A 54,214-nucleotide genomic window follows, 5' to 3' on the forward strand; every position below is an offset into this window, starting at 1 on the left:
CTTGGCCATCTGAGCAGCGCTTTCACCGTCCGCTTCACCATAGTCCGCTATTTGCTGGCCAGCCTTTGCGCGCTTTGCGGCGACATGCTGCTGTTCCTGACGCTGCTGCGGTTCGATGTGCCGCCTACGATAGCGGGAGCCATCGGCTATGCATCGGGCCTGCTGTTACACTGGCTGATCAGCGTCCGTTTCGTTTTTCCTTCGGCTGTCGGCCCGACGAACCGGCAGCGTCTAGGCTTTGCGGTCAGCGCCGTGGTAGGCATCGCCGTGACATCCGGCCTTATCAGCGTTTTGGGAGCCGCCGGAATGGCTCCGGCGCTTTCGAAGCTGTTCGCCATCCCAGCAAGTTTTCTATCTGTATATGCGATCCGGAAATATGGCGTCTTCGCCGCTCACTAAGATCCGCACGGAGTTCACCCGAGACATTGGGGGGACAACCACCCCCAATGCCCGCTGGCTCATCCTTGCCTGGATTTGCTGTTCCATCATTCTGTTGTGGCTGGCCCGCGACCAGCTAGACATTTTGGGCTTTCGTGATCCGGATGATGCAATGCGCCTTCAGCAAGTGCGCGACTGGCTCGGCGGCCAAGCCTTTCTGGATGTCAGTCAGCATCGGGTGAACCCGCCCTTTGGCGGCCCCATGCATTGGTCGCGCATCGTCGACATGCCGATCGCGGCGATAATCCTGCTGTTGCGACCGGTGCTGGGCGGCCACCTGGCCGAAGTAATCGCCTGCTCGACAGTTCCACTGCTGTCGTTGGGTGCGTTGGCATGGGCACTCCATGTCGCCGTCGTTCGTATTGCTGGCAAACCGGCGGCGATGCTTGCGCCGGTGCTTATGCTGACGACGCCGACCATCCTTGTGCAATTCGGGCCGCTGCGGATCGATCACCATGGCTGGCAGATCCTGATGGCGACGATCGCTCTTGCTGGTGCAATGGATACGCGGCCTGCACGCGGCGGCGTGGTCGCAGGCGCTGCCATGGCCGTGTGGCTACAGATTTCTAGCGAAGGACTGCCCTACGCCGCCCTGTTCGCGGCTGTATTGGCGTTGCGGCAGTGGCGAGATCGAGATGAGACGCCCCGCTTTGTAGCCTATGCGCTGACCTTGGGCAGTGCAGCGCTGCTGCTGCTGGCTGTCCTGCGCGGCATGGCGCAGCTGGCGCACGCGCAATGCGATGCCCTTTCAGCGGCCTATATCTGGCCATTGATCGCCTTCGCGATCGTAACGCCGATTGTCTTCCGCATCGCCGCCCCCGTTTCCGCGACTGGGCGGTTCGCCGCCGCAGGAACCGGTGCATTGGCCGCCGCTGCGCTGTTCATCATCACTGGCAAGTCTTGCCTGACCGGCGATCCTTTCCAGTCGCTGGGACCCGTCGCCTATAAACTCTGGTATTTGCATGTCATGGAAGGCCGTCCGATCTGGGAACAGGGCCGATCGATGATGGGGCTCATTCTGCTGCCTCCGCTCGCGGGACTGGCCGGGTCGATCATGGCGGCGCGAATTGCCGATACGGCCAAGGCGCGCGACCGCTGGCTGGCTGTGGCGCTTCTTCTGACCGGGGCGACGCTGGTGGCCATGCTGGTGATGCGGGCGATGTCGGTCGCCCATGTACTGGCGTTGCCGGGGGTGGCCTGGTTGATGTTGAGGCTATTCCGCCGGGCGCAGCAGAAAACTGCGACGATCCCGAGGGTGTTCGCGTCCTCAGCGGTCGCCTTGCTCACACCAGCGGCCTTGTGCGCGCTCTGGATCGCGGCGACGGCGGGCGCGGAGAACGATGAGAAATCGCCCACGCCTGCGGGTGAATGCCGGACTGCCGTGGCGTTAGAACCATTGCGGCAGTTGCCCCGATCGACGCTGTTTGCGCCCTTGGATATAGGCCCCGACATTTTGATCCGCACCCGCCACGATGTCATCGGCACGGCGCATCACCGGAATGCGGCCGGAATCACGGCGGTGGTCGAGGGCTTTACCGCGCCGCCAACAAAGGCGCGGGCTATTCTGACGGCTTTGAATAGTGGCAAGGGACCAGACTATCTGGTGACCTGTCCCAGCCTAAATGAGTTCAGACATTATGCTCAGGAGCATCCGGGCAGCCTGGCAATGATTTTGGACAAGGGCGGACATCCCGACTGGTTGAAGCTAGTCAGGCTTCATGGGATGACGTCCTTGCGTGTCTACAGGATCATGCCGCCGAAAAACTGAGCGCCACTCCGTTCATGCAATAGCGTTTCCCGGTGGGCGGCGGTCCATCGTCGAAAACATGACCCAGGTGGCCACCGCATCTGGCGCAATGAACCTCGATCCTGGGATAAAGCAGGGACATGTCTCGCGATGTGCCCGTGGCACGGGGCAAGGGCGCCCAGAAGCTCGGCCAGCCTGTGCCGCTGTCGAATTTGGTCTTCGAACTGAACAGTGCCTGGTCGCAACCCGCGCATTTGAAGGTGCCCGCGCGATGTTCCTTGTTCAACGGACTGGTGAAGGGATGTTCGGTGGCCTGCTTGCGCAGCACATTATAGGCAAGCGGGCTCAGGCGCTTGCGCCATTCAGCATCGGTGAGGGTAAAGGGATAAGCGGCGGCAGCCTCTTCCATTCCCAATCGCCAGAAGGCGAGAGCAGCTACCGCACAGGCGCCACTTTTGAGAAGATCCCGCCGTGTCATCCCGTCTACCTATCCAACCGGGGCTGAGCGCCGCCTGAACAATTTCCGGCTGCTGCCATGGCCTGATTTAAGCACATGCCGACGGAACAGCCAGACGCCCAGACGGATAATGGCGGCAACCCAAATGGCCTGCCAGACGATCGCAAGAATATGGGGCCATAGCGCTGCGTCCTGAGCCGCCCGCGCGATCATCGCGAATGGCGAGGAGAAGGGGAAGATGATCGCGCCAATCTCTGGGGCGGAGCCCATATGATCAACCGCATAGGTCGCGAAAAAGAAGACGCCCATCTGCGCCATGGTGACCGGCATGTTGAGCGTCTGCACCTCCCGCACGGTTGCGGCCTGCGCACCGATGCCCAGGAATAACGAGCCCAGCAAGGCATAGGCCATGGTGAAATAGACGCCGCCAAGCAGCAGGAACATGGGCCATCCGACGGCAGGGGTAGGCGGGGCGATGTCCGGCCCCGCGAAAATCCGGACGCCCAGCACGACCCCCGCCCCCCAGAAGCCGATGCCGACGAAGCTCATCCCCAGCATGGCGATCAGCTTGCCCAGAAAAACGGAGTCGATCGGGACGGCGGCGGCGAGGATTTCGATCACCTTGTTGGTTTTTTCCTCCACCAGGTTGGAAAGAACCATGCCCGCGAGAAGCATGGTGAGCAGGAATATCAAGACCTGCGCCGCCCGACCGGTCAACAGTCGCGATTGCGCCTCGGCGCCCGCGCTGGCCGTAACAAGCTGCTTCTCGATCCGTACATGGGGGAGCTGTTCGCCAGCGACGGCCGCGCTAGCCAGCAGGCTGATATCGCCTTCCAGCATGGCGAGATCGTCGGCTTTGCCGGTGAGCACAGGATGGGTGATCGTACCCGACACGATGGCGATGAAGCGGGCGTCGGGTCGCATGAGCAACGCGCGCGGCACTCCCTTGGGTGCGCGTTGCAGGCGAGGGAGGTTGTCCGCCCCCAAGCGGGCAGCAAGAATGTCATGGGCACGTTCCATGCGCACCGCATCCTCCCTCGCCATGGCGATGCCGACGGTGGGGCGCAGGCTTTCGGTCGTGATCTTTTCACCCAGACCGCCAAACGCCATGCCGATCACGACCGGGAACAAGGGGCCGAGCAGGAACAGGATGAAGGTCTTTGAGAAGATCACGGCGGAAAAATCGCGGCGGGCGATAACCAGGGCCGCGCGAAGGACTTCGCTCATCAGGCGACCTCCTCTTCCGCATCCTGCATCTGCTGGACAGCGGCGGCACCCGCTATGGAGACGAACGCGTCATGCAGGCCGGGTCGTTCGATCGAGAGACTTTCGATGCCCGCCTGCCCGTCGAGCAAAGCCCGGAGCAGTGGTTCGATCCCCTCATCCGGCAGATCAAAATGCCATGCGCCATCGGCCGCGAGCGTTTCAGCAGGCAAGGCACGGCGCCAGTTACCATCGCTCGCGCGGGTCCGCAGGCGAACCTGAGGGCGCAGCTTGTCCCGCGCCTCACCCACGGATCCTTCGAACCTGATGCGGCCGCCTGCGACGATGGCGATGCGTTCACAGAGGCGTTCGGCATGCGCGATGACATGGGTGGAAAAGAGGATAGTGACGCCCCGCCGCGCCTGATCGCGGATCAATAGCTCCAACTTGCCCTGGTTGATGGCGTCAAGTCCGGAGAAAGGTTCGTCGAGAACTATCAGCCGAGGTTCGTGGACAATCGTGCCGAACAGCTGAACAGTCTGCGCCATGCCCTTGGACAATTGACGGATCGGCTTGTCGATCGAACTGCCCATGCCATGTTCGGCCAGCATTTCGCGTGCCCGCTGACGCCCTGTTTTCAGCGGCAGCCCGCGCAGGGCGCCCATGAACGCGATCGCTTCCGCCGCCTTCATCGAGGGATAAAGGCCCCGCTCCTCGGGCAGATAGCCGATGGCCCGCGCCTGACGCAGCGGAACATCATCCCCCAGCAGTCGGCGAGAACCCTCGTCAGGATCGATGATGCCGAGCAGCGTACGGAGCAAGGTCGTCTTGCCCGCTCCGTTAGGGCCGAGAATGCCGTAAATGGAGCCGGTGGGAACGGCGAGGTCGATGCCATCGACTGCCCGGAATTTACCGAATGTCTTGACAAGAGCATGGCCTTCGACGGCATAGGCCGAAGGGGGAGCCGGATTGTTACGGATCATCCACTCCTGATAGTCGCACAGCATGCCAACGCAAACCGAAACCTTGGAACAGCGCCTGAAGGCGCAGGCGCAGCGGCTGGGCTTTGCCGCATGTGCGATCGCGCGCGCGGACGCCGCGCCCGAGGCTGGGCGACGGCTGCGCAAATGGCTGGATGATGGGTGCCATGGCGAGATGCTGTGGATGGAGGAGCGCGCCGAACAGCGCGGCTCACCCAGCGCGCTGTGGCCCGACGTGCGCAGCGTCATTATGCTGGGGATGAGCTATGCTCCGGGCCGCGATCCGCTGGCCCTGGCGGAGGAAAGCGATCGTGGACGCGTATCCGTCTACGCACAGGGGCGCGACTATCATGACGTCGTGAAAAAGGGACTGAAGAGCCTTGCTCGCTGGCTGGTCGAGGAGCAGGCGAGCGCCCTTAAGGTCTTCGTGGACACCGCGCCGGTGATGGAAAAGCCGCTGGCGATGGCCGCAGGTCTGGGCTGGCAGGGGAAGCACAGCAATCTGGTCAGCCGGGCGCATGGCAGCTGGCTGTTCCTGGGCGCGATCTATAGCGAACTGGCCTTGGAACCCGACCAGCCCGAAGTGGATCATTGCGGCAGTTGCACGGCCTGCCAGTCGGCCTGCCCCACTGATGCTTTTCCCGCTCCCTATGTCGTGGATGCGCGGCGGTGCATCTCTTACCTTACCATCGAACATAAGGGGCCGATCCCGCCCGAGTTTCGCGAGAAGATTGGCAATCGCATCTACGGCTGCGACGATTGCCTGGCGGCGTGTCCGTGGAACAAGTTCGCTGATGCGGCTGCGGCAAACCGGGCGTTTATCGGACGTGCCGAACTGGCTGCGCCTGAAATTGGCGACCTGCTGGCTTTGGATGATGCGGGGTTTCGGGAGGTTTTCTCAGGGTCGCCGATCAAGCGGATCGGGCGCAACCGGATGGTCCGCAACGCGGCGATAGCGGCAGGGAATAGCGGGAACCCCAGCCTTTTGGCGCGATTGCACCCATTGCTGAGCGATGACGATCCCGTAGTGGCGGAAGCGGCGGCGTGGGCCGTGGAGCGGCTGTCTGCGTCGTGACCTACCGCCCCAGCGCTGAAGCGCAGGCGCCCGGATCGATATCGATGCCGGCGGGGGTGCGGGCATCGACATGGGTGACGACAGGCTCCTTACCGCGAGCCGGTGCGTAAAGATAGGCGTCCAAAACGCAGCGTCCGTTAGCGAACTGGAGCTTACGCATGGTGCTTTCCCGGATATCAAGCCGAGGCGTACCGAATTGCTGGACGAGGTGGCGCGCGTCCATTCCCATGAGCGGACCCGATTTCATGAAGGCGCTGGCGGGCGGACCAGCTGGCGATGGGCGCATCGGCGCAGGCGGCACAATCGAGCCGCCGCAAGCCGCCAATGGCAACGCAAGCAAGACCGAAAGGATATGTTGGGAAGCTTTCATCGTGACTTGTTCCGGACGCCGTGCAGCATGTGCACCGCCATAGCCGCGCTCCAAACGGGCGCAAGCAAGTTGATGAAGGGAATGAGGAACATAAGCGCCGAGACGAGGCCCATGAGCCACCGGCCGAGGCGGGGGATCGGCAAAAGCCCCGGATGCCTCTGCTCCACCATATCGCTGAGATCGCGACCCAGCAGATAGGCGTTAAGCACCAGGAAGAGCAGGACCGTGCCGACGCCAGTGACCAGAAGAAGGAGGTAGACCGGCAGCGCCAGCAAATTCCAGCCCGCCGTTCGCGCGGCCGAAGCGAGGGCAAGCCGCAAGCTGGGCGCGAAGCCCAAGGGCCGCGCGACGGCTGCGGCGGCGGGATAGCTGTCCCGTTCGACCGCAGCCACGATGTCGTCGGCGAACAGGTTCATGACTGCCATGGCGATGGTCCGGAAGAGCAGCCATGCAAGCGCGGCGAGGCTCATAGCCGTTACGGCTGCTTCCGCTAGGCCGCCACCACTCCAGCCGAAATATGCGCGCATTGCGTGGACTGCTGTCCAAAGACCCAATCCGGCCAGCGCGAAAATCAGCAGCGTCAGCATGATCGTCTTGGCCAAGAGGCGCAGAGCAGCCCGATGGAAGATGACGGGAAAGGCACGAAGGGCGGCGGCGATCACCATGGGCACGCTATTCCGCGCTCTGCACGCATGGTCAATCTGCAACGTTGCACGCAGCAGCGCGGCTCGATAGACACGGCGCGATTTTGAGCCATTGAGTAAGGATATCGCGTGACCGCTGCTGCTGCTCCCTCGCTAGATGTTGTCGCGATCGGCAATGCCATTGTCGACGTACTTGCCCCTAGCGATGACGCGTTCCTTGCCGAACATGCGCTGACCAAGGGCGGGATGCAGCTGATCGATGCGGAGACGGCCGAGGCGCTCTATGCCGATATGGGCGCGGGCAAAGAGGTCAGCGGGGGATCAGCGGCGAACACGCTGGCTGGCCTTGCGGCACTGGGCAAGCGCTGCGCCTTCATCGGGCAGGTGTGCGACGACCAGTTGGGCGAGGTGTTCACCCATGATGTGCGCGCCCTTGGTATCCGCTATGACACGCCAGCGGTGGGGGGCGAGGTCCCCACCGCGCGCTGCCTGATCCTGGTGACGCCCGACGCTCAACGCACGATGAACACATTCCTGGGCGCATCGCAGTTTCTGCCCGAATCGGCCCTCGACCTCGATCTGATCCGTTCAGCATCGATCCTCTATCTGGAAGGCTATCTGTGGGATCCTGAACAGCCGCGCGCTGCCATGCGCGCCGCCATCGATGCCGCGAAAGGGGCGGGCCGCAAGGTGGCCTTCACGCTGTCCGATGGCTTCGTCATTGAGCGGCATCGGGATGATTTCGTGCAACTCATCGATCAGGGGCTGATCGACATTCTCTTTTCCAACGAGCATGAAATTCAGTCGCTGGCGCAGATCGACGACTTTGACAAAGCCGTCGCGTCGTTCGCCGGACGCGTGCCAGTGCTGATATCGACGCGAAGCGAAAAGGGCGCGATCGCTGTTGTGGACGGCGTTCGTTATGAAGTGCCCGCAGCCCCGGTTGCACAGGTGATCGACACCACGGGCGCGGGCGACCTGTTCGCCGCAGGGTTCCTTGCCGGTCATATCGAGGAACTGGACGTGCATCATTGCCTCGAACTGGGCGCAGCAGCCGCAGCCGAAGTGATTTCCCATTGGGGCGCGCGGCCGGAACAGGATTTGAAGCTGATCCGGGCGAAGCTCGGGCGATAAGGAAGCAACGCGCTCGCTCGGATCGAACGGCAAAATTCAAGCCTGACCGAAGCTCTGCTTAGGTCAGGCGGCTTTCTGGCGCCGGAACAAGGCCCGGTCATCGGGGCCGAACCCCCAGCGCCAAATGACAAAGCCGTAGACGGCCAGAATCGTCCCCACTCCGAAAACAAGTTCGATCCATTCCAGTGCTGGCGGCAGAGCGACGAAGGCCGCTCCCACAATGCAGGCAGCGCCACATGCGCTGAGCAATGGCCAGCGCCACGCATTTACTTTGGCCTTCAGCAGATGAGACAAAAGGCGCGACTTCACCAGCGCGCCAACCCCCAGCGCGATGGTGAGCGCGAGAGCCGGTGCCGCTGCTATCGCCATCGGAGACAGATCAAATCGGCGCGCCAGCAATATGAGACCGAAACTGAGCGCGGCCTGCAATCCGATCATGAAGAGCGAAATCATCAGGTTGCGGTGGCGAGCGATATATACCAGCGCGGATTCGCTGACCACGGCAGTGGCCGCGACGACCTCCGCCAGCAGGAGAAAGGCGAGCGCTCCGGTGCCCCCAACGAAATGCGGCCCGACTAGCCCCATCACCGCCTCGCCGGGTATGCCAAGCGCAAGGGCGATACCGGCCTGCGCAGCGATGATCCAGAAGCCCACCTGACTGACCTGCCTCGCAATGGCGGCAAGATTGCCCTCGGCAAGGTTGCGGGTAATGACCGGCCCCAGAATGGGATCGAAGCTGGTTTTCAGCTTTTGCGGCAATGAGGCAACCTGCTGCGCCACATAGTAGACGCCGACGATCGCGGGACTGACGAACAGGCCCAGAATGGCGAGGTCGAGGCGGCGCGATCCCCATTCCACGCCATCGGCAGCGGCTAGCGGCAAGTTGCGGCGCGCGAGACGCCAAAGCCTGCCGAAGTCGGGGCGCCATCCATAGGGTATGCCATAGTGGCGGGTCATGGGGATGATAGAGGCGACAAACGCCGCGATCATGGAAACGACGTAAGAGAGGATCAGGCCATCGCGTGTGGAATAAAAAGCAAAAGCGAAAGCGCCGATGCTGATAGCCCAGGGTTCTATGATGGACCGGGCACGAACAGTGGCCCCTATGTCAAAACGATATGCACAGGCGGCGAGCGCAACGTCTGACCCTGCAACGGCTATCACGATGAGCGCCAGCAAGCGGTCAAGGCCATTGATCCCGCTGTTGGGGAACATCGCTTGCGGGAAGACAACCAATATGCAGCTGCCGATCGAGGCGGCGATCAGCGTCACCAGCATCGCGTCCGTGACGACATGGCTGTGCGAGCGTTCGGTTTGAGCCAGCGCTCCAGCAAGACCGCGCTTCAGCCCCAGCGTCGCCAGTTGCGCGATGAATTCGACAACGAGGACGGCATAGGCGAAACGGCCAAGCGCATCGGCACCATACCAGCGGCCAGCGATGAAAAGGAAAGGGAGGCGAGCAGCCAGGCGCAGAAGAAAGCCGAAAATGTTCGTCCGGCCACCTCTGGCAAGCGCCGCGATGTCATCCTGTTGCGCGGAGGAAGCCTGCTCAGTCGGCAAAGAAAGTGGATCCCCCTGTCGCGTCATATTCTCTGTTGCCGAACGGTAAACAATAAATGATCGAAGGGCGACGGATTATTCGGGACGCAGCGGACGCGCGAGCAGCGCGTCGATGACTTCGCCCAGAGGGGCCGCGTCTTCCAGCAGGGCACAGACAGCTTCCACCACCGGCATTTCGACAGAGGCCGCGCGTGCAGCCTCGCGCAGCACGGGCGCAGTAAAGGCGCCTTCGGCAACGGTGCGGCGATTGGCGAGCAGTTCGGCAGCCGATCGGCCTTCGCCCAGTCCCTTGCCGAGCGAGAAATTGCGCGAGTTGGTCGAGGAACAGGTGAGAACCAGATCACCCAAACCTGACAAGCCCGAGAGCGTTTCGGCGCGGGCGCCGCGCGCGAGTCCAAAACGCGTCATTTCGGCAAAGCCTCGGCTGATGAGCGATGCGCGAGCGTTCAGGCCGAGGCCCGCTCCGTCTGCAACGCCGCAAGCGATGGCGAGCACATTCTTGACGGCCCCGCCAATCTCCGCGCCTACGATGTCGTCGGACAGGTAGGGGCGAAAGGCAGGGCGGGCGACGCGCGCCGCAATACGCCCGGCAAGCTGTGCATCATCGCAAGCCAAGGTGACGGCGGTGGGAAGCCCCCGCGCGACCTCATGAGCGAAGGTTGGACCTGACAAAACGCCGATCGGCGAACTGGGCTGGGCCTGCTTGGCGACTTCCGACATGAGCAGGCCGGAACCAGCTTCGATCCCCTTCGAACACAGGATGAGTGGGATACCGGCAGGGAGTCCCGCCACGACAGCGCGCAGGTGCTGGGCCGGGCTGACGATCAACAGCAGTTCCCGGTCAGCCATGTCCGCCATGTCCTCCGTCGCCTGCACGGCTGGATTAAGGGGAATCCCGGGAAGATAAAGGGGATTGAGATGATCCTGATTGATGGCACTGACGACGTCCGATTCAAGCGCCCACAAGCGAACATCCTCGCCTTGCGACGAAAGGGTTTGCGCAAGGGCCGTGCCCCAGGCGCCCGCTCCTATGACACCCGCCTTCATGCCTTCACTCCTGCCCCGCGCGCTTTTTCGGCATCCGGATCCAACGGCCAGCGCGGCCGGGCTGGAACGGTAAGATCGTCAACGAGACCGGCTGCATAACGTTCAGCCCCTGCCCAGGCGATCATTGCGGCATTATCCGTGCAAAGCCAAAGCGGTGGCGCGACAAAAGGCAGATCATGCCGCGCGGCGAGTGCCTGAAGCCCCGCGCGGATCGACTGGTTGGCGGCAACGCCACCCGCGACGACCAGAGCGGTTATCCCGTCCAGCGCGGCAAGCTGCTTTTCAGTCCGATCGACGAGGCAATCTATCACTGCCTGCTGAAAGCTCGCGGCAATGTCTTCGGTCGAATATTGTCCCGATTGCGCGGCGCGCATCACCGCGCTCTTGAGACCGGCAAAGGAGAAATGCGGCTCGGCCGTGCCGACGAGCGGACGCGGCAGGGGAACGGCCTTGGGATTGCCGCTTGCCGCAGCCCGCTCGACTGCCGGACCTCCCGGGTAGCCGAGGCCAAGCAGCTTGGCGGTCTTGTCGAACGCCTCCCCACTGGCATCGTCAATCGTGGTGGCAAGGCGGGCATAGTCACCCGGCCCACGGACATGGAGCAACTGGCAATGTCCGCCGGAAACCAGCAACAGGAGGTAAGGGAATTGCAGCGTCGGGTCGGCAAGCCGGGGCGAAAGCGCATGGCCTTCGAGATGATTGACGGCGACCAACGGCTTGTTGACGGCATGGGCGAGCGCCTTGCCAGTCACCAGCCCGACCATCACGCCGCCGATCAATCCGGGACCTGCCGTCGCGGCGATCACGTCAACCTGTTCAAGTGTTAACTCCGCGTCTGAAAGTGCCGCTTCGATGAGGGGAGCCAATGCCTCGACATGGGCGCGGGCGGCTATTTCGGGTACGACGCCGCCATAGGGACGGTGCGCCTCCTCCTGCGTGGCGAGACGGTGGGCGAGTATCTTCCCATCAGCCGTCACCAACGCTGCCGCAGTTTCGTCGCAGCTAGATTCCAGGCCGAGGATGATCGTCATTGCTGCTTCCATCTAATGGCCACGGATATTAGAGCAAGCGGCATATGACATCGCAATCTTTCACACCTGATCGCCCGCTCCGCCTTGGCACGCGAGGTTCGCCCCTTGCGCTGGCGCAAGCGCGTATGACGGCCGAGGCGCTGTGCACCCGGCATGGCTGGGCAGCGGACACGATCGAGACGGTGATCGTCCAGACGAGCGGCGACCGGATTCAGGACCGGGCGTTGGCCGAAATCGGGGGCAAGGCGCTGTGGACGAAGGAACTGGACCGGGCACTGGTGGAAGGTCAGATCGACTTTGCCGTCCATTCCATGAAGGATGTGGAGACTATTCGGCCTGTGGAAATCATGGTTGCGGCCATGCTGCCACGCGCCGATGTCCGGGATCGGCTGGTCGGCGCGGAAAGCTTTGCGGCCCTGCCCAAGAATCCGGTGGTGGGATCAAGTTCCCCCCGGCGGGCGGCGCAGGTCAAGCGGCTGCGGCCTGATGCGCAGGTCGTGCTGTTCAGGGGGAATGTCGCGACGCGATTGGCGAAGCTTGCCGCAGGGGAAGTCGATGCGACATTGCTTGCAGCGGCGGGCCTCGACCGGCTGGGGCAGCCGGACGTCGGGACATGCATCCCGCTTGACGTCATGCTGCCAGCACCATCGCAGGGCGCCGTGGGCATTGAGACATTGAGCGACAATGCGCAAATCCAAGCGCTGCTGGCCGGGATCAACGATAGCGACACGTTTGATTGCGTGATGGCCGAACGAGCGGTCCTCAAAGGACTGGGCGGGACGTGCCATTCGCCCATCGCGGCTCTGGGGCGGCTGGAGAATGGGAAAATCCGCCTCGCAGCCGAGATATTGAGCGCTGACGGGCGCGAGCGGGTGGATGACATAAGGGTCATCGCGCGCGGCGATCTCAGCGCGGCGGAGGCGCTGGGCCACTCCCTGCTCGATCGTGCCAGCGCGGAGCTGCGCGCTCTGTTCGAGGCGTGAGGCCGGTCATCATCCTGCGGCCCGAACCGGGCGCGAGCGAGACTGCCGCGCGGGCAAGGAAGCTGGGCCTCCAGCCCCGCCTTTGCCCGCTGTTCGAGGCACGGCCGGTCAGTTGGGACGCCCCTCCCCCCGAGCGGTTCGATGCACTGTTGATGACCAGTGCGCAGGCGGCGCGGCTCGGCGGATCGCAGCTTGTTCCTTATCAGGCGCTGCCCGCCTATGCGGTCGGGAGCGCTACCGCCCAGGCGATGGCAGAACATGGTTTCGCGAATGTCGTCAGCGGCGATCAGGATGGCAGCGCCATCGCGGCACGCATCGCTGCGGACGGGCACCGGCGGGTGCTGCATTTGGGGGGCACGACCCTAGCACCGATAGAGGCGGGGCAGCTGAGTATCGAGCGGGTGGCCGTCTATACGATTGGCGCGAGGTCGCAGGCGCAGCTTGATCCTCAGTTGGAGCCTGAAGCGATATTGCTGGTTCATTCGCCCCGCGCGGGGAGCAGGCTTGCGGAACTGATCGCCCGGGAGCGACGAAGCGATCTCCATGTCATCGCCATCAGCCGGGCTACTCTTTCAGCCTGCGGACCCGGCTGGGCCAGCGGCGGAGCGCCCGACAGGCCCGATGACGAGAGGATGCTGGCCCTCGCGACACGATTGTGCGAATGATCCCGCCAAGATGGAAGAAAGGTCCTCAATGAGCGAAGAAGGCGACGCGACAAGCGTCACGGCGATTGCGCCCGTTCCTCCGCGCAAACGGAGTTCCTGGCCGATCTTCGCGTCCCTGCTGCTTGCCTTTGTGATCGGCGTTGCGCTTGCCATCGGCACGATGCTCTATTTTCAAGGCCGCTGGAATAATCGCGCGCAACCGTCGGTCGCCACCGCCGACCCCTATTTGCGCCCCGGCGTCGCGCTACGCCCACTGTCCGCAGACGCGGCCCAGATGCTGGACGGAAGGGTGGTGCAGCTGGAAGATCGGCTCAATCGCATTACCGTGGAGGCTCAGGCAGCGTCCGGTAATGCAGCCCGCGCCGAGGGATTGCTGGTCGCCTTCGCCGCGCGCCGTGCGCTCGATAGCGGGATGCCTCTCGGCTATATCGAAGGGCAGTTGAGGTTGCGCTTTGGCCAGGCGCAGCCGCGAGCCGTGGCGACGATCATCAATGCGGCGCGCGAGCCGGTCACGATTGCCGACCTGCGCGCCGGCCTTTCCGGCGTCGCCGATCAATTGACGACGCCCGGGCCGCAAACGAGCTGGTGGGAGTCTGTGGAGCATGAGGCCCGCGAACTCGTCACCATCAGGCGGACATCCACACCCTCTCCGCGCCCGGAGGCTGCGATGGAACGGGCGCTGCGTTATATCGATGCGGGGCGGGTAGGTCCTGCTCTCACCGAGGTGGAGAAAATGCCCGGCAGGGCGGCCGCCGACAGGTGGATGCAGTTCGCCCGCCGCTATATCGAAGCACGGCGAGCGCTGGACCTGATCGAAACCGCAGCCATATTGGAGCCGCGCCAATTGCACGGCGTCAGTGGTGGGCCAGTCACCCAAACCTCTCCCCTAGCGCCTTGATCCACCTGTCATAATCGACCAGCCGTTGAGACGGCCGCGCGAAACCATTGGACGCGCGGCGCATTTGTCATGAGAATGTCATCTTTCGCCTTCGGGCCTTGGAGACTGTTTTCTCGTGCCGCCTTATGTCGATTCGATCACCAGCTTTTGGAAGGGCCGCGTAGCGCAGCATCCTAACGATGCGGTGCGGCCTTCCTTGCGGCATTTGCTGGGCAACGCTTCCATGCCGATCGATCTGGCGCGCAGCCGTGCCCGAGCCGGTGCCTTGTCGCGAGCGATAAAGGGCGATGGGCGCCACATCCTGCTGATCCCCGGCCTGCTCGCTTCGGAGCAGCGGATGGAGATGATGCGCACGATCCTTCAGGCTGCGGGATATAGCGCTCACAGCTGGGACATGGGACGCAATCTGGGTCCCCGGCCAGACACGCTGGAGCAAATCGACCGGCGAGTGGAGAGGATTCGCGGGGAGGCAGATGCACCAGTGACCCTGGTGGGCTGGAGTCTGGGCGGGCTGTTCGCACGAGAATATGCCAAGGTCGCGCAGGAGAAAGTTGCTGGCGTCATCACCATGGGCACGCCCTTTTCAGGTGATCCCCGCGCCAATCATGCTTGGCGGCTATATCAATTGGTTTCGGGTCATCCTGTCGATTGCCCCCCTTTTGCCTGCGACCGGGAGGTAAAGCCGCAGGTCCCCACCATTGCCCTCTGGTCGCGGCGCGACGGGGTTATTGTGCCGGAATGCGCAAAGGGCAGGCCCGGCGAGCGCGACAGGGCCATCGAGGTGGATTGCACACATATGGGCTTTGCTGTCGCGCCCGAAGGCATATTGGCCGTGGGCAAGGCGCTGGAAGGTCTGCGCGCCTGATTTGCTCAGGGCGTCGTCCGGCTCAACTCAGGCGACGTAGTGCTTCGTCTCTGCCGATCAGCGGCAAGAGTTGAGCCATGTCCGGGCCGTGATCCAGCCCGGTGAGGGCACGGCGTAGGGGCAGGAACAGCATTTTGCCCTTGCGGCCTGTACGCTCCTTGAGCGCGCCGGTGAGCGCGGGCCAGATGTCCGCGTTGAAGTCCAACTCCAGCAGCATCCCCCGGGCAGTCTCGAGGAAGGCGCGATCATCCTCATCCGGAGTGGGCGCTTCGATGGGGCCGGTCACGATGCGCCACCAATCGGCGGCTTGCCCAACATTTTCGAGGTTCGGCCGGATGGCGTTCCAGCCTGCTTCATCCATCCCGGCAGGCAGGCGTCCGGACACTTCGCCATAGGGTAGAAGATGGACGATCTTCTGGTTGAGTGCGGCAAGTTCCGCTTCGTCGAAGCGGGCGGGCGCTCGTCCAAAATGCGCGAAGTCGAAGCTTTCGACCAACGGCTCGACATTCGCGAACGGCTCTACCGGCAGTGATGTGCCAAGGCGGGCGAGCAGCGACAAGACAGCCATGGGCTCCAGCCCGATCTCGCGGAAATGGGCGACGCCTAGCGAACCCAAGCGCTTGGACAGCTTGCCTTCGCTTCCGGTCAGCAATGCCTCATGGGCGAAGAGGGGGAGTACCGCACCCAGCGCTGCGAACATCTGGATTTGCGTCGCCGTGTTGGAGACATGATCTTCGCCACGCAGCACATGGGTTACGCCCATGTCCACATCGTCGATCACGGATGGGAGCATATAGAGCCAGCTGCCATCGGCACGGCGGATCACGGGGTCGGACAGCAGCTTGGGGTCAAAACGCTGCTCGCCACGGATAAGGTCGGTCCAGAGGATCGGCTGATCATGATCGAGCTTGAAGCGCCAATGGGGTGTGCGCCCTTCAGCTTCATGGGCGGCGATCTGATCGGTAGTCAGCGACAGGGCGGCGCGGTCATAGACCGGCGGAAGGCCCCGGCCGAGCAGGACCTTCCGGCGCAGTTCCAGTTCCTGCTGCGTTTCATAGGCCGGGTAGACATGGCCCGACGCCTTCAACTGCTCGAACCGGCTTTCATACAGGGCGAAGCGGTCGGACTGCTTTTCCTCGCCATCCCAGTTCAGGCCGAGCCATGTCAGGTCCGCCCGGATCGCGTCGGCATATTCCGCGCGGGAGCGCTCAAGGTCGGTGTCATCAAGGCGCAGGAGGAACCTGCCGCCGCTTTTGCGCGCCCAAAGCCAGTTGTGGAGCGCGGCGCGGATATTGCCGACATGAAGGTTGCCGGTTGGCGACGGAGCGAAGCGGGTGATGACGGTCATGAGCTTAAAGGGTCCGGAAAGCGTTAGTGATCGGATAGCGGCGATCACGCCCGAAATTGCGCATGCCGAGCTTCACGCCCGGAGGGGATTGGCGCCGCTTATATTCGGCGACATAGAGGAGGCGTTCGATGCGGGCGACCACATCCTTGTCGAAGCCGCGCGCGACAAGCTGCTCGACTGACAGTTCTTCCTCCACGAGGCCGTAGAGGATCGGGTCCAGCACCTCATAGGGTGGCAGGCTATCCTCATCCTTCTGATCCTCACGCAATTCCGCGCTCGGCGGCTTGGTGATCACGCGTTCGGGCATGACCGGACCGGATGGGCCAAGGCCGAGTGATGAGACATGCTCGTTGCGCCAACGGCTGAGGTCGAAGACGGTGGTCTTGTAGGCGTCCTTCAACACCGAATAGCCGCCCGCCATGTCGCCATAGATGGTGGCGTAGCCGACCGACATCTCGCTCTTGTTCCCGGTGGTCAGCAGCATGTGGCCGAACTTGTTCGACAGGCCCATCAGCGTCACGCCACGAATGCGGGACTGGAGATTTTCTTCGGTAAGGTCGCGCTGCCGCCCCGCGAAAGCATCGGCCAGCATCGTATCGAAAGCCGTCACGGCAGGCTCGATCGGGATCGTGTCGTAGCGGATGCCGAGCAGGCGGGCGCATTCGACGGCATCGTCCAGACTGTCCTGGCTGGTGAAGCGCGACGGCATCATGACGCTCCAGACGCGCTCCGGCCCAAGGGCGTCCACAGCCACCGCTGCCGACAGCGCTGAGTCGATGCCGCCTGACAGGCCGAGGACGACACCGGGAAAGCCGTTGCGGTTCACATAGTCGCGCAGGCCGAGCACCATCGCATTATAAATGTCGGCCGGGCGGCTATCGAGTTCATGCCGATCGCCGGGAATGCAGACCCACTGGCCTTCCCATTTTTCCCAATGGGTGAGGACGAGCGCTTCCTCCCAGTCGGCGAGTTGATGGGCGATGCCGCGGTCGGCGCCCATGACAAAGGAGGCGCCGTCGAACACCAGTTCATCCTGGCCGCCGACGCGGTTCAGATAGACGAGCGGCAGGCCGGTTTCGCGCACGCGTGTACCAGCGACGGCGTTGATGCGGCGGTCATCCTTGTCGACTTCGAACGGGCTGCCATTGGGGCTGATGAGGATTTCCGCCCCTTCGGCCCGCAGATGGGCGGTGACGAAGGGGAACCAGATATCCTCGCAGATCGGCACGCCGATCTTCACGCCTTTGAAGTCGATGGGCGCGGGCAGCGGGCCGGGCGCGAACAGGCGCTTTTCATCGAACGTGCCATAATTGGGCAGCTCGCGCTTCTGGCGGATGGCGGTGACGGCGCCCTCTTCCAGCAAGGCGACGACATTGAACAACACGCCTTGCGACGCGACCACGGTGCCGACCAGCATCGCGGGGCCGCCGTCCGCTGTCGCCTGGGCCAGACGATCCAGTTCATGGTTGGCGCGATCGACCAATGCAGGCTTCAGCACCAGGTCTTCGGGCGGGTAGCCGATCAGTTGAAGCTCGGGGAAGACGATGAGGTCGGCACCGGCTGCGCGCGCTCGCCATTGGAGCATCGCGTCCGCATTAGTCTTCAGGTCGCCCACGCTCTGTGTCATCTGGGCAAGGGCGATCACGAGTTTGTCGGTCATGCCCGCGCCCTAGTCCATTTTGCCCCCCTGCGCAAAAGCGCCTTTCCAGTGAGGGCAAGCGCGGCTAAAGGGGCCGCGTTTCGCGCACCGTCATCCAATCGTCACAGGGGTTTGGCCATGAAACTCATGACCGGCAATTCCAACAAGCCGCTTGCGGCCGCAATTGCAGATTATATCGAGATCCCGCTGACCGACGCGAGCGTCCGCCGCTTCGCGGATGAGGAAGTTTTCGTGGAAATTCACGAGAATGTCCGTGGTGAGGACGTGTTCGTCATTCAATCGACGGCTTATCCGACGAACGACAATCTCATGGAATTGCTGATCATGATCGATGCGCTGAAGCGCGCGTCGGCCAAGCGAATCACTGCGGTGGTTCCTTATTTCGGCTATGCCCGGCAGGACCGGAAGCCCGGCCCGCGCACGCCGATCTCGGCCAAGCTGGTGGCGAACCTGATCACGACGGCGGGCGCTGACCGCGTTCTGTCGGTTGATCTGCACGCGGGGCAAATCCAGGGCTTTTTCGACATTCCGACCGACAATCTCTTTGGCGCGCCGGTCATGTCGGCCGATATCCAGGCACGTTTTGGCGATCGCAACCTGATGGTCGTGTCACCGGACGTAGGCGGCGTTGTGCGCGCCCGCGCGCTGGCCAAGCGGCTGGACAACGCCCCGCTCGCCATCGTCGACAAGCGCCGCGAGCGCGCTGGCGAGTCGGAGGTGATGAACATAATCGGCGACGTGAAGGGCCGCTTCTGCGTCCTAATCGACGATATCGTCGATTCGGCCGGTACGCTGTGCAACGCGGCCGGGGCGCTGAAGGCTGCGGGCGCGGAAGAAGTGGTCGCCTATGTGAGCCATGGCGTGCTGTCGGGTGGCGCGGTTGCGCGCGTCGAGGCGTCGGAACTCAAGGAACTGGTGATCACCGATTCGATCCAGGGCACGGACACGGTGTGCACTGCCAAGAGCATCCGTCACCTGCCGATTGCCCCGCTGCTGGGCGAAGCGATCAAGCGGATTGCGGACGAAAGCTCGGTTTCCAGCCTGTTCGACTAAGCACCAACAAGTTGCGCCGCGCGACTTCTAAGAGGCGCCCGGCAGCAACACTATGGGCAAGCAGAATAGCAGGATCAGTCCGCCAACGACCTTCTGAGCGCGGGAAATGCCGAGCGGCTTTTCCCGCCAGAGCATCGGGCAGGCGAGCAGCGCCAGCAGCAGGAGCATGTTGGAAAGGACAGCTGACCCGCCGACGGGCGCGTCCTGCCGCATGGCGAGAGCGCCCAACAAGGCCGCGAAACTCAAGATCCAGCCGATCAGCGCCACAACGATTCCCTTCCGATACGAAGCGATAAACGGCGCGGATTGACGAAGCTTAAACGGCGGCTGCCCAAGGATCATAGGTGCCGAAGCTCCAGAGATTGCCTTCCGGATCGAGCGCCTCGTAGCCGCGTCCGGGATAGCCTTGATTATCATGCGGCTCGTTCACCACCACCGCGCCTTGATTGCGGGCATGGAGGCAGTGGGCGTCGGCATCCGGGACCACCACATAGATGCAGGCCGTGACACCGCCCAGATCGCGCGGCGTAGTCCAGCTGTAGAGCGACTCGGCCTCGCCATCGCGCGCGCTGCCCAGCATGACCATGCCTTCGCCCAATATCAGCTGCGCATGGTGGATGATGTGCGGGTCGGCTTCGTCCTCATAACAGGCGTGCAATGCAAAGCCGAAAGCATCTTGCAGGAAGTTTATAGCCGCTGGAGCATCGGCATAGCGGAGGCCGGGAATCAGTGGGGAGCCAGGCATGTTTTTCCCTCCTTCATCGCGATCAGGAACAGGTTGGCAAAGCCTAGCGCAGCAAGTGCTTTCCGGCTAGGCGGGAGCGATGACGACCCGCGATGACCTGACCCTTGCCCACCGCCTCGCCGACGCCGCCGCAGCGGCGATCCGGCCCTTTTTCCGCGCGCGATACGACATGGAATTCAAGTCGGACCAGTCGCCGGTGACCGAGGCTGATCGGGCGGCGGAAGCAGCGATCCGAGCCATCCTGGAAAAGGAACGCCCCCAGGACGGCATCATCGGGGAGGAATATGGAGCGATACGCGAAGACGCGGAGCGCGTCTGGATCCTCGACCCGATCGACGGCACGCGCAGCTTCATTGCGGGACGGCCGATCTTTGGCACGCTTATCGCGCTGACTGAGGCGGGATGGCCGACCATCGGCATCATCGACCAGCCGATCGCGCAGGAACGCTGGGCAGGTATGATGGGTCAGCCCACGACCTTCAACGGCGCACCCGTCACCGCCCGCAGTTGCCGATCGCTTGAAGAAGCGATCGTCGCCAGCACTGGGCCGCAATATTTCCCGGGCTGCACCGGCGAGCATTTCTCGCGGCTGGCGGGCCAGTGCCGCGACACGGTCTGGGGCGGCGACTGTTATAATTACGGCCTTATCGCGTCGGGCCATGTCGATATCGTCGTGGAAGCCGGGTTGAAGCTGCACGACATTGCCGCGCTCGTCCCGGTCGTGGAAGGCGCAGGTGGACGGATGTGCGATTGGGCGGGCGACCCCATCACGGCGGAAAGCGACGGACAGGTTATCGCGATCGGCGATCCTGCTCGGCTGGACGATGTGCTGGAAGCGCTTGCCGAAGGACATCACGCTCATTGATGTTTCAGGCATTGATGTTTCAGGCGGCCAGCGCCGTTACGGCTTCGGCATATATGCGCGCGCTCTCGTCATCGAAGCAGACAAACAGGATGATGTCGAAGGCCGACGGGAAAACAGCAAGCCGTTCCTGCACCGTCTGCGCCGCGACCCGAGAGGCTCGTTCTTTCGGATAGCCATAAATGCCGGTGGAGATGGCGGGGAAGGCTATACTGCGGAGGCTATGCTCCCGCGCCAGATCGAGCGATGATCGGTAGCAATTGGCGAGCAACTGGCTCTCGCCCGAAGCCCCGCCCCGCCATACCGGACCGACGGTATGAATGACATGCGCAGCAGGCAGGCTGTAGCCGCGCGTGATCCGCGCCTCCCCTACTGGACAGCCGCCCAACCTGCGGCATTCGGCGAGCAGTTCAGGCCCGGCCACCCGATGGATCGCACCATCCACACCGCCGCCCCCCAGCAGGGAACTATTGGCGGCGTTGACGATCGCGTCCGTCGCGCAACGGGTGATGTCGCCAGTTCGGATTTGCCAGCAGGCTGTGCCGAAGATCATACGCAGCCCCTCTCGATGAATTACCTTCGCAGCAGTACCCTAGAAAATCCCCAGAAACTTCTTCTTCTGCTTCTTTTCTTCCGTAGCGCTGGCCTTGCCGGACTCTTCCTTTGACGTTGTGCCCCGGCCCACGTCATCTCGGGGCTTCCCACCCTTCGTCCTCTGCGCCGTGGCGGTCGCGCCTGCCAGGACGGGGCCGCACGCCGCACTCTTGGCGTCCCCCACATCGACAAAGGCCAGCACGGCAGCGAGTGGGCTCGCCACGATCCCCAGCGCCGCCGCCGCACCGCCGCGCGCGATCAGTTCAGGACTGATGACGTTGATGCCAGGCTTTGCGAAATAGCCCGTGATGCCGACCGGCGACTGGCCGGAAAACAGGCTGAACTTCTTACCGTCCGCGCGGAAAGCGAGATCGAGGCTCTCGTTGCGGAAGGAGAAGCCGCCTCGTCCAAGCATGACGTTCTTCTTGGTATCGATGATGATCGGGTCCGCCGCCGCGATGCCGTTGCGAACGGTGAAGGCGATGAGGCCGCAATTGATCTGGACAGGTTGCTTCAGCTTCTTCTCAAACATTTTCGTGATGAAGGTGCCCACGTCCAGTTCGGCCAGCTGAACATTGCGCGCCCACATGGTGCCCGCAGGCAGGATGACCGCGATCCTGCCATTGGCGGTACTAAGCGAATCATGCACCGTATTGCCCATGCCCGTCATTTCCGCCCGCGCCTTGATAATGCCGGTGGTCCCCGATTCCTCGACACCCCAACGGCCGAGGAGCTTGCCCATGGGTGTCGGCGACAGGCGCACATCGTAGCGCGTACGCACCGGCTGAGCCCGCGCGTTTATCTCTATGTCCGAACTGACATGCCCGCCGGACATGTCGAAGGTGAGCGGCGAAAGCGTAAGCAGGCTGCGCTCCAGCGCTAGCGTAAGACCGATATTGGAAATGGGCACGTTGGGCGCCCTGACCTGACGCACATCGTAACGGACATTGGCGTCGAAGTTGCGCAGTGTCTCTACCCTGAGCGGTGCGTCCGGGAGGATACGGGGCCTGCCGCCGACATTTTCGATCGCGCCACTGGCGCCCTGCGCTTCCAACTTTTGGGGATTATAGCCGATGAAGGGACCCACATCGATAATATCGAGGGTGCGGGTGGCGAGGTCAGCCTTTAAGCGCAGGCGACTGTCAGGCAGCGATACAGTCATGCGCCCGGAAAGGTCGCTGTCTCCAAACCGGCCCTTAAGATGGGTGAAGCGCCATTCTCCACCCTGCTTGGTAAGCGCGGAGGTGAAGCGGTAAGTGCGGGTTTCGGGGATGGCAACGCCCAGAAAGTCGAACAGCAGGGCAAGATTGGGACCGCGCGTCAGCAGCCGCAGGTCGGCTCCCTCAATTTCGGTCGCGCCCGGCAAGGTTCCGCTGACCTCCAGGATTGTCGGCCCGGACTGTGCGTGGAGCGCGAGCCTGTTCTTTCCGCCCGTGACGGTTTCGTTGGGCGAGAGCAGACCGCCACGCAGAGTGAAGGGGCGGTTGCGCATGGTGCCGTCGCCGGAGAAGCGGATGTCACTCGCGAAGCGCGTGTCCTGCGCCTTTACCGTTTCAAAGCTTATGTCGGTGGACAACTGCATCCGGGGGTCGCGATAGCGCAACGTCGTTCCGGCAAGCAGCGCCCGGCGCACGAGCGGAAGATTGAGCGGTTCTCCCTTCTTATTCGGGTCACCGAAGGTCCATGTATTGCTCTTGCCGTCCCTCGACCATTCCAGGTCAGCGGCGGCGTTGCGAAGCTCAAGCCAACGAACGCGATATTTGTCGCCGAAGATCAGGCTAAACGGCGCGATCCGGGTATCGATAAGATCTGAATGGAAGAAGTGCGGCCTGCTCGCCCAGGGCGTATTGGCGATCGTCATTCCTTCGGCGCGAAACTTGATCGTGATGGGCGCGAAATAGAGTTGGAAGTCACCACCGACCTTGACCGGGCGCTCCAGCCGACTGGTGAGGAAGCGCTCGAAAGGATGCTTGAGGAAACGGCCCTTCGTGATGAACAGAATCAGCCACAGCAGGAAGATCAGCCCGACAATATAGGCGATGATACGCAACGGTAGAGGAACATTGCGCCATTTCTGACGCGCGGAGGCCCAATAATGGCCAACGCCTCCTGCCCCGCTGTCGGGCGCAGGAGCCGATGTCGCCGGGGTGCCCGGCCGCAGGGGATCGGCGTCGGCCATGGCGCAAGAACGCCCTTCCCCTGCTTTGGGTCCGAATCACCTTGCTTTCCGGCGGCTGGCCGATTATGCGCGCCCCTTCGCGATATTTGGAAGGACCGCCCGGCTAACTAGGGCTGCCGTGGCTGTCCGTAATCGTCGCGCTGAAAAAGGAGACGAAAATGCCCAAGCTCAAGACCAAGAGCGGTGTGAAGAAGCGCTTCAAGTTCACCGCTTCCGGCAAGGTCAAGCACGGCGTCGCTGGCAAGCGTCACCGCCTGATCAGCCACAACGCAAAATATATTCGCCAGAACCGCGGCACGTCCGTGCTGTCGGATTCCGATGTCGCTCACGTGCGCCTCTGGGCGCCCTACGGCCTGAAGTAAGGAGTAGAGGCACATGGCACGCGTAAAACGTGGTACGACCACCAAGGCGAAGCATAAGAGGATTCTGGATCAGGCGAAGGGCTATTATGGCCGTCGCAAGAATACGATCCGTATCGCTCGCCAGGCCGTCGAAAAGGCCGGCCAGTACGCTTATCGCGACCGCAAGGTCAAGAAGCGTACCTTCCGTGGCCTGTGGATCCAGCGCATCAACGCTGGCGTCCGCGCCGAGGGCCTGACCTATTCGCAGTTCATGCACGGCCTGAAGCTGGCCGGCGTCGATCTGGACCGCAAGGTCCTGGCCGACATTGCGATGCACGAAGGCGAGGCGTTTAGCGCCATCATCGCCCAGGCGAAGGCTGCGCTGCCCGCGGCCTGAGCATAGAACGGTCGAAAGATCGTCCAAGGGGCGCCGGGGCAGATGCCTTCGGCGCCCTTTTTGTTTTGTTCAGCATCTCCGGTTCGCTTCGAGCGAAGTCGAGAAGCTAGCGCTATCGGGGGGACAGGCTTGCTGTTCATCGGCTTTGGCGGTGCGCTGCTAGGCGCGCGGGTCTGACCCTTTCCTTGGCGCTCGCGCCCGGCTAAGGCGCGCTCAATATTTCGCCTTCGCGGGAATGATGAATACTCATGAGTGAAATTGCCAATCTGAAAGCCGGCCTGATCGCCGACATCAATGCCGCCGACACGCTCGACGCGCTTGAAGCCCTGCGCGTTGGGGCCATGGGCAAGAATGGCGTCGTGACGGGGCTGCTCAAGACATTGGGGCCGATGAGCCCCGAGGAGCGGCTGGAGAAGGGACCGCCGATCCAGGATTTGCGGGAAAGCGTGACGGCTGCGCTGGCCGAGCGGAAGGCGGCGCTGGAGCAGGCGGCCCTCGACGCGAAGCTTGCGGCGGAAAAGATCGACATGACCTTGCCCGCTGATCTCGGCGCGCAGGGGTCGGTGCATCCGGTGAGCCAGGTCATGGATGAACTGGCAGAGATTTTCGCGGACCTTGGCTTCTCCGTCGCGACAGGGCCGGAGGTCGAGGATCAATGGCATAATTTCACGGCGCTCAACATGCCGGAAACGCACCCGGCGCGAGCGATGCATGATACCTTCTATCTGCGCGCCGAAGAAGGCGTGGAACCGAGGGTGCTGCGCACCCATACTTCGCCGGTGCAGATCCGGACGATGATGAATGGTGAGCCGCCGATCCGCATCATCGCGCCGGGACGGGTCTATCGGTCGGACAGCGATGCGACGCATACGCCGATGTTCCACCAGATCGAGGGGCTGGTGATCGACAAGGGCATTACCCTGGGCCACCTCAAATGGACGCTGGAGACTTTCCTTAAGGCTTTCTTCGAGCGTGACGATATCGTTTTGCGGCTGCGGCCGAGCTACTTCCCCTTTACCGAGCCTTCGGTTGAGGTGGACGTCGGCTACACGCTCACCAACGGCCAGCGGGTGATTGGCGGCGATGGCGATGCGCAGGGCGGCGGCTGGCTGGAAGTGCTGGGCAGCGGCATGGTCAACCGCCGGGTGATCGAGGCATGCGGGCTGGACCCGGATGAGTGGCAGGGCTTTGCCTTTGGCACTGGCGTCGATCGGCTTGCGATGCTGAAATATGGGATGAACGACTTGCGCGCTTTCTTCGACGGCGACCTGCGCTGGCTGAGACATTATGGCTTCTCGGCGCTGGACGTGCCGACGCTGAGCGGAGGAGTGGGCGCATGAAGTTCACGCTGAGCTGGCTCAAGACCCACCTCAATACCGATGCGGACCTGCCGACGATCCTTAAGGGCCTGACGAACATCGGCCTGGAGGTCGAGGGCGTGGAGAATCCGGCGGAAAAGCTGGACGCTTTCCGCATCGCCAGGGTGCTAACGGCGGAACCGCATCCGCAGGCGGACAAGTTGCAGGTGCTGACCGTGGATGCGGGCGATGGCGCCCTTCAGGTCGTTTGCGGTGCTGCCAACGCCCGCGCCGGGTTGGTTGGCGTGTTCGGGACCGAGGGCGCGGTGGTGCCGGTGAATGGCATGGTTTTGAAGAAGACCGCCATTCGCGGGGTCGAGTCCAACGGCATGATGTGTTCGTTCCGGGAACTGGAACTGGGCGAAGATCATGAAGGAATTATCGAATTAAACGCGGATTCTCCGGTGGGTGAGGTCTATGCCCGGTGGGCGGGGCTGGACGACCCGGTGATTGATGTGAGTATAACACCTAATCGCCAGGACTGCATGGGCGTACGGGGGATTGCGCGGGATCTGGCGGCGGCGGGATTGGGGACGCTCAATCCTATCATCATACCGGCTGTAGAGGGCGTGGGTCCGGGGCCGGATGTGCGGATCGAGGATGCGGATGGCTGTCCGGCTTTCTTCGCGCGGACGGTGCGGGGCGTCAGCAATGGCCAATCCCCTGAATGGATGGCGAAGCGGCTCAAGGCCATTGGGCAGAAGCCGATCAGCACGCTGGTCGATATCACCAATTATCTGATGATCGATCTTGGGCGTCCGCTGCATGTCTATGACATGGCCACGCTGAAAGGGCCATTGACGGCGCGCCGGGGCAAGGCTGGCGAAGAGGTGGTGGCGCTCAACGGCAAGACCTACACGGTCGATGAGACGATGACCGTCATCGCTGACGATGAGGCGGTGCACGATATCGGCGGCATCATGGGCGGCGAACATTCGGGCGCGACGGAAGCCACGACCGATGTGCTGATCGAATGCGCCTATTTCACGCCGGAGCGGATCGCGGTGACGGGGCAGAAGCTGGCCCTGACCAGCGACGCGCGTGGACGGTTCGAGCGCGGGGTTGACCCGGCTTTCCTCGACGATGGCCTGTCGATCGCAACCGATCTGGTGGTGAAGCTGTGCGGCGGCAGTGCTAGCGAGGCTACGCGCACCGGCACCCCGCCCGCCGCCAACAAAGTCATCCGCTACGAACCGTCACAATGCCTGACGCTGGCTGGCGTTTATGTCGGCGATGATGAGCAGCGCCGCATATTGGAAAGCCTGGGCTTTGGCGTGGAAGCACATGACGCCACATTCGAATATGAAGATGGCATGCCGGTGACGACGTCGGCGCATTGGATGGTCGGCGTGCCAAGCTGGCGGCGGGATGTCGATGGCTGGCCCGATCTGGTCGAGGAGGTCGTAAGGATCGTCGGATTGGATCAGGTGCCGTCCACTCCCCTGCCCCGCATGCCCGGTGTGGCGCGGCCGACGGCGACAGCGGAACAGCTGGTCGAACGGCGGGTGCGGCGGACGGCGGCGGCGCGCGGGCTGGCCGAGGCGATCAACTGGTCCTTCATTTCCGAGAAGGAAGCGGCTTCCGTGGGGGGCGGCGACTGGACGCTCGCCAATCCGATTTCCGAAGATCTGAAGGTCATGCGGCCTTCGCTGCTTCCGGGGCTGCTGTCCGCGGCGCGGCGGAATATGGACCGGGGCGCGGCTTCGGTGCGGCTGTTCGAACTGGGGCGGCGCTATTTCTCCGATAAGGAGCGGGCGACGGCTGGATTCGTGCTGGCAGGCGAGAAGACGCCGCGTGGATGGGAGACGGGGAAGGCGCAGGCCTTCACCGCCTTTGATGCGAAGGCCGAGGTGATCGCACTGCTTTCCGCCGCTGGAGCGCCAGTCGCGAACCTGCAGAGCTTTGGCGACGCTTCGGGTGCTTATCATCCGGGGCAGTCGGGAACGTTGCGGCTGGGGCCTAAGGTGGTGCTGGCCGAATTCGGCGTGCTGCATCCTTCGCTGGCTAAGCAATTTGGTTTGACCGGCGTGGTGGTTGCCGGCGAGATCTTCCTCGACGCGATTCCAGCGAAGCGGAAGAATGGCTTCATGCGTGCGCCCTATGCGCCGCCCGCGCTGCAGGCAGTAAAGCGGGACTTTGCCTTTGTCGTGGATGAGGCGGTCGAGGCGGATGCGCTGGTTCGTGCGGTCAGAGGCGCGGACAAGAAGGCGATTGTCGATGCGCGACTGTTCGATGTATTTGTCGGGCCGGGCGTGGACGACGGGCGCAAGAGCCTGGCCATTGAGGTGACGTTGCAGCCTGGGGAGAAGAGCTTTTCTCAGGAGGAGCTGGATGCGATCAGCGTTGCGGTGGTGAAGGCGGCGGAGAAGCTGGGGGCGGCGTTGCGGGGGTAACTCGGCGGCTCGCAGTTAAGCGTTTCTCCACTTCGCTCGAAACGAACGGGGTAGGGAAGGGCTGAACCTGCGGCAGTTCCCTTGCCGTCACCCCGGGCTTGACCCGGGACCCCGCTTGTCTTCAGCCATGCGAGCGAGGAAGCGGGACCCCGGATCAAGTCCGGGGTGACGATCTTGATGGACCCAGTGAACATCATACAGGGGGTGTGCGGTGGACGAGTTGGTGACGATCGCTTCGGATGGGCTCACCGCCAGCATCAATCCCTTGGGTGCGGAACTGTGGTCGCTCACGGACGCGCAGGGCCGCGAGCTGATGACCGATGCTGATCCGCGCTGGTGGACGGGGCATGCGCCTTTGCTCTTTCCCTTTGTCGGGCGCTCGCGCGGCGACGTATATCGGCTGGACGGGCGTGACTTTCCGATGCCGCAGCATGGCTTTGCCCGGCGCATGGCCTTTGCGCAGATTGAGCATTTGCCGGAATCGGTGGTCTTCCGGCTGGAGGCGGATGCGGCGACGCGGGCGGTCTATCCGTTCGACTTTCGGTTGGACATGCAGTTCGCGGTCGCGGGCGGCACGTTGATGATGACGGCCACCGTTGCGAACAGGGGCGAGGCGGACATGCCCTTTTCCTTTGGCTATCACCCGGCCTTTGCGTGGCCGCTGCCCTATGGCGGCGCGGCAGAGGCGCATGTCGTGGAGTTTGAGAAGGCGGAGCTCGCGCCGATCCGGAAGGTGGGGGACGAGCCGGGCCTGATCGCGCGGGAAAGCGTGGCATCTCCGGTGAAGGGCAAGGTCCTGCATCCCACCCGTGCGATGTTCGAGGGCGATGCGCTGATCTGGGACGAGTTGGAGAGCGACAGCCTGTATTGGGGCGTGCCGCGGCGGACGCGGTTGAAGATCGACTTTCCCGATACACCCTGGTTGGGGCTGTGGCAGAAGCCGGGCGCGCCTTATCTGTGCGTCGAGCCTTGGGCGGGGATGGCTGATTTGGTCGGGTTCGAGGGAGATGTCTGGAACAAGCAGGGTATCATGCGCCTGCTGCCGGGGGATGAACGGCGGTTCCGCATGGACGTGACTGTGGCTGAGGGCTGAAAAGCCGGTGCGCTCCTGCGAAGGCAGGAGCCCAGTTCCAGGCTCAGTGGGTTTATGCGGCGTCGGGACTGGGTTCCTGCCTTCGCAGGAACGCGTGCCCCATGGCGGCGCGCTGGCGAATCTCGCACGACACGCTATATGGCCCGCCATGACCATCCCATCCCGCCGTACCTTCGCGATCATTTCCCATCCTGACGCGGGTAAGACCACGCTGACCGAAAAGCTGCTGCTGGAGGGCGGCGCGATCCATCTGGCCGGTGAGGTCAAGGCGCGGGGCGCGAACCGGCGCGCGCGGTCGGACTGGATGAAGATCGAGCAGCAGCGCGGCATTTCCGTAACCAGCTCGGTCATGACGTTCGAGCGGGACGGCATCACGTTCAACCTGCTCGATACGCCGGGGCATGAGGATTTTTCCGAAGATACCTATCGCACGCTGACTGCCGTCGATTCGGCGGTGATGGTGATCGACGCCGCGAAGGGCATCGAGCCGCAGACGCGCAAACTGTTCGAAGTGTGCCGGTTGCGCAACGTGCCGATCATCACCTTCGTCAACAAGGTGGACCGGGAGGGTCGCGACACCTTTGCCCTGCTGGACGAGGTCGCGGACGCTCTGGCGCTGGACGTGTGCCCGATGAGCTGGCCGGTCGGCATGGGCGGCGAGTTTGAGGGGATTTACGATTTCGCCAAGAACCGGCTGCGCCAGCCGTCCGGCGCTTCCAAGGAGTTTGAGGGCAAGGAAGTGTTTGTCGAGGGCATTGATGACGATGCGCTGGCCGAGCATATTTCCGCTCGAGGGCTGGAGAAGCTGCGGGAAGAGGCCGAGCTGGCGGTCGGTGGCTATGCCGATTTCGACCTTGCCGCCTATCGGCATGGCGACCTGACGCCGGTTTATTTTGGGTCGGCGCTGAAGCTGTTCGGTGTCACCGAGCTGATCGACGCGCTCGCGGCCCATGCGCCGCCGCCGCGCGCGCAGCCCGCTGAGCCCGCGCCGGTGGAGCCGGAGAATAGCGAAGTCACCGGCTTCATCTTCAAGGTGCAGGCCAATATGGACCCACAGCATCGTGACCGGATCGCCTTCATGCGGCTGTGTTCGGGCAAGTTCCGGCGGGGCATGAAGCTGACGCCGAGCGGGTCGGGCAAGCCGATCGCGGTGCATTCGCCGATCCTCTTCTTCGCGCAGGACCGCGAGATTGCGGATGAGGCTTTTCCCGGCGACATTATCGGCATTCCCAATCATGGGACGTTGCGGGTCGGCGATACGCTCAGCGAGAAGGCGGGGGTGCGCTTTACGGGTTTGCCGAACTTTGCGCCGGAAATATTGCGGCGCGTGGCGCTGAAGGACCCGACCAAGACCAAGCAGTTGAGGAAGGCGCTGGACGATCTGTCCGAAGAGGGCGTTATCCAGGTTTTCTATCCGGAAATCGGCAGCAGCTGGGTGGTCGGCGTGGTCGGGCAGTTGCAGCTGGACGTGCTGATTTCGCGGCTGGAGGCGGAATATAAGGTGGCGGCGGGGCTGGAGGCTTCGCCCTTCGACACCGCGCGCTGGATTTCCGGGGAGGAGGCGGCGGTGAAGGATCTGGCGTCGTTCAACGTCTCCAATATGGCGAAGGATCGCGACGGCAATCTGGTCTTCATGGCCAAGAGCGCCTGGGACGTGGGTTACCAGCAGGAACGGCATCCGAAGGTCAGGTTCAGCGCGACCAAGGAGCGCTGAGGGCAGGGACGGCGCGATATGACCGCCATCCTCTACAGTTTCCGCCGCTGCCCCTATGCCATGCGGGCGCGGATGGCGCTGATCATCAGCGGGCAGCAGGTGGAGCTGCGCGAGATCGTGCTGCGCGACAAGCCGGATGCCATGCTGGCGCTCTCACCCAAAGGCACTGTGCCGGTGCTGGCGCTGCCCGGCGGGGCGGTGATTGACGAGAGCCTGGACATCATGCGCTGGGCGCTCCGGGAGTATGATCCGGAGCGGTGGCTGGATGGGGATGACGCGACGTTGATCGCTGCCAATGACGGGCCATTCAAGCAGCATCTCGATCGCTATAAATATGCGGGGCGCTATGGCTCGGACCCGTTGGAGCACCGCGCTCGCGCGATGGAACTGTTGGACGGGCTGGAGGCGCGGCTGGGGGACGATGACTTTCTGTGTGGACCGCGCAGGACGCTGGCTGATATCGCCCTTTTCCCCTTTGTGCGGCAATTTGCCCGTACGGAGCCAGAATGGTTTGACGCGCACCCCCTGCCTCGGGTGCAGGCATGGCTGCGGGTTCTGATGGGATCGGAGTTGTTTGCCCGCGCCATGACGCGCAGGCCCGCGTGGCAGCCGGGCGACGCGGCGGTCTGGCTTTAACTCGCCTTACCGGCGCAGCAGGAAGACGGCGTGTTCGGCGAACAGATTGGCGTTCGCGTGGGTGGTTTCCTTGTCGCCCTTCAGGAACCATTGGCCATCGATGGTCCAGCCGCGATCCTTCACCAGCGCGCGGAAATCATCGACCGTTACGTGGTGGATGTTGAGCGTGTCATACCAGGTGTCGGGCAGCAGCCGCGTCACCGGCATGCGGCCGCCCCAGAGCAGCGAGAGCCTTCCGCGCCAATGGGCGAAGTTGGGGAAGGAGACGAAGGCCTGGCGGCCGATGCGGAGCAGTTCCTCGACCACCAAGTCCGGGCGGCGCGTGGTCTGCAACGTCTGGCTGAGGATCGCATAGTCGAAGCTGGCGTCGGGATAATAGGCCAAGTCGGTGTCGGCGTCGCCCTGCACGACTGACAGGCCACGGCCGACGGCGGCGGCGACATTGCCCGCGTCCAGTTCCAGCCCGCGCGCGTCCACCTGTTTCGTGTCGCGCAGCGCGGCCATGAGCGCGCCGTCGCCGCAGCCAACGTCGAGCACGCGCGCGCCCGGCGTTACCGTGCGGGCAATCAGGGCAAGATCCGGCCGAAGCGTCTCGCTCACGCGCGGCCGCCCTTGAGGAAGCCATCGACGACGCGGTTCAGCTCCGGGCATTCGAGCAGGAAGGCGTCATGGCCGAAGGGGCTGGACAGCTCGACGAAGCTCGCCTGCGCGCCGCTGGCGTTGAGGGCGTGGACGATGATGCGAGATTCCGCCGTGGGGTAGAGCCAGTCGGTGTCGAAGCTGACCAGGCAGAAGCGCGCCTTGGACGGGGCGAAAGCGGTGGCGAGGCTGCCGCCATGATCCTCCGCAATGTCATAATAATCCATGGCGCGGGTGATGTAGAGGTAGCTGTTGGCGTCGAACCGCTCGACAAAGCTCAGGCCCTGGTGGCGCAGATAGCTTTCCACCTGGAAGTCAGCGTCGAAGCCGAAGGTCTTGGCGTCGCGCCCCTGCAGGCGGCGGCCGAATTTCTCGGTGAGCCCCGCTTCGGAGAGGTAGGTGATGTGTGCGGCCATGCGCGCGACGGCGAGGCCCGCGCTCGGCACCTGAGCGTCGGTATAATAGTCACCGCCGCGCCAGTTGGGATCGGCCATGATCGCCTGACGCCCGACTTCGTGGAAGGCAATGTTCTGCGCGCTGTGGCGCGCGGTCGAGGCGATGACGATGCAGCTTTCCACGCGATCTGGGAAGATGGTCGGCCAGCTAAGCGCCTGCATGCCGCCCATGGAGCCACCGATGACAGCGGCGAGGCGGCCGACGCCCAGATGATCGAGCAGCAGCGCCTGCGCGCGCACCATGTCGGCGATGGTGAGCACCGGGAAGCGCATCGCATAGGGGGCGTTGCTCGATGGATCGAGGCTGGCGGGGCCGCTGGAACCCATGCAGCTGCCTATGACATTGGCGCACACGATGAAGTGGCGCGCGGGATCGATGGGCTTCCCCTCTCCCACCATGCGCCACCACCAGCCGGGCTTGCCGGTGACGGGATGGTCGGATGCGACATATTGATCGCCCGTCAGCGCGTGGCAGATGAGGATGGCGTTGCTCTTGTCCGCATTCATCGCGCCATAGGTTTCATAGGCGATATCAACGGGGCTGAGCGCCGCGCCGCTGTCCAGCCGCAGGGGTCCGGGCAGGCGGACCTGGCGGCGGAGGCCGAAACGGCTGTCGTCGGGGATGGAGGCGCTGGCCATGGTGCAAGCGGGCTAGGACCGTGGAGGGATGCTGTCAATCGGCTGGGGATGGGCTAGGACGGGGGCATGAGCCAGAGCCGCATTCCCATCGTCGCCTATGGTGCCCTGTCCCCTTATCTGGAGGAGCAGCTGAAGGCCCGTTTCATCGTGCATGCGGTGGCGGCGGAGGCTGATCCCGAAGCGTTGCCCGAAGAGGTACGGGAGGCACGGGCGCTGGTGTCTTTCGGGGCGGTTGGCGCCTCTGCCGCCATCATGGACGCGCTGCCCCGGCTGGAGATGATCGGCCTGTTTTCGGTGGGCTATGACAAGGTGGACATCGCCCATGCGCGGGCCAAGGGCATCAGCGTCAGCAATACGCCCGATGTGCTTACCGATGATGTGGCGGATCTGGCCGTGGGGCTGCTCTATGCGACGGTGCGCAATATCGCCGCCAATGACCGGATAGTGCGGTCGGGCCGTTGGGCGCGCGGTGGGAAAGTGCCGCTGAGCGGTAGCGTCACCGGGCGGCGGATCGGGATTTTGGGGCTGGGCCGGATCGGGCGCGCGATTGCGCGGCGGTTGGAGCCGGTCGCGGGCGAGATTATCTATCATAACCGCAAAGCTGCCTCCGAAACTTCTTACCGTTATGTTGCGGATCCGATCGCGTTTGCGCGGGAAAGCGAGGCGATCATCGTCGCGACATCGGGCGGGCCGGAAGCGCACAGGCTGGTCGATGCGGCAATGCTGGACGCGTTGGGGCCGCAGGGCGTGCTGATCAATATCAGCCGGGGGAGCGTGATCGACGAGGATGCGCTGGTGGCGGCGCTGATCGATGGCCGGATCGGGGGCGCCGGACTGGACGTATTTGCGCAGGAGCCGCATGTGCCCGAGGCGCTGCTGACGATGGACCATGTGGTGCTGCAACCGCATCAGGGGAGCGCGACGGAAAGGACGCGCAGGGCGATGGCGGACCTGGTGCTCGCCAATCTGGACGCCTGGGCTGCGGGCGAGCCGCTGGTGACGCCGGTGCCTTAGCAGCGCTTTGCCTTTGATGCGGATGACGCTAAAGCCCAGCCATGACGAAACCTGCACCCAAAGAATGGATTCTGGGCATTTCGCCCTATGTGCCCGGCAAGGCTGCGGCCGATGACGGGCGCCCGCTGATCAAGCTGAGCGCAAATGAGAATCCGCTGGGCACCGGCGCGGCGGCGCGAGCGGCGTTGATCGCGGCGACGGCGGACCTTGCGACCTATCCCGATCCGGGCGCGGCGAAGATGCGGGAGGCCATTGCGGCGGTGCACGGGCTGGACCCGGCGCGGGTGATCTATGGCACCGGTTCCGACGAGCTGCTGCACATCGCCGCGAGCGCCTATGCCGGGCCGGGCGATGAGGTGCTGTATGTCCATTACGGCTTTTCCGTCTATGACATTGCCGCGCGGCGCGTGGGTGCCACGCCGGTCATCGCTCCGGACAGGGATTATGCGACGGACGTCGAGGCGGTGCTGGCCTGCGTGACGGAGAAGACCAAGGTCGTCTTTATCGCCAATCCCAACAACCCCACTGGCACGATGACGCCGCGTGAGGAGATTGCGCGGCTGCATGCGGCGTTGCGGCCCGACATATTGTTCGTGCTGGATCAGGCCTATGCCGAATATCTGGACGCGGACGAGGATGATGCGGGGCTGGAACTGGCGAAGTCGGCGGCGAACGTCTTCGTCACGCGCACCTTCTCGAAAATCTACGGACTGGCCGCCGAGCGGGTCGGCTGGGGCTATGCGAGTGCGGAGATCATCGATGCGCTGCACCGCATCCGCGCGCCGTTCAACGTGACCGCGGCGGGACAGGCGGCGGCGATCGCGGCAGTGAAGGATCAGGCCTGGGTCGAGGCGAGCCGGACGCATAACCGGAAGTGGCGTGCATGGCTGGCCGATGAGGTGGCTTCGCTGTCCAACCACGGACTGCGGGCAGTGCCGAGCAAGGCGAATTTCATCCTCATCCTGTTCGAAGGCAAGCTGACGGCGGAGGCAGCGATGAAAGGGCTTTGGGACGAAGGCTTTGCGACCCGCTGGCTACCGGGGCAAGGACTGCCCAACGGCCTGCGCATCACCATCGGCACCGAAGAGCAGGTGCGCGCGGTCGCGGCAAAGCTGCGCGCCATGGTAGAGGCTGCCTGAACATGCTGCCGTTCGCGCGCGTCACCATCATCGGCCTTGGCCTGATCGGCTCTTCGCTGGCGCGGGCGATCCGCGAATATATGCCGACTGTCCGGGTGACGGGGCATGATGCCGATCCCAATGTGCGGCAGATCGCGCGGGCGATCGACCTGTGCGACGATGTGACCGACACGGCGGGCGCGAGCGTGACCGACGCCGATCTGGTGGTGCTGTGCGTGCCGGTGCGGGCGATGGGCGCGGCGGCGGCGGAGATCGCGGCGGACCTTCCGCCCGAAGCCATCATCAGCGATGTGGGGTCCTGCAAGGCCGATGTGCTGGCGCAGTTGACGGCCGCCCTGCCGGGTCGGGTCATCATTCCTGCGCATCCCGTTGCGGGGACGGAAAATAGCGGGCCTGAAGCAGGTTTCGCCAGCCTGTTCCAGGGCCGCTGGTGCATCATCACGCCGCCCGCCGGAGCCGATCCAGCCGCAGTCGAGCGCATTTCCGAACTATGGCACCGGGTCGGCGCGGACGTCGAAACCATGGACCCGCAGCATCATGACCTGGTGCTGGCCGTGACCAGCCATCTGCCGCACCTTATCGCCTATACGATCGTTGGCACGGCCAGCGACCTGGAGGATGTAACCCAGTCGGAGGTCATCAAATATTCGGCGGGCGGCTTCCGCGACTTCACCCGCATCGCCGCGTCCGACCCCACCATGTGGCGCGACGTGTTCCTGGCGAACAAGGATGCGGTGCTGGAAATGCTGCAGCGTTTCTCCGAGGACCTGTCCGCATTGCAGCGGGCGATCCGGTGGAATGACGGGGACGCGCTGTTCAACCTGTTCACGAAGACCCGGGCGATCCGCCGGTCGATCATCGAGCAGGGGCAGGATGATCCCAAGCCTGATTTTGGGCGGCGTCATTAGGGCGTGATCGTCTTACACGGAAGCATCGGCATTAAGGTTGGTTTTCCGTCACCCCGGGCTCGAACCGGAGTTTCACTGCCTCGGCAGCGTCAGAAGAGAAGCGGGACCCCGGATCAAGTCCGGGGTGACGATCACTCAAACATGATCATGCCCTAAGGCTTCGCGCCGTTTATCCGGGATCACTCGACCGCGTTTGGGTTGAGCTTGTCAAAGGAATGCGCGGGATTCAGCGCGTTGATCGCGGCATGGACGCGGGATTCAGCCTCGCGGCGATCGAGGCCCGCCGGAATGATCTCGCCCGCCTTGTAGGTGATCGTGCCTGCCCGTTTCATGAATTTGCCGCGCGGGGACAGGCGGCCGCTGTCGATCGCGATCGGAACGACCGGCAGGCGAAGGAGGGAATAGAGGCCCGCGAAGCCCGCACGCAGGGGGGGCGTTTCGCCATGAGGAACGCGCGTGCCTTCTGGAAAGAGGCAGACGGCACGGCCCTGATCGTTTGCGGCGCGAGCGGCGGCTCGCAGCGTCCGCAGGGCGCTGGCCCCAGCGGTACGCTCGACCGGAATAAGGCCGTACAGCCGACCGATACGGCCCCACAAAGGAATGTCGAGCAATTCGCGCTTGGCGGCGATGGCCGGGCGATCGAAAATGCAGAGCAGGTCGATCGTTTCAAACATCGACTCATGCTTGACGATATAGAGATAGTTGCCCAGCGGCAGTTCGCCTTCGATCCGCACCTTTTGCCCGAGAATCCAACGCGCGCAGAATCGGTGAAAACGGCCCCATGCCGTCGCTACGACCGGAACCCCTGCAGGCCATGGCCATGCCACAGCCAGAGCGGCAAGAACCAGCAGCAATGAGCCGCTGTAGAATATCAGCATGAAGACGAGCGAGCGCAGGGCGGTGATCATAAGGCCGTTCTTCAAATCCCGACGAGCGCGGCGGCACGGCGGAGGAGATATTTATTATATTCCCGCATCAGCATCCTGAGGCTGGGTCGGCTCGGCACGGCGTCATAGACGATCGTCAGATTGCCCGGCACCGCTTGCCGCAGTTCAAGCGCGGCGCGGCGCATGTGCCAGTCCGTTGTGATGAGGCGGACGGTGCGGAAGTCCCTGCGCTTCAGCCAATGCGCGGTTTCGATGGCGTTGGAGCGGGTGTCGATCGCTTCACGGCCCAGCGTGATGCAGCAGGAAAATAGCCGTTCGGGCCTTTCATATTGTGCCGCCAGCTCCGCCGGGCGGACGGAACGATCGACGCCGGAGATCAGCATTCGCTTTGCCGCGCCCTCTTCAAGCAGGGCAAGGCCGCGGTCGATCCGGCCCGCGCCGCCCGTCAGCACGACGATGGCGTCTGTCGGGCGGCCGTCGAGCGGCTGGGGCAGGAAGATCGCAAACCAGGCGAAACCCAGCATCCAGGCGAGCAAGGTCACCGCAAAGAGGCGGACGATCATAGCAGCCGCCCCAGGGATCGCAGCACGGTCCACCGTGCGGCCAGCGTCGAGAGCAGGACGCCGCCTATGGGCAGGGTGGCAAGGATCAGCCAACTGCTCCACGGCAGGCTGATCGCTGCCAGCAGATCGGACCCTGTCGCCGCGAGCCGGGTGCCCAGCAGGATGATGACCAGCAACGCGGTGACAAAGCCCAGCAGGCCGCCGAACAGCGCGTCGAGGCCCATGCGCCGCTGGAAGAGCCGGGCGATCTGCACATCGGTGGCGCCCATCAGGTGGAGCACGTCGATGGTCCCGCGATGGCTGTCATGCGCCGCCCGCGCGGCCAACACGACGATGGCGGCGGTGGCGAGGGCCATCAGCAGCACGATGCCAGCCGCAAGTCCGCCCAGCGCGGCGAGCAGGCTGCCGAGGGGCTGGAGGAAGGCGGCGTGCGGCTCTACCCGGATGTTCGGCGAGAGGGTGGCGAGTATGCGGCCCAGCCGCTGCGCCTTGGCTCCTGTCGCGCCGGGCGTCAGTTCGACATCGATCAGCGCCGGGATGGGCAGGTCGCCGCTCGCGGCATCCTGGCCGAGCCACGGGCGGATCTGGTTGGCCAGCGTCACGGGATCGACTGGATGGACGGCGCGAACGTCAGCGGTTTTGCGTAACAGCCGGGCGGCAGCGCCGCTCAGCGCTTCGCGCCGGTCGGCATTGGCCTCCACGATCTGGACCGTGGCGCGTCCGGCAAGGTCGGCGCCGACTGCTTGCACCGCCGCCGCAAGGCCAAGGCCGGAGGCGGCGGCAAGGACGGTCAGGAACATCATGATCGCGATGACCCAGGGCATCGGGCCTGCGACCCGGCCTTCGGGCAGCAGCCGGTGCCGGGCGGCGGCGGCGGCGCGGCGGTCTGCGCCCGTCATGACGGTGCGGCCCCTTGCGGGCGGGGCGGGTAGCGAAGCGATCCGGTGGGATCGGACAGGCGGCCCTTGTCCAGCCGCATCATCTGCGCGCCTTCGACCTGGCCGATCAGCGGCAGGTCGTGGGTGGCGACGACGATGGTGGTGCCAAGACGGTTGAGCGCTTCGAACAGGGTGAGCAGGCGGCGGGCCATGTCGGCATCGACGTTGCCGGTGGGCTCGTCGGCGACGAGTATCTCGGGGCGGGCGATGACGGCGCGGGCGATGGCGACGCGCTGCTGCTCTCCGCCCGACAGGGTCGCGGGACGCGCCTGACCCCGGTCGCCCAGGCCCACCCAGTTGAGCATTTCGGAGACCGAGGCGTCGATTTCGCTTTCCGCCATGCCAGCGACACGCAGGGGCAAGGCGATATTGTCATAGGCGGACAGGTGCGCGACCAGCCGGAAATCCTGGAAGACGACGCCGATGCGGCGGCGAAAGCCGGGAAGACGCTTGCGGGGCAGCGTCACCACATCCTCCCCGAACAGGCGAATGACGCCACGACTGGGACGCTGGGCGAGGTAGAGGAGCTTCAGCAGCGATGTCTTGCCCGCGCCCGACGCGCCGGTCAGGAAATAGAAGCCGCCACCATGCAGCGAGAAGCTGACGTCGGACAGGGTTTCGCTGTCCAGACCATAGCGCAGGCCGACATTTTCGAACTGTACGATCGCCGACATGCTTCGATTATGCGCCCGCGCGCTCCCTGCTGCCCCTTGGTGCAGCCATGGCACAGCGAGCAGGCAGGCGTAAAGCGCGAAGCGCCATCATCCGCCGAGTCGCGGCATCTTGGGCCTGCCCATTCAATGCCGCTTGCCCTCGAGTCCAAGCCATGGCTATGAAGCGTCATGATCCTGGTGTGTCCCAATTGCGCCACGCGCTATATTGTGCCGGACAGCGCCGTCGGCCCCGATGGCCGCCAGGTTCGCTGCGCCTCCTGCAAACATAGCTGGTTCCAGGAAGGCGCGGCTCTGCCGGTCAGGGAAGAGGCCGTGGCGATGGGGGAAGCGCCCATTGCCGCTGAAACTCGCCCTGCCCCGCCTCCGCCGCCCCCTGTTGCCGCCACTCCACCTCCACCCCCGGCGCCCGTCGAGGTTCAGGCTGATCCGGCGCCTGTGGCAGAAGCGGTTGCCGCATCGACGCCTGAGCCCGTGGCGGCAGCGCCGGTCGATAATCGCGTCGATGATATTTACGGCCGAAGGCACGAGGAGCCTGCGGAAAGCTATGCCGCGCCCGTCAGGCCGCGCCGCAATTACCTGAAGCTGTGGACCTATGCGGCGGTGCTGTTCTGCCTGGCGGTTGGCGGCGTGGGTGGCGCGCTCTGGTATTTCGGGACGCCAAGCTGGGCGGTCAATCTTGGCTTTGTTTCCGAGGAAGGCGATCCGGACCTGCTATTCTACCTGTCCAAGCCTGCGGAGCGGCGCAAGCTGCCCACGGGCGAGGAATATTTCGCCTTTGGCGCGCGGATCGTGAACAGCGGGAAGCAGACGCTGCCGGTGCCGCCGGTTCTGGTGCAGTTGCGCGATCAGCAGAACCGGCTGGTGTTCAGCTGGACGACGAAGGCGGATCGCACCAGCCTGAAACCGGGCGAGGAAGCGTCGATCAACGAAAGCCGGATCGACATTCCGAAAAATGCCGAGAATTTGTCGCTGACCTTCGTTCAGTAAGCGTCGCCAGCCTCGTTCACCCCTTTTCCGTTCGGGCTGAGCCTGTCGAAACCCCTTCTTTTTCAAGAAAGTAAAGCCCTTCGACAAGCTCAGGGCGAACGGTCATTGTGGGGCGGATGATTTCACGGATAGCTGACCGTCTTGGGCCGCCCCTGCGGGATGGGGATGAATTCCTGATCGTCACCGGGAATGAGGGGGAAGCGCATGGCTTCCCAATCCTCGCGCGCCTGATAGAGGCGGTCGGTGGATGAAGAGACGAAGTTCCACCAGACATGGCGCGGCGTTTTGAAGGCTTCGCCCCCGCAATATATCACGCGGCCACCATCGACGCTCATTAACGTGGCGCGGGTGCCGGGACGCAGGACGTAGAGCGTCTGAGGCAGGAGGGCGACGCCATCGAGCGCGGCGTCTCCGCCAGCGACATAGATGGCGCGCTCGTCCGCATCGGTATCGATCGGCACGTTCCCGCCCGGTGACAGCTGAATATCGGCATAGATGGTGTCGGCATAGGTCGTGACCGGCGAGGATGCGCCCCAGAGGCTGCCCATGATGACGCGCGCGCTCGCCCGGCCGCAGTCGATGACGGGCAAGCCCCCTTCGCTGACATGTTCGAAGGCTGGCGCCATTTCCTCAATGCCATCGGGCAGGGCGAGCCATGTCTGAATGGCCGAGATTTTGGACTCGCGTGCACGGTCGCTGTCGGGGGAGCGTTCGGAATGGACGATGCCGCTGCCCGCAGTCATCAGGTTGACCGCGCCCGGCTCGATTAACTGCTCCGTGCCCAAGGAGTCCCGATGCAGGAAGGCGCCTTCGAACATATAGGTGACCGTCGAGAGATTGATGTGCGGGTGCGGGCGCACGTCGATGCCTTGGCCCGCGCCGATCTTGGCGGGTCCGGCCTGATCGAAGAAGATGAAGGGGCCGACCATCGTCCGGCCCGGCGCGGGCAGTGAACGATGGACGCGGAAGTCGCCCAGATCATGGGTGGTCGGGCTGATGGTCTGGATGACGAGGTCGTCTAGGGTCATGGATGTTCCCTTATGCTTCGCCGGGCGCGCGGGCCTTGATGGCCAGCGCGTGGACCTTGTCGCGCAGCAGATCGGCGAGCGCGGCGTTGACGAGGCGCTGGCGCGCGACGCGGTTTTTGCCCGCAAACTCGCCCGAGACGATCTCCACCGTGAAGTGGCTTTCACCCGACCCGTCATGGCCCGCATGGCCGCGATGCTTTTCGCTGTCATCGATCACGGCGAGTTGCTCTGGCGACAGGGCGGCGCGCAGCCGATCCTCGATCTCTGTGGCCACGGGGCCTTTCAGTTGGGTGCTCATCGCCCCTATATAGGCCCTTTGTTCCATCATGCATCAGGGCAATCTTGTCTACCGACCCGTACTCGACCCGCCGTTTCAACCGCTTCCATGGCCGCGTGGAAAGCGACCGCCCCTGCGCGGTCGATGGATGCGCCGAGCCCGGCGAATTTCGCGCGCCTCCTTTGGAAGACGCCCGGCCAAATCAGGAAGGCCCCCGCTGGCGCTGGCTGTGCCTCGACCATGTGCGTGAGTTCAACCAGGGCTATAATTTCTTCACCGGCATGAGCCCGGATGAGATCGCCGCCGCCCAGCGTCCCTTTGCGGGATGGGAGCGGGAGACGCGCGCTTTTTCATCGAATGCCACCAGCCCACCGCCCAAATGGTCCGACTTTCAGGACCCGCTCGATGCGATCGGCGCCAAGTTCAAGGAGCGGGTGGCAAAGGCACGGGCCGACGCGCAAATGCGCGAGGACGGCAAGTTCCTGTCCAACGAGGATCGCAAGGCGCTGTCTGTCATGGGCCTGCCCATCGACGCGGATCGCAAGGCGTTGCGTCAGCGTTATACCGAACTGCTGCGCCGCTATCATCCCGACCATAATGGCGGCGACCGCAGCCACGAAAGCGCATTGCAGGGCGTGATCGAGGCCTATGGCCTGCTGCGCAAGGCAGCTGCCTTCGCGTGAAGGGCGTAGATTAAAAGATAAACCAGCCGATCAACAAACCACACTGCACGACCGCGATCAGCATCAACTGCGTGGAAAATGGTTCCTTGCGGGTCTTGTGACGGAATAGCTGACGAGCGATCAGTGCGCCCGGCGTGCCTCCGATCAGTGCCAAGCCCAGGAGATCAGCTTCCCTAACGCGACGGCCACCAGACCTTGCCCGCGCCTTGTCATGGCCAAAGCACAGGATGGTCCAAAGGTTAATGGCCACGAAGCCCAATGCCAAAAAAATCGGATAGGTCATTCCGGTGGCCTATATATTTTTCGTAAAGTTGGTCTGAAGACACGGTTACGGCCGAGGCGTCAGGCCATTTCGCGAAAATGGGCCGCTTGATCGGGGCAAAGGGAGGCCCCACTATATCGACACGCCCTTCCTGGATCGGTTAGGGGCCATAAAGATCATTCAGAAAGACCCGTTCGCATGACCGACATTCCCAACGTCCAGCCCGATACCCGATCAGAGACGCTGCTGGCCGCGCCCGACCGGGAGGTGGATGCGCGGGAAGTGTTCGGCATTGACGTCGATCTGAAAATCCCCGCCTTTTCCGAAGCGGACGAGCGCGTTCCCGATCTCGACCCCGCTTATGTGTTCGACCCGGACACCACGCTCGCGATTCTGGCAGGCTTTGCCTATAACCGGCGCGTCATGGTGCAGGGCTATCATGGCACCGGCAAGTCGAGCCATATCGAGCAGGTCGCGGCGCGGCTGCGCTGGCCCTGTATCCGCATCAACCTGGACGCCCATATCAGCCGTATCGATCTGGTCGGCCGCGATGCCATCGTGCTGCGCGACGGACAGCAGGTGACGGAGTTTCGTGAAGGGCTGCTGCCCTGGGCGCTGCAACGGCCGGTCGCGCTGGTGTTCGACGAATATGATGCGGGACGCCCGGACGTCATGTTCGTGATCCAGCGTGTGCTGGAAGCCGATGGCAAGATGACGCTGCTGGACCAGAATCGCGTGATCCGGCCCAACCCGCATTTCCGCCTGTTCGCGACCGCCAACACGGTCGGGTTGGGCGATACGACCGGCCTGTATCATGGCACGCAGCAGATCAACCAGGGTCAGATGGACCGGTGGAATCTGGTCGTGACGCTGAACTATCTGCCCGCCGCGACCGAGGCGCAGATCGTCCTCGCCAAGTCGGGCGAATATGATCATGAGGGCGGCCGCAAGGAAGTCGAGAATATGATCAAGGTGGCGGAACTGACCCGTCAGGGCTTCGTCAACGGCGACATCTCGACCGTGATGAGCCCGCGCACCGTGATCAGCTGGGCTCAGAATGCGCTGATCTTCAAGAATATCGGCTTTGCCTTCCGCCTGTCCTTCCTCAACAAATGCGATGAGGCGGAACGGCCGCTGGTGGCGGAATATTATCAGCGCGTGTTCGGCAAGGACCTGCCCGAAAGCGTCGCCCACCGGGCGGCCTGACGTAATGATAGTCGTAGAGCGCATCGCGCCGGATGGCAGCGCGCACCGGGTCAACATCCGGGGCCATGAGCTGATCGTCGATATGACGCCGCCTGATGGGCATGATGCCGGACCTGATCCGCACGACCTGTATGATTCGGCGCTGGGCGCGTGCAAGGCGATGACGATGCTGTGGTATGCGCAGCGCAAGGGCATTCCGGTCGAGCGCATCCATGTTGGCGTCATCCGTGATGCGAGCGAGGAACGGGACGGCATCTATCGACTGACGACGCGGATAGCGCTGAGCGGTCCTTTGACGGACGAGCAGCACGACACGCTGATCGGAGTCGCCGCACGCTGTCCGGTCCACAAGCTGATGAGCGAAGTCGAAACGCGGATCGAGACGATCGCCGTGCCGCCAGTTGGCGAGGGCGAACGGCCGTGACGGACGCCAGCGCCCTGGTCGCTGATCAGCGCCGCCTGCCCTTGGAGCGCGCATTCAACCTGCGCGACTTTGGTGGCTATGCGACGGCGGATGGGCGCGTGGTTCGTCGGGGCGCGCTTTTCCGCTCGGGGACCATGGCGCTGCTAAGCGATGCGGACGCCGCGCATCTGCGGTCGCTCGGCATCCGGGCGATCTGCGATTTCCGCAGGGGCAATGAGCGCAGCGCCGAACCCACGATCTGGCATGGGGCGGAGGTCGATTATTTCTGCCGCGATTATAGCGAGAGCAGCGGTATTCTGGGCGACATGCTGAAGCGGAAGGATGCGACCGCGCAGGACATGCGGGACGCGATGATCGCGCTCTATCGTGCCATTCCGGCGGACCACGCAGCATCCTATCGGGCGATGTTCGCGCAGATTGCGGCCGGACGCCTGCCGATCATCATCAATTGTTCAGCTGGCAAGGATCGCACCGGTGTCGGCGCGGCGCTGATCCTGGCGGCTTTGGGCGTACCGCGTGAGACGATCGTCGAGGATTATCTGCTGACCAAAGAGCATGCCGATTGGAATTGGCTGCTGACCCAGCGCAGCTCGCTGGTCGCGCGGGCATGGTCGACACGAGCCGAGGCATTGGAGCCAGTGCTGACGGTCGATGTCGCTTATCTGGACAGCCTGTTCGCGGAGCTGGACGCCAATCATGGCGGGATTGAGGGGTATCTGGCCGGATCGCTTGGTATTGACGAGGCTGCGCGTGGGACCTTGCGCGAAAGGCTGCTCGACTGATGGCGGAGCGGTCGCCTTTGGATGCTTTCAAGGACGTGCTGTCGGGCGCGGCCCGATCGATCGCGCGCGATGCCGAGGTGGAGGTGGGCTTCACCGCCGACGCGCCGCATATGGCGGGCAAGGCGATCAAGGTGCCGACTCCGGGCCGGAACCTGCCGCCCGATCAGGTGGCGCTCGCTCGCGGATTCGCCGACGCCAATGCACTGCGCCTGCGTCACCATAATGGGCGTATGCATACGGCCGCTGCCCCAGCCGACGCGACCGCGCGCGCGGTCTATGACGCAGTCGAGCAGGCGCGGGTGGAGGCGATTGGATCGCGGGCGATGGAAGGCGTTCGCGACAACCTCAACCATGCGTTGGACTTGCGATTGAAGTCGGACCCTCTCCGCCGGGCGCGGTCGGCCGATGAAGTGCCGCTTTCGACTGCGCTGGCGTTGAAGGTGCGCGAGCGATTGACCGGCCAGCCTATCCCCAAAGATGCCGTCACCGGCATGGCGATGGTCGATGCGTGGATCGAGGAGAAGGCGGGCGCCGATCTCGATGCCCTGGGACTGGCGATAGACGACCAGCGGGCGTTCCAAAAGCTGGCGCAGGCGATGCTGGAGCATCTCCAGCTTGTCGAAAGCGATGTTCCGCCTGCAAGCGATGAGGATGAGTCGGAGGAGGAAGGCGAGGACGAAGAGCAGAATCAGGAAGAAGGCGATTCGGGCGAGGAGGAATCCGGCGACAGCGACATGAATGCTGAAGCGCGCGCCGAAGACACGGGCGGCGACACGGAGGAAGGCGAGACCGAATATAGCGACGATTTCGACGCCGACAGCGATGAAGGCGCCGATGATATGGGCGAGGAAGGCATGATGCCTGTCCGGCCCAACCGGCCGATGTCCGACTTGCCTCCGGGTTTCGACTATAAGCCCTATACGGTCGCGCATGACGAGGTGGTGACCGCCGAGGACCTGTGCGACGAGGATGAGCTGAACCGCTTGCGCGGTTTTCTGGACCAGCAGTTGGTGAGTTTACAGGGTGCGGTGACGAAGCTCGCCAACCGGCTGCAACGGCGGTTAATGGCGCAGCAATCGCGGTCGTGGGACTTCGACCAGGAGGAAGGGCTGCTGGACGCGGCACGGCTGGCGCGGATCGTGATCGATCCTACGCGGTCGCTGTCCTACAAGATCGAGCGGGATACCGAATTTCGCGACACGGTCGTGACGCTGCTGATCGACAATTCAGGCTCCATGCGTGGGCGGCCGATCAGCATCGCGGCGATCAGCGCAGACATCATGGCGCGCACGCTGGAGCGCTGTGGCGTCAAGACGGAGATATTAGGCTTCACGACGCGCGCCTGGAAGGGCGGTCAGAGCCGGGAGGCCTGGCTGGCCGCCGGACGGCCGCCAATGCCGGGCCGCCTCAATGACCTGCGCCACATCATCTACAAGAAGGCGGACGAGCCGTGGAGGCGGGCGCGCCGCAATCTCGGCCTGATGATGCGCGAGGGGCTGCTAAAGGAGAATATCGACGGCGAGGCATTGCTGTGGGCGCATCAGCGGCTGATCGCGCGCAATGAGGAGCGCCGCATCCTGATGGTGATTTCCGACGGCGCCCCGGTCGATGATTCGACCCTATCGGTGAACAGCGGCACCTATCTGGAGCGCCATCTGCGTCAGGTGATCGAGTGGATCGAGAACCGATCGCCCGTGCAGCTGGTGGCTATCGGCATCGGTCATGACGTCACCCGCTATTATCGACGGGCCGTCACCATCATGGATGCTGAACAGCTTGGCGGGACGATGGTGGAGCAGCTGGCCGGGCTGTTCGACGAAGATTAGGCCGAGCCTGTCTCGGGCCTGGGCATCTGAACCCAGCCGTCCCTTGAAAAGAAGATCGGCGATCTCGACCTTGGGACAGGGGGGAGCAGGCGTTTGTTGAGGAGTGTGCCATGAGTGTCGCCTTTCGCCGCGAGAGCGACGAGGAGCATCTGGAGCCGACGTTCGAGATTCCGATTCCACCTGGCCCCAATTGGGTGACGACGCGCGGGCTGCGGCTGACGCGCGAGAAGGTCGAAGCATTGGAAGCGATTGATGCGGCGGCCATGGCTGAAGAGGATGCGAAGAAGCACAAGCGCGAGTTGCGTTACTGGCGTACGCGGCTGGCGACGGCGCATCTTCAGCCAGCGGCGGCGGGGGACGCGGTGACCTTTGGTTCACGCGTGACTTACCGGCTGAATGGCGCGGAAAAGCGGATCGATATTGTCGGCGACGATGAGGCGGCACCGGCGGAGGGGCGGATCGCCTTCACCGCACCGCTTTCGCGCGCGATGATGGATGCCGAAGTGGATGAGACAATCGACTTCGCTGGCAAGCCGGGCGCAATCACAATAGTCGCCATCGAAACAATCGACGGAGAATAGCGCCGGTCATCCGATGCCTTTGCAATAAAAAAGCCCTCCAATTTGATGCTGGAGGGCTTTTTTGTTTCAGCCGTTGCGGCCAGCCTCGAACAGAAACCAGGCGCGTTCCTCGGCCTGGTCGGTCCAGTCATCGACAATGCCTTCGGTCGCGTTGTCCCCCGCTTCGGTGGCGGCGGACTTGGCGGCGCGCAGCGATTCGACGAGGCGAAGATTATCCTCGCGCAGTTCGTTCAACATGTTGGCGGGGCTAACATATTCCGCATCATTATCCTTGATCGACTGGTGGCGGCCAATGTCGCCGATCGAGCGCAAGGTCGTGTTGCCGGTCTTGCGCACACGCTCCGCAATGGCGTCGGTAACGGCCAGAATCTGTGCGGCCTGCTCGTCGAACATCAGATGATAGTCGCGGAAGTGCGGCCCCGACACATGCCAGTGGAAATTCTTGGTCTTAAAATACAGCGCATAGCTGTCCGCGAGTACGCCGTTGAGCGCTTGCGCCACCGATTTGGTCGCGTTACTCCGCAGGTCGGTGGGCGTCTTGAGGTCGGGGGCTGTCATAGCTTGCTCCTGGCTCGTGAAATGGTTTCGCGCTTACAATGATCTGATGACGATAAGGTGCCATGACAAGGCGCGAATAGCCCGACGAAATCATCGTTCAGACTGATCCACTCTGTCGATCAATGGGAGCGCCTACACCAGCCCCATGGCGGTTACGCCCAGCATCAAGGCGATGATCAGCATCGATGCGGCGGCGGTCAGGCGGATCGCCTTGATCGGCCCCGGACGAAGGATGCTGTCACGGAGCAAGACGACCGGAATAAGCGCCGCCGTCACGCCGAGCGCGCCGCCAATTCCGGCCAGCAATGGCTCGGCAGTCCGCGTCGCGATGCCCAGGATCAGGAACTGAGAGCCATCGCCAAAGCCAAGGATGAACAGCCCCAGCGCCGTGGTGAGGAACGGCCCTATCGGCCATTCGGCGAGAGGATCGGGGGCCTTCACCCGCCAAAGGAGGCCTATGCCCAAAAACAGCACGGCCAGGGCAAGAAACAGCAGCCGCGCATCAGAACCCAGCATCGGCGCCAGAAACGCGCCCGCGACGGCGGCGATCGCCGCATTGGCGGCGGCGGCCAGCATGATGCCCGCAATGATCGCGCCATCCCGGCTGAAACGCGTCGCCAGCGCCAGCACCAGCAATTGATTCTTGTTGCCAATCTCAGCCAGGAAGCATCCGAGCAGCGCGGTCAGTAATGCATCCATCGGCAGGTGCGGTCGTCAGCAGGAAAGCGGCGTTCCGGCGATCGCTGCCGGTTTCGCTGCCACGAGGATCGGTATCACCTGCGCATCGGACATTTCCGCCGCGATGGCATCCCGCATGAGGTCCAGGTAGCAAAGGATGACCGGCCCCGTTCCCTGCAATGACAAGGCGGATTGCAACGTGTCCGCCAGTCCTTCAACACTATCGAGATGATAGGCGCGGGCGACATGGCGAATCTGGTCAACTTCATCGCTCAATCGCAGCAGGCTCACCTGCCCGCGCTGCCCCGCAAGGCCGTCCACGCGGCGCAGCATGTCTGCAAGAATGGCCAGCATCGGATCATGTCGCATGGGAAGCATCCCCCTGTCCTGTCGCTCCGATGACAAGATGCATCGGAACCTGTTAAGGCCGCGTAAAGTCTAGCACGCGGCCCGTTCAGCCGCCACGCGCGTCTTGACATTATCCCGAATCTCCCTCATGGGCGGCTGCTGAAACGGGGCGGCCCTTCACGGGGCCGCTTCTCTTTTTCACGATATTCACGACCAGGAACCAGGGCCATGGCCAAGCCAGCAACCGTCAAGATTCGCCTCGTCAGCTCGGCTGACACCGGTTTCTTCTATGTTACCAAGAAGAACCCGCGCACGAAGACCGAGAAGCTGAGCTTCCGTAAGTATGACCCGGTCGTGCGCAAGCATGTCGAGTTCAAGGAAGCCAAGATCAAGTGATCTGAAGGCGGCTGCGGTCGCCCGATCCATTTGATGGCTTCGATGGAAAAGGCCCGCCCCTGTCAGGGAGCGGGCCTTTCCTTGTGTCATTGAAACTGCGCTTCCGTCATTCGTTCGAGCGTGTCGAGAAGCGGCGTGAGAGGCTTCTCGACCTCGCTCGAAGCAAACGGAGGAGGGCGTAAAGCCCTCCCACCCATCAGTTGCCGACTGGCTGACCGTCGGTGCGCGTCACGACGATGGTCGATGAGCGCGGCTGCTGCCCCGCGACCGGCCAGTTGCCCGTGGGGTGCTGGATGTTCACGAAGAAGGTCTTGAGGTCCGGCGTGTAGGCGATGCCGGTGATCTCACAGCCAGCGGGACCGACCAGGAAGCGCTTGGACTGCTTGCTGGTCTGATCGACGTAGAACATCGCGTTGTGGCCAAAGGCCTGATCGATGGTCGTGCCGGTCACGCCCGAATTTCCGGGCACGCTATGGTCCGTCTGCACCCACAGGCGACCCTGCGGATCGATGCGGATGCCGTCAGGGCTGGAGAAAGTGTCACCATTGATATTGCCCACCAGATTGGCACCACCTGACGCCAGGGCGGGATCGCCCGCCAGCAGGAAGATTTCCCAGGTGAAGGTCGCCGCCAGGGGCGAATTATCCTTCTCCTTGAACTTGATGATGTGACCGTGAAGGTTGCGCGTGCGCGGATTGGCCGCATCGGTGACCTGACGGCCGCTATTGTTGGTCAGCGTGCAATAGATGGCGCTGTTGTCCGGCGCGACGGTGAGCCATTCCGGACGATCCATCACGGTGCCGCCCGCGACACGCGCGGCCGACTTGGTGTTGATCAGCACATCCGCCTGGCTGTTGAAGTTGACGATGACGGGCGTGGGCGGCGTCGTGCTCTGGCTGATATTGCCGGGGTCCGAAGCGCCGGGCAGCAGGCCGTTCTGCCCCTGCACCAGCGCGCGCCATTCGCCCGTTCCATCGGCGTTGAAGCGGGCGACGTAGAGCGTGCCATAATCCAGCAGGCCGGTATTGGCGGCGCGGTTGGATGTGCTGAAGGCGCGATCGGGTACGAATTTGTAAATGCAGCCCGGCGTGCTGTCGTCACCCATGTAGAATGCGACGCGGTTGTTGTTGTCGGCCATATGCGCGACATTTTCATGGTCGAACCGGCCCATGGCGGTGCGCTTCGTCGGATCGGCCAGTTCCTGATAGGGGTCGATCTCAACCACCCAGCCGTAATTTTGCGCGGGCTGCGTCGGATCGAGATAATTGTCCGTAGTCTCTTCGCAGGTCAGATAAGTGCCCCACGGTGTACGGCCGGACGAGCAATTGTTGAGCATGCCCTTGATCGTGCCGGACAATTGGCCCGCAGCGGGGCCGCCCGCGCGATAGCTGCTGTTGCCGGTGTAGCGCTTGTTGAAGCGCGAGCCTGCCTTCACCGTCCATTTGCCGTCGGTGCCCTTGGCGACTTCCACCACCGAGATGCCGACTGCCGAGAGCGCCAGCGCCTTCTGGTCGGCAGTTGCCGTGGCCGCATTGTAGCTGCCTGTGAAAAGAATGTTGTAGTCGGGTAGCTCATGATTAATCGCGATCAGTCCGCCTATGTTGGCGTCGGTGCCCGACAGCGCGAAATATTCCATGCCGTCATGGTTGCCGCCCGCCCATTTTTCAGCGTCGGCTGGCGTCGGGAAGCTGCCCGAATAGGGGGTGCCAGCTTCAACGGAGTCCCCCGCTTTCAGCAGGACATCGACGGTGTAGCCAGCCGGGACGGTCACGGTATCATTCTGGTTGGCGGCAACCGGGGCAAAGGCGATCGCATAGCTGGGCGCGGGCGTCGGAGTAGGCGTGGGGCCAGGCGTCGGGGTTGGGAAACCGGAATCATCATCTTCGCCGCAGGCCGCAAGAGTGCCGAGCATCGGCAGAATGGAAAGACCCAGCAGACCGTTCTTCAGTACGGAACGGCGGCCGGGATTGGCGGCGACGATGGCTTCCAGACAGTTGCTGCCCGCGTCGATCCTGGGTTCCGCATCGCGAAAGGGCGCGCGCGCCTCGTCAGTAAGGTGAGACATGAATTACCCCTGTTCCAGATCGGACTGTCGGCAGAATGCCGCGTCCCTGGCCCGGGGCTTGGCAGCGCAGCGTGAAAGCAGCGCTTCATTTCAGGGACATGGGCATGAAAGACCGATGACGGTCTGATGACGATCACAGATGGAGCGCGCTGCGTTTAATTGGACGCAGGTCGCGCGCTCTAGTTTTGCTTTCGCATCGTTGTAGACGCAAAACCGGTTCCCACTTTTGCGCACGATGCTCTAGCCGTTACAGCAGGGCATTCACCTGCTCGACAAAGCGCAGCACCGAAATGGGCTTTGACACATAGGCCTGTGCCCCTGCGCCGCGAATCCGGTCCTCGTCGCCCTTTCCAGCATAGGCGGTCACCGCCATGATCGGGACGGATGCCAAACGCGGATCGCGCTTCAACGAGACGATCAGGTCGAGCCCGCTGACATGGGGCAAGTGAATGTCGGTGATCACCAGGTCCGGGCGGAACTCCAGCGCTTGCGAAACAACGTCGCGCCCATCCCGCAACGGCAGCACTTCATGGCCATGCGCGCGCAGAAGGTCGCAAAAAAGTTTGAGATTGAGTTCGTTGTCCTCGACAACGAGCACGCGCTTTGCCACCAGTCACCCGCGTTAAATGATGCGCATATTAAAAGCGCGCTGATACAATTGCCCCTTGCCGAGAATCAATCATGCGTTCCGACAGCCCCGATAGCAAGCAACTTGGCCCGGCCGATGGCGAAGAGGCCCTGACGCTGGCCCTGATGGCGCTTGCCTGGACGCTGGGCGATGAGCAGCGGGCGGATCGGCTGCTGGCGCTTACCGGACTGGACGCGGACGCGTTGCGCGCTGGCGTGAATAATCCTTCCGTGTTGCGGGCGGTGCTGGATTTTCTGGCCGATCACGAACCGGATTTGATCGCCTGTGCCGAGGCGCTTGATACCAAAGCAGAGGCGTTGATCGCGGCGCGGCGGGCGCTGGGCCGATGAGCCGCCCCCTGATCATCACGGATTGCGACGAGGTGCTGCTGCACATGGTCGTTCCCTTCCGCGAATGGCTGGACGAGCATCATGCCGTGCATTTCGATATGCGCGAGCGCGGCTTTGCCGAGGCGCTGCGCCACAAGGACAGCGGCATCCCGCTGGAGCGCGAACTGGTCTGGCAGCTGCTGGTGGGCTTTTTCGACACGGAAATGCACCGCCAGATGCCGATCGCCGGGGCCGTCGAAGCGATGGGCAGGCTGTCGCGCATGGCCGATATCGTCGTGCTCACCAATATCGGGGAGCGGCATCATCAGCAGCGTGTGGAACAGCTGGCGGCGCATGGACTCGATTTCCCGGTGCATTGGAACCATGGACCCAAGGGCGCGCCGCTGGCCGCGATCGTCGCCGAGCGGCGGCCGTCAGCCGCGCTGTTCATCGACGACCTGGCCGAGCATCATGAATCCGTAACCGAGCATGCGCCGGGCGTGTGGAGACTGCATATGGTAGGCGAACCTGAAATTTCGGCTGATGTCGATGCCGCCCCCTGTGCCCACGCCCGGATAGACGACTGGGCAACGGCGGAGAGGTGGATCGCCGATCGGCTTGCCGACGGCCCCGCACCTTTAAACATTGATAACCCAGATGGAGTCCCAAATGAGCGTTGAAGCCCGCCTTACCGAACTTGGCATCACCCTGCCCGCAGCCGCCGCGCCGGTGGCCGCCTATGTGGCGGCTGTCGAGGCCAACGGCCTGCTGCATATTTCCGGCCAGATTTCGCTTTCCGAAGGACAGCTGATGACGGGCCGTCTGGGCGAAGATCGCGACCTTGATTATGGCGTCAAGGCAGCGCGGGCCTGCGGCCTTAACCTCATTGCCCAGATCAAGGCGGCGCTGGGCAGCCTGGACCGGGTTGAGCGGATCGTGAAGCTGGGCGCTTTCATCAGCAGCGCCCCAAGCTTCACGGACCAGCCCAAGGTGGCCAATGGCGCGTCGGAACTGATGGTCGAGGTATTCGGCGAGGCAGGCAAGCACGCCCGCAGCGCAGTGGGCGTGCCGGTGCTGCCGCTGGGCGCCGTGGTTGAGATCGACGCGGTCGTCCTTGTCCGGTCGGCGGTTTGATCTTTCCTTCCTGACCGCCCGCCCCTTCGCCCATCGCGGGTTGCATGGGGCGGGCATCAGCGAAAATGGCATGGCCGCTTTTCGCGCGGCCATTGCGCAAGGCTATGGCATCGAATGCGATGTCCGGCTGAGCGGGGATGGCGTCGCGATGGTTTTTCACGACGCCGCCCTCTTGCGCATGACCGGTGCCGAGGGGGTGCTGTCGGACCATCGGGCCGAACGCCTTGAGCAGATTAAGCTAGGAGATGGTGGCGACATTCCACGGCTGGAGACGCTGTTGCAGGCGTGCGGGCAAACGGTCCCGCTGCTGATTGAATTGAAGGTCACGGGCCGCCATGTGGCGCCCCTCTGTGCAGCGGTGGCACGCGATCTGTCAAAGCATCCGCATGCTCTGGCCGCCGTCATGTCCTTCAACCCCGTCGCGATGCGCTGGTTTGCCCGGCACATGCCGCAGGCGGCGCGAGGCCTGGTGGTGACGGAGCAGGGTGACACGGGATGGCGCGGCGCGGCCCGGCGCGGTCTTGCACTTTGGGTTGCGAGACCCGATTTTATCGCCTGTGATGTTCGTGACCTTCCTTCCCGTTTTGCAGCGCGGGCGCGCGAGCGCGGTCTGGCCGTGCTGACCTGGACGGTTCGCACGGAGGCCGAACATGCTGCGGCCGAGGCGTATGCCGACCAGATCATATTCGAGGTCCA

Annotated in this window: 60 protein-coding genes (2 of these 60 only partly in view); 32 read left to right on the forward strand and 28 right to left on the reverse strand. The window is 63.5% G+C overall.

The genetic code is table 11. The features are described 5' to 3' along the window. Positions 1-399, forward strand: partial view of a GtrA family protein gene (locus tag ACZ5YV_RS11040; RefSeq protein ID WP_464787657.1) — the 3' portion only. The gene continues 15 nt to the left of window position 1, outside the view; the window shows 399 of its 414 coding nt (coding positions 16-414); its start codon lies beyond the left edge, outside the window; its stop codon occupies positions 397-399. Beyond that, a complete protein-coding gene (locus ACZ5YV_RS11045; RefSeq protein WP_464787658.1) occupies positions 362-2,206 on the forward strand; it encodes a hypothetical protein in 1,845 nt (614 codons plus the stop codon). The genes ACZ5YV_RS11040 and ACZ5YV_RS11045 overlap by 38 nt, the downstream gene beginning before the upstream one ends. On the opposite strand, the gene msrB is transcribed toward ACZ5YV_RS11045, so the two are convergent. From msrB to ACZ5YV_RS11060, 3 genes are read right to left on the reverse strand one after another with little or no spacing between them, the layout of a single operon-like run. Beyond that, the gene (gene msrB / locus ACZ5YV_RS11050; RefSeq protein ID WP_449474420.1) at positions 2,187-2,663 is read right to left on the reverse strand and encodes a peptide-methionine (R)-S-oxide reductase MsrB; all 477 of its coding nucleotides are present in this window, start codon (positions 2,661-2,663) and stop codon (positions 2,187-2,189) included. The two genes, ACZ5YV_RS11045 and msrB, sit on opposite strands and share 20 nt — an antisense overlap. 9 nt (positions 2,664-2,672) lie before the next feature. Next, positions 2,673-3,869, reverse strand: coding sequence for an ABC transporter permease (locus ACZ5YV_RS11055; protein ID WP_464787659.1), 1,197 nt, complete (start codon positions 3,867-3,869; stop codon positions 2,673-2,675). Continuing rightward, positions 3,869-4,828: an ABC transporter ATP-binding protein gene (locus tag ACZ5YV_RS11060; RefSeq protein ID WP_464787660.1), complete on the reverse strand. Its 960-nt coding sequence runs from the start codon at positions 4,826-4,828 to the stop codon at positions 3,869-3,871. The genes ACZ5YV_RS11055 and ACZ5YV_RS11060 overlap by 1 nt, the downstream gene beginning before the upstream one ends. 22 nt (positions 4,829-4,850) lie before the next feature. Here ACZ5YV_RS11060 and queG point away from each other — a divergent pair, with 22 nt between their 5' ends. Next, positions 4,851-5,900 carry a tRNA epoxyqueuosine(34) reductase QueG gene (gene queG / locus ACZ5YV_RS11065; RefSeq protein WP_464787661.1) on the forward strand — a complete coding sequence of 350 codons (1,050 nt, stop codon included), beginning with the start codon at positions 4,851-4,853 and terminating at the stop codon, positions 5,898-5,900. 1 nt (position 5,901) lies between these two features. Here queG and ACZ5YV_RS11070 read toward each other — a convergent pair whose 3' ends face one another. Together ACZ5YV_RS11070 and ACZ5YV_RS11075 are read right to left on the reverse strand one after the other, a co-directional pair. Further along, entirely contained in the window at positions 5,902-6,270 is a 369-nt protein-coding gene (locus tag ACZ5YV_RS11070) for a hypothetical protein (protein WP_464787662.1), read from the reverse strand. Continuing rightward, entirely contained in the window at positions 6,267-6,935 is a 669-nt protein-coding gene (locus ACZ5YV_RS11075) for an EI24 domain-containing protein (RefSeq protein ID WP_464787663.1), read from the reverse strand. Before ACZ5YV_RS11075 ends, ACZ5YV_RS11070 begins: the two co-directional genes overlap by 4 nt. 108 nt (positions 6,936-7,043) lie before the next feature. Between ACZ5YV_RS11075 and ACZ5YV_RS11080 the strand changes: the two genes are divergently transcribed. Then, complete coding sequence (locus tag ACZ5YV_RS11080) at positions 7,044-8,048, forward strand: adenosine kinase (RefSeq protein ID WP_464787664.1); 1,005 nt, start codon at positions 7,044-7,046, stop codon at positions 8,046-8,048. A gap of 63 nt (positions 8,049-8,111) precedes the next feature. On the opposite strand, the gene ACZ5YV_RS11085 is transcribed toward ACZ5YV_RS11080, so the two are convergent. From ACZ5YV_RS11085 to tsaD, 3 genes are read right to left on the reverse strand one after another with little or no spacing between them, the layout of a single operon-like run. After that, positions 8,112-9,635: a lipopolysaccharide biosynthesis protein gene (locus tag ACZ5YV_RS11085; protein WP_464787665.1), complete on the reverse strand. Its 1,524-nt coding sequence runs from the start codon at positions 9,633-9,635 to the stop codon at positions 8,112-8,114. Positions 9,636-9,683: 48 nt separating this feature from the next. Further along, on the reverse strand, positions 9,684-10,655 hold the full coding sequence (locus ACZ5YV_RS11090; protein ID WP_464787666.1) for an NAD(P)H-dependent glycerol-3-phosphate dehydrogenase: 972 nt from the start codon (positions 10,653-10,655) through the stop codon (positions 9,684-9,686). Then, the gene (gene tsaD, locus ACZ5YV_RS11095) at positions 10,652-11,686 is read right to left on the reverse strand and encodes a tRNA (adenosine(37)-N6)-threonylcarbamoyltransferase complex transferase subunit TsaD (protein WP_464787667.1); all 1,035 of its coding nucleotides are present in this window, start codon (positions 11,684-11,686) and stop codon (positions 10,652-10,654) included. Before tsaD ends, ACZ5YV_RS11090 begins: the two co-directional genes overlap by 4 nt. Positions 11,687-11,730: 44 nt before the next feature. Here tsaD and hemC point away from each other — a divergent pair, with 44 nt between their 5' ends. The 4 genes from hemC (at position 11,731) to ACZ5YV_RS11115 (ending at position 15,097) form a co-directional block, all read left to right on the forward strand. After that, complete coding sequence (gene hemC, locus ACZ5YV_RS11100; RefSeq protein WP_464787668.1) at positions 11,731-12,669, forward strand: hydroxymethylbilane synthase; 939 nt, start codon at positions 11,731-11,733, stop codon at positions 12,667-12,669. Continuing rightward, positions 12,666-13,334 carry a uroporphyrinogen-III synthase gene (locus tag ACZ5YV_RS11105; RefSeq protein ID WP_464787669.1) on the forward strand — a complete coding sequence of 223 codons (669 nt, stop codon included), beginning with the start codon at positions 12,666-12,668 and terminating at the stop codon, positions 13,332-13,334. Before hemC ends, ACZ5YV_RS11105 begins: the two co-directional genes overlap by 4 nt. Positions 13,335-13,344: 10 nt before the next feature. Continuing rightward, a complete protein-coding gene (locus ACZ5YV_RS11110; RefSeq protein ID WP_464787670.1) occupies positions 13,345-14,232 on the forward strand; it encodes a hypothetical protein in 888 nt (295 codons plus the stop codon). Positions 14,233-14,347: 115 nt separating this feature from the next. Continuing rightward, positions 14,348-15,097 (forward strand): esterase/lipase family protein, encoded by a 750-nt coding sequence (locus tag ACZ5YV_RS11115; protein ID WP_464787671.1) that lies wholly within the window; start codon positions 14,348-14,350, stop codon positions 15,095-15,097. A 22-nt stretch (positions 15,098-15,119) separates the two neighbouring features. On the opposite strand, the gene gltX is transcribed toward ACZ5YV_RS11115, so the two are convergent. Next, complete coding sequence (gltX, locus tag ACZ5YV_RS11120; protein WP_464787672.1) at positions 15,120-16,445, reverse strand: glutamate--tRNA ligase; 1,326 nt, start codon at positions 16,443-16,445, stop codon at positions 15,120-15,122. A gap of 4 nt (positions 16,446-16,449) precedes the next feature. Beyond that, the gene (locus ACZ5YV_RS11125) at positions 16,450-18,105 is read right to left on the reverse strand and encodes an NAD+ synthase (protein ID WP_464787673.1); all 1,656 of its coding nucleotides are present in this window, start codon (positions 18,103-18,105) and stop codon (positions 16,450-16,452) included. A 117-nt stretch (positions 18,106-18,222) separates the two neighbouring features. Between ACZ5YV_RS11125 and ACZ5YV_RS11130 the strand changes: the two genes are divergently transcribed. After that, positions 18,223-19,158, forward strand: a complete 936-nt coding sequence (locus ACZ5YV_RS11130; RefSeq protein WP_449474435.1) for a ribose-phosphate pyrophosphokinase — start codon at positions 18,223-18,225, stop codon at positions 19,156-19,158. A gap of 27 nt (positions 19,159-19,185) precedes the next feature. Here the strand turns inward: ACZ5YV_RS11130 and ACZ5YV_RS11135 are convergent, their stop codons facing one another. Together ACZ5YV_RS11135 and ACZ5YV_RS11140 are read right to left on the reverse strand one after the other, a co-directional pair. Continuing rightward, a complete protein-coding gene (locus ACZ5YV_RS11135) occupies positions 19,186-19,425 on the reverse strand; it encodes a hypothetical protein (protein WP_464787674.1) in 240 nt (79 codons plus the stop codon). Between the two features lie 49 nt (positions 19,426-19,474). Beyond that, on the reverse strand, positions 19,475-19,903 hold the full coding sequence (locus ACZ5YV_RS11140) for a VOC family protein (protein WP_464787675.1): 429 nt from the start codon (positions 19,901-19,903) through the stop codon (positions 19,475-19,477). A gap of 79 nt (positions 19,904-19,982) precedes the next feature. Here ACZ5YV_RS11140 and hisN point away from each other — a divergent pair, with 79 nt between their 5' ends. Beyond that, on the forward strand, positions 19,983-20,768 hold the full coding sequence (gene hisN, locus ACZ5YV_RS11145) for a histidinol-phosphatase (RefSeq protein ID WP_464787676.1): 786 nt from the start codon (positions 19,983-19,985) through the stop codon (positions 20,766-20,768). Between the two features lie 19 nt (positions 20,769-20,787). Here the strand turns inward: hisN and ACZ5YV_RS11150 are convergent, their stop codons facing one another. Continuing rightward, positions 20,788-21,318: an O-acetyl-ADP-ribose deacetylase gene (locus tag ACZ5YV_RS11150; RefSeq protein ID WP_464787677.1), complete on the reverse strand. Its 531-nt coding sequence runs from the start codon at positions 21,316-21,318 to the stop codon at positions 20,788-20,790. A gap of 39 nt (positions 21,319-21,357) precedes the next feature. Next, on the reverse strand, positions 21,358-23,538 hold the full coding sequence (locus ACZ5YV_RS11155; RefSeq protein ID WP_464787678.1) for an AsmA family protein: 2,181 nt from the start codon (positions 23,536-23,538) through the stop codon (positions 21,358-21,360). 158 nt (positions 23,539-23,696) lie between these two features. Here ACZ5YV_RS11155 and rpmI point away from each other — a divergent pair, with 158 nt between their 5' ends. The 7 genes from rpmI to ACZ5YV_RS11190 all read left to right on the forward strand — a co-directional run bounded on the left by rpmI (position 23,697) and on the right by ACZ5YV_RS11190 (position 31,470). Beyond that, complete coding sequence (gene rpmI, locus ACZ5YV_RS11160; RefSeq protein WP_183955972.1) at positions 23,697-23,900, forward strand: 50S ribosomal protein L35; 204 nt, start codon at positions 23,697-23,699, stop codon at positions 23,898-23,900. A 13-nt stretch (positions 23,901-23,913) separates the two neighbouring features. Then, a complete protein-coding gene (gene rplT, locus ACZ5YV_RS11165; protein WP_022682430.1) occupies positions 23,914-24,276 on the forward strand; it encodes a 50S ribosomal protein L20 in 363 nt (120 codons plus the stop codon). Positions 24,277-24,524: 248 nt separating this feature from the next. After that, entirely contained in the window at positions 24,525-25,616 is a 1,092-nt protein-coding gene (pheS, locus tag ACZ5YV_RS11170; RefSeq protein ID WP_464787679.1) for a phenylalanine--tRNA ligase subunit alpha, read from the forward strand. After that, positions 25,613-28,027 carry a phenylalanine--tRNA ligase subunit beta gene (pheT, locus tag ACZ5YV_RS11175; protein ID WP_464787680.1) on the forward strand — a complete coding sequence of 805 codons (2,415 nt, stop codon included), beginning with the start codon at positions 25,613-25,615 and terminating at the stop codon, positions 28,025-28,027. Before pheS ends, pheT begins: the two co-directional genes overlap by 4 nt. Before the next feature lie 211 nt (positions 28,028-28,238). Continuing rightward, positions 28,239-29,120 (forward strand): aldose 1-epimerase family protein, encoded by an 882-nt coding sequence (locus tag ACZ5YV_RS11180; protein ID WP_464787681.1) that lies wholly within the window; start codon positions 28,239-28,241, stop codon positions 29,118-29,120. A gap of 148 nt (positions 29,121-29,268) precedes the next feature. Then, on the forward strand, positions 29,269-30,834 hold the full coding sequence (locus tag ACZ5YV_RS11185; protein ID WP_464787682.1) for a peptide chain release factor 3: 1,566 nt from the start codon (positions 29,269-29,271) through the stop codon (positions 30,832-30,834). Between the two features lie 18 nt (positions 30,835-30,852). Beyond that, positions 30,853-31,470, forward strand: coding sequence for a glutathione S-transferase (locus ACZ5YV_RS11190; RefSeq protein ID WP_464787683.1), 618 nt, complete (start codon positions 30,853-30,855; stop codon positions 31,468-31,470). A 6-nt stretch (positions 31,471-31,476) separates the two neighbouring features. Here ACZ5YV_RS11190 and metW read toward each other — a convergent pair whose 3' ends face one another. Together metW and metX are read right to left on the reverse strand one after the other, a co-directional pair. Next, on the reverse strand, positions 31,477-32,070 hold the full coding sequence (gene metW / locus ACZ5YV_RS11195; protein WP_464787684.1) for a methionine biosynthesis protein MetW: 594 nt from the start codon (positions 32,068-32,070) through the stop codon (positions 31,477-31,479). Next, on the reverse strand, positions 32,067-33,203 hold the full coding sequence (metX, locus tag ACZ5YV_RS11200; protein ID WP_464787685.1) for a homoserine O-acetyltransferase MetX: 1,137 nt from the start codon (positions 33,201-33,203) through the stop codon (positions 32,067-32,069). The genes metW and metX overlap by 4 nt, the downstream gene beginning before the upstream one ends. Before the next feature lie 66 nt (positions 33,204-33,269). Here metX and ACZ5YV_RS11205 point away from each other — a divergent pair, with 66 nt between their 5' ends. From ACZ5YV_RS11205 to ACZ5YV_RS11215, 3 genes are read left to right on the forward strand one after another with little or no spacing between them, the layout of a single operon-like run. Next, a complete protein-coding gene (locus ACZ5YV_RS11205; protein WP_464787686.1) occupies positions 33,270-34,217 on the forward strand; it encodes a 2-hydroxyacid dehydrogenase in 948 nt (315 codons plus the stop codon). Positions 34,218-34,258: 41 nt separating this feature from the next. After that, positions 34,259-35,356: a histidinol-phosphate transaminase gene (gene hisC, locus ACZ5YV_RS11210; RefSeq protein WP_464787687.1), complete on the forward strand. Its 1,098-nt coding sequence runs from the start codon at positions 34,259-34,261 to the stop codon at positions 35,354-35,356. 2 nt (positions 35,357-35,358) lie between these two features. Further along, positions 35,359-36,264, forward strand: a complete 906-nt coding sequence (locus ACZ5YV_RS11215; RefSeq protein WP_464787688.1) for a prephenate/arogenate dehydrogenase family protein — start codon at positions 35,359-35,361, stop codon at positions 36,262-36,264. A gap of 179 nt (positions 36,265-36,443) precedes the next feature. Here the strand turns inward: ACZ5YV_RS11215 and ACZ5YV_RS11220 are convergent, their stop codons facing one another. From ACZ5YV_RS11220 to ftsE, 4 genes are read right to left on the reverse strand one after another with little or no spacing between them, the layout of a single operon-like run. After that, entirely contained in the window at positions 36,444-37,172 is a 729-nt protein-coding gene (locus ACZ5YV_RS11220; protein ID WP_464787689.1) for a lysophospholipid acyltransferase family protein, read from the reverse strand. Between the two features lie 11 nt (positions 37,173-37,183). Continuing rightward, entirely contained in the window at positions 37,184-37,714 is a 531-nt protein-coding gene (locus ACZ5YV_RS11225; protein WP_464787690.1) for a YdcF family protein, read from the reverse strand. Further along, on the reverse strand, positions 37,711-38,613 hold the full coding sequence (locus ACZ5YV_RS11230) for a cell division protein FtsX (protein WP_464787691.1): 903 nt from the start codon (positions 38,611-38,613) through the stop codon (positions 37,711-37,713). The genes ACZ5YV_RS11225 and ACZ5YV_RS11230 overlap by 4 nt, the downstream gene beginning before the upstream one ends. Then, positions 38,610-39,326 (reverse strand): cell division ATP-binding protein FtsE, encoded by a 717-nt coding sequence (gene ftsE, locus ACZ5YV_RS11235; protein WP_464787692.1) that lies wholly within the window; start codon positions 39,324-39,326, stop codon positions 38,610-38,612. Before ftsE ends, ACZ5YV_RS11230 begins: the two co-directional genes overlap by 4 nt. Before the next feature lie 168 nt (positions 39,327-39,494). On the opposite strand from ftsE, the gene ACZ5YV_RS11240 reads away from it, so the two are divergent. Next, positions 39,495-40,313, forward strand: a complete 819-nt coding sequence (locus ACZ5YV_RS11240; RefSeq protein WP_464787693.1) for an MJ0042-type zinc finger domain-containing protein — start codon at positions 39,495-39,497, stop codon at positions 40,311-40,313. A 122-nt stretch (positions 40,314-40,435) separates the two neighbouring features. Here the strand turns inward: ACZ5YV_RS11240 and ACZ5YV_RS11245 are convergent, their stop codons facing one another. Together ACZ5YV_RS11245 and ACZ5YV_RS11250 are read right to left on the reverse strand one after the other, a co-directional pair. Beyond that, complete coding sequence (locus tag ACZ5YV_RS11245; protein ID WP_464787694.1) at positions 40,436-41,341, reverse strand: pirin family protein; 906 nt, start codon at positions 41,339-41,341, stop codon at positions 40,436-40,438. A gap of 10 nt (positions 41,342-41,351) precedes the next feature. After that, positions 41,352-41,639: a BolA family protein gene (locus ACZ5YV_RS11250; protein WP_464787695.1), complete on the reverse strand. Its 288-nt coding sequence runs from the start codon at positions 41,637-41,639 to the stop codon at positions 41,352-41,354. A gap of 44 nt (positions 41,640-41,683) precedes the next feature. Between ACZ5YV_RS11250 and ACZ5YV_RS11255 the strand changes: the two genes are divergently transcribed. Then, positions 41,684-42,301, forward strand: coding sequence for a DnaJ domain-containing protein (locus ACZ5YV_RS11255; protein WP_464787696.1), 618 nt, complete (start codon positions 41,684-41,686; stop codon positions 42,299-42,301). Between the two features lie 10 nt (positions 42,302-42,311). Here the strand turns inward: ACZ5YV_RS11255 and ACZ5YV_RS11260 are convergent, their stop codons facing one another. Beyond that, complete coding sequence (locus tag ACZ5YV_RS11260; protein WP_464787697.1) at positions 42,312-42,584, reverse strand: DUF1294 domain-containing protein; 273 nt, start codon at positions 42,582-42,584, stop codon at positions 42,312-42,314. 177 nt (positions 42,585-42,761) lie between these two features. On the opposite strand from ACZ5YV_RS11260, the gene cobS reads away from it, so the two are divergent. The 5 genes from cobS (at position 42,762) to ACZ5YV_RS11285 (ending at position 47,382) form a co-directional block, all read left to right on the forward strand. Continuing rightward, positions 42,762-43,769: a cobaltochelatase subunit CobS gene (gene cobS / locus ACZ5YV_RS11265; protein ID WP_464787698.1), complete on the forward strand. Its 1,008-nt coding sequence runs from the start codon at positions 42,762-42,764 to the stop codon at positions 43,767-43,769. Between the two features lie 4 nt (positions 43,770-43,773). Continuing rightward, complete coding sequence (locus ACZ5YV_RS11270; protein ID WP_464787699.1) at positions 43,774-44,193, forward strand: OsmC family protein; 420 nt, start codon at positions 43,774-43,776, stop codon at positions 44,191-44,193. Beyond that, positions 44,190-44,975 carry a tyrosine-protein phosphatase gene (locus ACZ5YV_RS11275; RefSeq protein WP_464787700.1) on the forward strand — a complete coding sequence of 262 codons (786 nt, stop codon included), beginning with the start codon at positions 44,190-44,192 and terminating at the stop codon, positions 44,973-44,975. The genes ACZ5YV_RS11270 and ACZ5YV_RS11275 overlap by 4 nt, the downstream gene beginning before the upstream one ends. After that, positions 44,975-46,801, forward strand: coding sequence for a cobaltochelatase subunit CobT (cobT, locus tag ACZ5YV_RS11280; RefSeq protein ID WP_464787701.1), 1,827 nt, complete (start codon positions 44,975-44,977; stop codon positions 46,799-46,801). Before ACZ5YV_RS11275 ends, cobT begins: the two co-directional genes overlap by 1 nt. Before the next feature lie 110 nt (positions 46,802-46,911). Beyond that, positions 46,912-47,382, forward strand: coding sequence for a GreA/GreB family elongation factor (locus ACZ5YV_RS11285; protein WP_464787702.1), 471 nt, complete (start codon positions 46,912-46,914; stop codon positions 47,380-47,382). A gap of 66 nt (positions 47,383-47,448) precedes the next feature. Here ACZ5YV_RS11285 and ACZ5YV_RS11290 read toward each other — a convergent pair whose 3' ends face one another. The 3 genes from ACZ5YV_RS11290 to ACZ5YV_RS11300 form a co-directional block, all read right to left on the reverse strand. After that, positions 47,449-47,940: a Dps family protein gene (locus ACZ5YV_RS11290; protein WP_464787703.1), complete on the reverse strand. Its 492-nt coding sequence runs from the start codon at positions 47,938-47,940 to the stop codon at positions 47,449-47,451. A gap of 132 nt (positions 47,941-48,072) precedes the next feature. Then, positions 48,073-48,639 carry a TMEM165/GDT1 family protein gene (locus tag ACZ5YV_RS11295; RefSeq protein ID WP_464787704.1) on the reverse strand — a complete coding sequence of 189 codons (567 nt, stop codon included), beginning with the start codon at positions 48,637-48,639 and terminating at the stop codon, positions 48,073-48,075. Between the two features lie 15 nt (positions 48,640-48,654). Beyond that, positions 48,655-48,987, reverse strand: coding sequence for a hypothetical protein (locus ACZ5YV_RS11300; protein WP_464787705.1), 333 nt, complete (start codon positions 48,985-48,987; stop codon positions 48,655-48,657). A gap of 207 nt (positions 48,988-49,194) precedes the next feature. Here ACZ5YV_RS11300 and rpmG point away from each other — a divergent pair, with 207 nt between their 5' ends. Continuing rightward, a complete protein-coding gene (gene rpmG / locus ACZ5YV_RS11305; protein ID WP_007687342.1) occupies positions 49,195-49,362 on the forward strand; it encodes a 50S ribosomal protein L33 in 168 nt (55 codons plus the stop codon). Between the two features lie 196 nt (positions 49,363-49,558). On the opposite strand, the gene ACZ5YV_RS11310 is transcribed toward rpmG, so the two are convergent. Together ACZ5YV_RS11310 and ACZ5YV_RS11315 are read right to left on the reverse strand one after the other, a co-directional pair. After that, a complete protein-coding gene (locus ACZ5YV_RS11310; RefSeq protein WP_464787706.1) occupies positions 49,559-51,427 on the reverse strand; it encodes a PhoX family protein in 1,869 nt (622 codons plus the stop codon). Positions 51,428-51,674: 247 nt separating this feature from the next. Next, positions 51,675-52,037 (reverse strand): response regulator, encoded by a 363-nt coding sequence (locus tag ACZ5YV_RS11315; protein WP_196224854.1) that lies wholly within the window; start codon positions 52,035-52,037, stop codon positions 51,675-51,677. Between the two features lie 71 nt (positions 52,038-52,108). Here ACZ5YV_RS11315 and ACZ5YV_RS11320 point away from each other — a divergent pair, with 71 nt between their 5' ends. The 4 genes in view from ACZ5YV_RS11320 to ACZ5YV_RS11335 are tightly spaced (each overlapping or abutting the next) and all read left to right on the forward strand, a layout consistent with a single transcriptional unit that may run on beyond the window. Continuing rightward, complete coding sequence (locus ACZ5YV_RS11320) at positions 52,109-52,405, forward strand: DUF3572 family protein (protein WP_196224855.1); 297 nt, start codon at positions 52,109-52,111, stop codon at positions 52,403-52,405. Next, positions 52,402-53,064: an HAD family hydrolase gene (locus tag ACZ5YV_RS11325; protein WP_464787707.1), complete on the forward strand. Its 663-nt coding sequence runs from the start codon at positions 52,402-52,404 to the stop codon at positions 53,062-53,064. Before ACZ5YV_RS11320 ends, ACZ5YV_RS11325 begins: the two co-directional genes overlap by 4 nt. Beyond that, positions 53,054-53,518, forward strand: a complete 465-nt coding sequence (locus ACZ5YV_RS11330) for a RidA family protein (protein ID WP_464787708.1) — start codon at positions 53,054-53,056, stop codon at positions 53,516-53,518. Before ACZ5YV_RS11325 ends, ACZ5YV_RS11330 begins: the two co-directional genes overlap by 11 nt. Then, positions 53,499-54,214, forward strand: partial view of a glycerophosphodiester phosphodiesterase family protein gene (locus ACZ5YV_RS11335; RefSeq protein ID WP_464789208.1) — the 5' portion only. Its footprint extends 10 nt past the window's final position; the window shows 716 of its 726 coding nt (coding positions 1-716); its start codon is at positions 53,499-53,501; its stop codon lies off the right edge, out of view. The genes ACZ5YV_RS11330 and ACZ5YV_RS11335 overlap by 20 nt, the downstream gene beginning before the upstream one ends.

The organism is Sphingobium sp. TomTYG46, assembly GCF_055396345.1.

Excerpts from the sequence above, each read along its gene's own strand:
- ACZ5YV_RS11325 (WP_464787707.1), top strand. The coding sequence starts at position 52,402 with ATGAGCCGCCCCCTGATCATCACGGATTGCGACGAGGTGCTGCTGCAC.
- ACZ5YV_RS11290 (WP_464787703.1), bottom strand. The coding sequence starts at position 47,940 with ATGACAGCCCCCGACCTCAAGACGCCCACCGACCTGCGGAGTAACGCG.
- ACZ5YV_RS11250 (WP_464787695.1), bottom strand. The coding sequence starts at position 41,639 with ATGAGCACCCAACTGAAAGGCCCCGTGGCCACAGAGATCGAGGATCGG.
- ACZ5YV_RS11070 (WP_464787662.1), bottom strand. The coding sequence starts at position 6,270 with ATGAAAGCTTCCCAACATATCCTTTCGGTCTTGCTTGCGTTGCCATTG.
- queG (WP_464787661.1), top strand. The coding sequence starts at position 4,851 with ATGCCAACGCAAACCGAAACCTTGGAACAGCGCCTGAAGGCGCAGGCG.
- ACZ5YV_RS11220 (WP_464787689.1), bottom strand. The coding sequence starts at position 37,172 with ATGATCACCGCCCTGCGCTCGCTCGTCTTCATGCTGATATTCTACAGC.
- ACZ5YV_RS11330 (WP_464787708.1), top strand. The coding sequence starts at position 53,054 with ATGAGCGTTGAAGCCCGCCTTACCGAACTTGGCATCACCCTGCCCGCA.
- ACZ5YV_RS11060 (WP_464787660.1), bottom strand. The coding sequence starts at position 4,828 with ATGATCCGTAACAATCCGGCTCCCCCTTCGGCCTATGCCGTCGAAGGC.
- ACZ5YV_RS11140 (WP_464787675.1), bottom strand. The coding sequence starts at position 19,903 with ATGCCTGGCTCCCCACTGATTCCCGGCCTCCGCTATGCCGATGCTCCA.
- ACZ5YV_RS11150 (WP_464787677.1), bottom strand. The coding sequence starts at position 21,318 with ATGATCTTCGGCACAGCCTGCTGGCAAATCCGAACTGGCGACATCACC.
- ACZ5YV_RS11260 (WP_464787697.1), bottom strand. The coding sequence starts at position 42,584 with ATGACCTATCCGATTTTTTTGGCATTGGGCTTCGTGGCCATTAACCTT.
- ACZ5YV_RS11075 (WP_464787663.1), bottom strand. The coding sequence starts at position 6,935 with ATGGTGATCGCCGCCGCCCTTCGTGCCTTTCCCGTCATCTTCCATCGG.
- ftsE (WP_464787692.1), bottom strand. The coding sequence starts at position 39,326 with ATGTCGGCGATCGTACAGTTCGAAAATGTCGGCCTGCGCTATGGTCTG.
- ACZ5YV_RS11230 (WP_464787691.1), bottom strand. The coding sequence starts at position 38,613 with ATGACGGGCGCAGACCGCCGCGCCGCCGCCGCCGCCCGGCACCGGCTG.
- pheS (WP_464787679.1), top strand. The coding sequence starts at position 24,525 with ATGAGTGAAATTGCCAATCTGAAAGCCGGCCTGATCGCCGACATCAAT.
- metX (WP_464787685.1), bottom strand. The coding sequence starts at position 33,203 with ATGGCCAGCGCCTCCATCCCCGACGACAGCCGTTTCGGCCTCCGCCGC.
- ACZ5YV_RS11215 (WP_464787688.1), top strand. The coding sequence starts at position 35,359 with ATGCTGCCGTTCGCGCGCGTCACCATCATCGGCCTTGGCCTGATCGGC.
- ACZ5YV_RS11245 (WP_464787694.1), bottom strand. The coding sequence starts at position 41,341 with ATGACCCTAGACGACCTCGTCATCCAGACCATCAGCCCGACCACCCAT.
- ACZ5YV_RS11240 (WP_464787693.1), top strand. The coding sequence starts at position 39,495 with ATGATCCTGGTGTGTCCCAATTGCGCCACGCGCTATATTGTGCCGGAC.
- ACZ5YV_RS11055 (WP_464787659.1), bottom strand. The coding sequence starts at position 3,869 with ATGAGCGAAGTCCTTCGCGCGGCCCTGGTTATCGCCCGCCGCGATTTT.
- cobS (WP_464787698.1), top strand. The coding sequence starts at position 42,762 with ATGACCGACATTCCCAACGTCCAGCCCGATACCCGATCAGAGACGCTG.
- cobT (WP_464787701.1), top strand. The coding sequence starts at position 44,975 with ATGGCGGAGCGGTCGCCTTTGGATGCTTTCAAGGACGTGCTGTCGGGC.
- ACZ5YV_RS11300 (WP_464787705.1), bottom strand. The coding sequence starts at position 48,987 with ATGCGACATGATCCGATGCTGGCCATTCTTGCAGACATGCTGCGCCGC.
- ACZ5YV_RS11310 (WP_464787706.1), bottom strand. The coding sequence starts at position 51,427 with ATGTCTCACCTTACTGACGAGGCGCGCGCGCCCTTTCGCGATGCGGAA.
- ACZ5YV_RS11225 (WP_464787690.1), bottom strand. The coding sequence starts at position 37,714 with ATGATCGTCCGCCTCTTTGCGGTGACCTTGCTCGCCTGGATGCTGGGT.
- ACZ5YV_RS11090 (WP_464787666.1), bottom strand. The coding sequence starts at position 10,655 with ATGAAGGCGGGTGTCATAGGAGCGGGCGCCTGGGGCACGGCCCTTGCG.
- ACZ5YV_RS11155 (WP_464787678.1), bottom strand. The coding sequence starts at position 23,538 with ATGGCCGACGCCGATCCCCTGCGGCCGGGCACCCCGGCGACATCGGCT.
- hemC (WP_464787668.1), top strand. The coding sequence starts at position 11,731 with ATGACATCGCAATCTTTCACACCTGATCGCCCGCTCCGCCTTGGCACG.
- hisN (WP_464787676.1), top strand. The coding sequence starts at position 19,983 with ATGACGACCCGCGATGACCTGACCCTTGCCCACCGCCTCGCCGACGCC.
- ACZ5YV_RS11130 (WP_449474435.1), top strand. The coding sequence starts at position 18,223 with ATGAAACTCATGACCGGCAATTCCAACAAGCCGCTTGCGGCCGCAATT.
- tsaD (WP_464787667.1), bottom strand. The coding sequence starts at position 11,686 with ATGACGATCATCCTCGGCCTGGAATCTAGCTGCGACGAAACTGCGGCA.
- ACZ5YV_RS11085 (WP_464787665.1), bottom strand. The coding sequence starts at position 9,635 with ATGACGCGACAGGGGGATCCACTTTCTTTGCCGACTGAGCAGGCTTCC.
- msrB (WP_449474420.1), bottom strand. The coding sequence starts at position 2,663 with ATGACACGGCGGGATCTTCTCAAAAGTGGCGCCTGTGCGGTAGCTGCT.
- ACZ5YV_RS11110 (WP_464787670.1), top strand. The coding sequence starts at position 13,345 with ATGGAAGAAAGGTCCTCAATGAGCGAAGAAGGCGACGCGACAAGCGTC.
- rplT (WP_022682430.1), top strand. The coding sequence starts at position 23,914 with ATGGCACGCGTAAAACGTGGTACGACCACCAAGGCGAAGCATAAGAGG.
- gltX (WP_464787672.1), bottom strand. The coding sequence starts at position 16,445 with ATGACCGTCATCACCCGCTTCGCTCCGTCGCCAACCGGCAACCTTCAT.
- ACZ5YV_RS11295 (WP_464787704.1), bottom strand. The coding sequence starts at position 48,639 with ATGGATGCATTACTGACCGCGCTGCTCGGATGCTTCCTGGCTGAGATT.
- rpmI (WP_183955972.1), top strand. The coding sequence starts at position 23,697 with ATGCCCAAGCTCAAGACCAAGAGCGGTGTGAAGAAGCGCTTCAAGTTC.
- ACZ5YV_RS11320 (WP_196224855.1), top strand. The coding sequence starts at position 52,109 with ATGCGTTCCGACAGCCCCGATAGCAAGCAACTTGGCCCGGCCGATGGC.
- hisC (WP_464787687.1), top strand. The coding sequence starts at position 34,259 with ATGACGAAACCTGCACCCAAAGAATGGATTCTGGGCATTTCGCCCTAT.
- pheT (WP_464787680.1), top strand. The coding sequence starts at position 25,613 with ATGAAGTTCACGCTGAGCTGGCTCAAGACCCACCTCAATACCGATGCG.
- ACZ5YV_RS11125 (WP_464787673.1), bottom strand. The coding sequence starts at position 18,105 with ATGACCGACAAACTCGTGATCGCCCTTGCCCAGATGACACAGAGCGTG.
- rpmG (WP_007687342.1), top strand. The coding sequence starts at position 49,195 with ATGGCCAAGCCAGCAACCGTCAAGATTCGCCTCGTCAGCTCGGCTGAC.
- ACZ5YV_RS11205 (WP_464787686.1), top strand. The coding sequence starts at position 33,270 with ATGAGCCAGAGCCGCATTCCCATCGTCGCCTATGGTGCCCTGTCCCCT.
- ACZ5YV_RS11270 (WP_464787699.1), top strand. The coding sequence starts at position 43,774 with ATGATAGTCGTAGAGCGCATCGCGCCGGATGGCAGCGCGCACCGGGTC.
- ACZ5YV_RS11185 (WP_464787682.1), top strand. The coding sequence starts at position 29,269 with ATGACCATCCCATCCCGCCGTACCTTCGCGATCATTTCCCATCCTGAC.
- ACZ5YV_RS11285 (WP_464787702.1), top strand. The coding sequence starts at position 46,912 with ATGAGTGTCGCCTTTCGCCGCGAGAGCGACGAGGAGCATCTGGAGCCG.
- ACZ5YV_RS11045 (WP_464787658.1), top strand. The coding sequence starts at position 362 with ATGCGATCCGGAAATATGGCGTCTTCGCCGCTCACTAAGATCCGCACG.
- ACZ5YV_RS11190 (WP_464787683.1), top strand. The coding sequence starts at position 30,853 with ATGACCGCCATCCTCTACAGTTTCCGCCGCTGCCCCTATGCCATGCGG.